This window comes from Tardiphaga robiniae, assembly GCF_013359755.1.
In the GTDB taxonomy this organism is placed as follows: Bacteria; Pseudomonadota; Alphaproteobacteria; order Rhizobiales; family Xanthobacteraceae; genus Tardiphaga; species Tardiphaga robiniae.
The window spans coordinates 169,661-225,089 of sequence record NZ_JABMCJ010000079.1 but is presented as its reverse complement, the minus strand read 5'-3'; the positions used below and the strand labels follow the sequence as shown (position 1 = coordinate 225,089).

The 55,429-nt window shown below is 61.7% G+C and carries 59 protein-coding genes and 4 tRNA genes (2 of these 63 cut by a window edge); 42 read left to right on the top strand and 21 right to left on the bottom strand.

Annotated elements, in window-relative coordinates:
- The 6 genes from plsX to HP556_RS11870 form a co-directional block, all read left to right on the top strand.
- Window positions 1-742: the 3' portion of a phosphate acyltransferase PlsX gene (gene plsX / locus HP556_RS11895; protein WP_093759130.1), read on the top strand. 320 nt of this gene lie to the left of the window's left edge; only the last 742 of its 1,062 coding nucleotides appear in the window; the start codon falls outside the window, past its left edge; it ends in the stop codon at window positions 740-742.
- Window positions 739-1,716, top strand: a complete 978-nt coding sequence (locus HP556_RS11890; protein ID WP_068730934.1) for a beta-ketoacyl-ACP synthase III — start codon at window positions 739-741, stop codon at window positions 1,714-1,716. The genes plsX and HP556_RS11890 overlap by 4 nt, the downstream gene beginning before the upstream one ends.
- Before the next feature lie 145 nt (window positions 1,717-1,861).
- Window positions 1,862-2,197: an integration host factor subunit alpha gene (locus HP556_RS11885; RefSeq protein WP_068730933.1), complete on the top strand. Its 336-nt coding sequence runs from the start codon at window positions 1,862-1,864 to the stop codon at window positions 2,195-2,197.
- Between the two features lie 96 nt (window positions 2,198-2,293).
- Entirely contained in the window at window positions 2,294-3,109 is an 816-nt protein-coding gene (locus tag HP556_RS11880; RefSeq protein WP_175367119.1) for a MerR family transcriptional regulator, read from the top strand.
- 80 nt (window positions 3,110-3,189) lie between these two features.
- Window positions 3,190-3,267 (top strand) — tRNA-Pro (locus tag HP556_RS11875).
- Window positions 3,268-3,713: 446 nt separating this feature from the next.
- Window positions 3,714-3,851 (top strand): hypothetical protein, encoded by a 138-nt coding sequence (locus HP556_RS11870; protein WP_165826964.1) that lies wholly within the window; start codon window positions 3,714-3,716, stop codon window positions 3,849-3,851.
- Window positions 3,852-3,972: 121 nt separating this feature from the next.
- Here HP556_RS11870 and HP556_RS11865 read toward each other — a convergent pair whose 3' ends face one another.
- Both HP556_RS11865 and HP556_RS11860 read right to left on the bottom strand, forming a co-directional pair.
- Window positions 3,973-4,254 (bottom strand): hypothetical protein, encoded by a 282-nt coding sequence (locus tag HP556_RS11865; protein ID WP_175367118.1) that lies wholly within the window; start codon window positions 4,252-4,254, stop codon window positions 3,973-3,975.
- A gap of 346 nt (window positions 4,255-4,600) precedes the next feature.
- Window positions 4,601-4,771, bottom strand: coding sequence for a hypothetical protein (locus HP556_RS11860; RefSeq protein ID WP_170849687.1), 171 nt, complete (start codon window positions 4,769-4,771; stop codon window positions 4,601-4,603).
- Window positions 4,772-4,956: 185 nt separating this feature from the next.
- Between HP556_RS11860 and HP556_RS11855 the strand changes: the two genes are divergently transcribed.
- Window positions 4,957-5,202, top strand: coding sequence for a hypothetical protein (locus HP556_RS11855; RefSeq protein ID WP_089264595.1), 246 nt, complete (start codon window positions 4,957-4,959; stop codon window positions 5,200-5,202).
- Window positions 5,203-5,266: 64 nt separating this feature from the next.
- Here the strand turns inward: HP556_RS11855 and HP556_RS11850 are convergent, their stop codons facing one another.
- From HP556_RS11850 to HP556_RS11840, 3 genes are all read right to left on the bottom strand, one after another.
- Window positions 5,267-6,535, bottom strand: a complete 1,269-nt coding sequence (locus HP556_RS11850; protein ID WP_175367117.1) for an O-antigen ligase family protein — start codon at window positions 6,533-6,535, stop codon at window positions 5,267-5,269.
- A gap of 62 nt (window positions 6,536-6,597) precedes the next feature.
- Window positions 6,598-8,136 (bottom strand): undecaprenyl-phosphate glucose phosphotransferase, encoded by a 1,539-nt coding sequence (locus tag HP556_RS11845; protein WP_175367116.1) that lies wholly within the window; start codon window positions 8,134-8,136, stop codon window positions 6,598-6,600.
- A gap of 108 nt (window positions 8,137-8,244) precedes the next feature.
- On the bottom strand, window positions 8,245-9,378 hold the full coding sequence (locus HP556_RS11840; protein WP_175367115.1) for a glycosyltransferase family 4 protein: 1,134 nt from the start codon (window positions 9,376-9,378) through the stop codon (window positions 8,245-8,247).
- Between the two features lie 233 nt (window positions 9,379-9,611).
- Here HP556_RS11840 and HP556_RS11835 point away from each other — a divergent pair, with 233 nt between their 5' ends.
- Entirely contained in the window at window positions 9,612-11,915 is a 2,304-nt protein-coding gene (locus HP556_RS11835) for a GumC family protein (protein ID WP_175367114.1), read from the top strand.
- A gap of 131 nt (window positions 11,916-12,046) precedes the next feature.
- Here the strand turns inward: HP556_RS11835 and HP556_RS11830 are convergent, their stop codons facing one another.
- Window positions 12,047-13,228 (bottom strand): GNAT family N-acetyltransferase, encoded by a 1,182-nt coding sequence (locus HP556_RS11830; protein ID WP_175367113.1) that lies wholly within the window; start codon window positions 13,226-13,228, stop codon window positions 12,047-12,049.
- A gap of 126 nt (window positions 13,229-13,354) precedes the next feature.
- On the opposite strand from HP556_RS11830, the gene HP556_RS11825 reads away from it, so the two are divergent.
- Complete coding sequence (locus HP556_RS11825; RefSeq protein WP_175367112.1) at window positions 13,355-14,392, top strand: polysaccharide deacetylase family protein; 1,038 nt, start codon at window positions 13,355-13,357, stop codon at window positions 14,390-14,392.
- Here the strand turns inward: HP556_RS11825 and HP556_RS11820 are convergent.
- On the bottom strand, window positions 14,389-14,613 hold the full coding sequence (locus tag HP556_RS11820; RefSeq protein ID WP_175367111.1) for a DUF2842 domain-containing protein: 225 nt from the start codon (window positions 14,611-14,613) through the stop codon (window positions 14,389-14,391). The two genes, HP556_RS11825 and HP556_RS11820, sit on opposite strands and share 4 nt — an antisense overlap.
- 167 nt (window positions 14,614-14,780) lie before the next feature.
- Here HP556_RS11820 and HP556_RS11815 point away from each other — a divergent pair, with 167 nt between their 5' ends.
- Both HP556_RS11815 and HP556_RS11810 read left to right on the top strand, forming a co-directional pair.
- A complete protein-coding gene (locus tag HP556_RS11815; protein WP_175367110.1) occupies window positions 14,781-15,872 on the top strand; it encodes a COX15/CtaA family protein in 1,092 nt (363 codons plus the stop codon).
- Window positions 15,873-15,991: 119 nt separating this feature from the next.
- Window positions 15,992-16,801 (top strand): FTR1 family iron permease, encoded by an 810-nt coding sequence (locus HP556_RS11810; protein WP_175367109.1) that lies wholly within the window; start codon window positions 15,992-15,994, stop codon window positions 16,799-16,801.
- 181 nt (window positions 16,802-16,982) lie between these two features.
- Here HP556_RS11810 and HP556_RS11805 read toward each other — a convergent pair whose 3' ends face one another.
- The 3 genes from HP556_RS11805 to HP556_RS11795 all read right to left on the bottom strand — a co-directional run bounded on the left by HP556_RS11805 (window position 16,983) and on the right by HP556_RS11795 (window position 19,835).
- On the bottom strand, window positions 16,983-18,263 hold the full coding sequence (locus HP556_RS11805; RefSeq protein WP_068730964.1) for an O-acetylhomoserine aminocarboxypropyltransferase: 1,281 nt from the start codon (window positions 18,261-18,263) through the stop codon (window positions 16,983-16,985).
- 148 nt (window positions 18,264-18,411) lie between these two features.
- Entirely contained in the window at window positions 18,412-19,008 is a 597-nt protein-coding gene (locus HP556_RS11800) for a CoA-binding protein (RefSeq protein ID WP_175367108.1), read from the bottom strand.
- A 5-nt stretch (window positions 19,009-19,013) separates the two neighbouring features.
- A complete protein-coding gene (locus HP556_RS11795) occupies window positions 19,014-19,835 on the bottom strand; it encodes an enoyl-CoA hydratase (protein WP_246297626.1) in 822 nt (273 codons plus the stop codon).
- 76 nt (window positions 19,836-19,911) lie between these two features.
- Here HP556_RS11795 and HP556_RS11790 point away from each other — a divergent pair, with 76 nt between their 5' ends.
- The 6 genes from HP556_RS11790 (at window position 19,912) to HP556_RS11765 (ending at window position 23,572) form a co-directional block, all read left to right on the top strand.
- The gene (locus HP556_RS11790) at window positions 19,912-20,343 is read left to right on the top strand and encodes a PaaI family thioesterase (protein ID WP_093758792.1); all 432 of its coding nucleotides are present in this window, start codon (window positions 19,912-19,914) and stop codon (window positions 20,341-20,343) included.
- A 151-nt stretch (window positions 20,344-20,494) separates the two neighbouring features.
- Entirely contained in the window at window positions 20,495-20,959 is a 465-nt protein-coding gene (rplM, locus tag HP556_RS11785) for a 50S ribosomal protein L13 (protein WP_089264586.1), read from the top strand.
- Complete coding sequence (gene rpsI, locus HP556_RS11780) at window positions 20,959-21,435, top strand: 30S ribosomal protein S9 (RefSeq protein WP_089264585.1); 477 nt, start codon at window positions 20,959-20,961, stop codon at window positions 21,433-21,435. The genes rplM and rpsI overlap by 1 nt, the downstream gene beginning before the upstream one ends.
- A gap of 244 nt (window positions 21,436-21,679) precedes the next feature.
- On the top strand, window positions 21,680-22,924 hold the full coding sequence (locus HP556_RS11775) for a GGDEF domain-containing protein (protein ID WP_175367106.1): 1,245 nt from the start codon (window positions 21,680-21,682) through the stop codon (window positions 22,922-22,924).
- Window positions 22,925-22,963: 39 nt separating this feature from the next.
- Entirely contained in the window at window positions 22,964-23,197 is a 234-nt protein-coding gene (locus HP556_RS11770) for a hypothetical protein (protein ID WP_175367105.1), read from the top strand.
- Window positions 23,198-23,275: 78 nt separating this feature from the next.
- Window positions 23,276-23,572 carry an antibiotic biosynthesis monooxygenase family protein gene (locus HP556_RS11765; RefSeq protein ID WP_092142187.1) on the top strand — a complete coding sequence of 99 codons (297 nt, stop codon included), beginning with the start codon at window positions 23,276-23,278 and terminating at the stop codon, window positions 23,570-23,572.
- Window positions 23,573-23,712: 140 nt separating this feature from the next.
- Here HP556_RS11765 and HP556_RS11760 read toward each other — a convergent pair whose 3' ends face one another.
- Window positions 23,713-24,852, bottom strand: coding sequence for an AI-2E family transporter (locus HP556_RS11760; RefSeq protein WP_338117562.1), 1,140 nt, complete (start codon window positions 24,850-24,852; stop codon window positions 23,713-23,715).
- A 122-nt stretch (window positions 24,853-24,974) separates the two neighbouring features.
- Between HP556_RS11760 and HP556_RS11755 the strand changes: the two genes are divergently transcribed.
- Window positions 24,975-25,661, top strand: a complete 687-nt coding sequence (locus HP556_RS11755) for a hypothetical protein (RefSeq protein WP_175367104.1) — start codon at window positions 24,975-24,977, stop codon at window positions 25,659-25,661.
- A gap of 77 nt (window positions 25,662-25,738) precedes the next feature.
- Here the strand turns inward: HP556_RS11755 and glnA are convergent, their stop codons facing one another.
- Together glnA and HP556_RS11745 are read right to left on the bottom strand one after the other, a co-directional pair.
- On the bottom strand, window positions 25,739-27,148 hold the full coding sequence (glnA, locus tag HP556_RS11750) for a type I glutamate--ammonia ligase (protein WP_068730911.1): 1,410 nt from the start codon (window positions 27,146-27,148) through the stop codon (window positions 25,739-25,741).
- Window positions 27,149-27,335: 187 nt separating this feature from the next.
- On the bottom strand, window positions 27,336-27,674 hold the full coding sequence (locus HP556_RS11745) for a P-II family nitrogen regulator (RefSeq protein WP_068730910.1): 339 nt from the start codon (window positions 27,672-27,674) through the stop codon (window positions 27,336-27,338).
- A 442-nt stretch (window positions 27,675-28,116) separates the two neighbouring features.
- On the opposite strand from HP556_RS11745, the gene HP556_RS11740 reads away from it, so the two are divergent.
- Entirely contained in the window at window positions 28,117-29,613 is a 1,497-nt protein-coding gene (locus HP556_RS11740) for an NAD(P)H-hydrate dehydratase (RefSeq protein ID WP_175367103.1), read from the top strand.
- A 7-nt stretch (window positions 29,614-29,620) separates the two neighbouring features.
- Here HP556_RS11740 and HP556_RS11735 read toward each other — a convergent pair whose 3' ends face one another.
- Complete coding sequence (locus HP556_RS11735) at window positions 29,621-30,937, bottom strand: multicopper oxidase family protein (protein WP_175367102.1); 1,317 nt, start codon at window positions 30,935-30,937, stop codon at window positions 29,621-29,623.
- A gap of 150 nt (window positions 30,938-31,087) precedes the next feature.
- On the opposite strand from HP556_RS11735, the gene HP556_RS11730 reads away from it, so the two are divergent.
- From HP556_RS11730 to HP556_RS11705, 6 genes are all read left to right on the top strand, one after another.
- Window positions 31,088-31,172 (top strand) — tRNA-Leu (locus tag HP556_RS11730).
- A 161-nt stretch (window positions 31,173-31,333) separates the two neighbouring features.
- Window positions 31,334-32,686 carry a trigger factor gene (tig, locus tag HP556_RS11725; protein ID WP_120290047.1) on the top strand — a complete coding sequence of 451 codons (1,353 nt, stop codon included), beginning with the start codon at window positions 31,334-31,336 and terminating at the stop codon, window positions 32,684-32,686.
- Window positions 32,687-32,996: 310 nt separating this feature from the next.
- Window positions 32,997-33,632, top strand: a complete 636-nt coding sequence (locus HP556_RS11720; RefSeq protein WP_089264576.1) for an ATP-dependent Clp protease proteolytic subunit — start codon at window positions 32,997-32,999, stop codon at window positions 33,630-33,632.
- A 445-nt stretch (window positions 33,633-34,077) separates the two neighbouring features.
- Window positions 34,078-35,352, top strand: coding sequence for an ATP-dependent Clp protease ATP-binding subunit ClpX (gene clpX, locus HP556_RS11715; RefSeq protein ID WP_089264575.1), 1,275 nt, complete (start codon window positions 34,078-34,080; stop codon window positions 35,350-35,352).
- A gap of 307 nt (window positions 35,353-35,659) precedes the next feature.
- Window positions 35,660-38,086 carry an endopeptidase La gene (gene lon / locus HP556_RS11710; protein ID WP_093758782.1) on the top strand — a complete coding sequence of 809 codons (2,427 nt, stop codon included), beginning with the start codon at window positions 35,660-35,662 and terminating at the stop codon, window positions 38,084-38,086.
- A gap of 95 nt (window positions 38,087-38,181) precedes the next feature.
- Window positions 38,182-38,598 carry a GFA family protein gene (locus HP556_RS11705; protein ID WP_175367101.1) on the top strand — a complete coding sequence of 139 codons (417 nt, stop codon included), beginning with the start codon at window positions 38,182-38,184 and terminating at the stop codon, window positions 38,596-38,598.
- Between the two features lie 14 nt (window positions 38,599-38,612).
- Here HP556_RS11705 and HP556_RS11700 read toward each other — a convergent pair.
- The 6 genes from HP556_RS11700 to HP556_RS11675 all read right to left on the bottom strand — a co-directional run bounded on the left by HP556_RS11700 (window position 38,613) and on the right by HP556_RS11675 (window position 42,287).
- Window positions 38,613-38,689: transfer RNA gene (locus HP556_RS11700), tRNA-Val, on the bottom strand.
- Between the two features lie 98 nt (window positions 38,690-38,787).
- A complete protein-coding gene (locus HP556_RS11695) occupies window positions 38,788-38,973 on the bottom strand; it encodes a hypothetical protein (RefSeq protein ID WP_089264572.1) in 186 nt (61 codons plus the stop codon).
- The gene (locus HP556_RS11690; RefSeq protein ID WP_158596803.1) at window positions 38,973-39,587 is read right to left on the bottom strand and encodes an acyl-homoserine-lactone synthase; all 615 of its coding nucleotides are present in this window, start codon (window positions 39,585-39,587) and stop codon (window positions 38,973-38,975) included. The genes HP556_RS11695 and HP556_RS11690 overlap by 1 nt, the downstream gene beginning before the upstream one ends.
- A gap of 82 nt (window positions 39,588-39,669) precedes the next feature.
- Entirely contained in the window at window positions 39,670-40,404 is a 735-nt protein-coding gene (locus tag HP556_RS11685) for a helix-turn-helix transcriptional regulator (protein ID WP_089264570.1), read from the bottom strand.
- A gap of 204 nt (window positions 40,405-40,608) precedes the next feature.
- The gene (gene pepT, locus HP556_RS11680) at window positions 40,609-41,868 is read right to left on the bottom strand and encodes a peptidase T (RefSeq protein WP_175367100.1); all 1,260 of its coding nucleotides are present in this window, start codon (window positions 41,866-41,868) and stop codon (window positions 40,609-40,611) included.
- Window positions 41,869-41,966: 98 nt separating this feature from the next.
- A complete protein-coding gene (locus tag HP556_RS11675) occupies window positions 41,967-42,287 on the bottom strand; it encodes an HU family DNA-binding protein (RefSeq protein ID WP_068730898.1) in 321 nt (106 codons plus the stop codon).
- A gap of 255 nt (window positions 42,288-42,542) precedes the next feature.
- Here HP556_RS11675 and HP556_RS11670 point away from each other — a divergent pair.
- Window positions 42,543-42,619, top strand: a tRNA-Asp gene (locus tag HP556_RS11670).
- 109 nt (window positions 42,620-42,728) lie between these two features.
- On the opposite strand, the gene HP556_RS30240 is transcribed toward HP556_RS11670, so the two are convergent.
- Window positions 42,729-43,004: a DUF3072 domain-containing protein gene (locus HP556_RS30240; protein WP_231080817.1), complete on the bottom strand. Its 276-nt coding sequence runs from the start codon at window positions 43,002-43,004 to the stop codon at window positions 42,729-42,731.
- 74 nt (window positions 43,005-43,078) lie between these two features.
- On the opposite strand from HP556_RS30240, the gene HP556_RS11660 reads away from it, so the two are divergent.
- The 16 genes from HP556_RS11660 to nuoL form a co-directional block, all read left to right on the top strand.
- Window positions 43,079-43,270: a hypothetical protein gene (locus HP556_RS11660; RefSeq protein ID WP_175367099.1), complete on the top strand. Its 192-nt coding sequence runs from the start codon at window positions 43,079-43,081 to the stop codon at window positions 43,268-43,270.
- Window positions 43,258-43,467 (top strand): hypothetical protein, encoded by a 210-nt coding sequence (locus HP556_RS11655; protein ID WP_089264565.1) that lies wholly within the window; start codon window positions 43,258-43,260, stop codon window positions 43,465-43,467. Before HP556_RS11660 ends, HP556_RS11655 begins: the two co-directional genes overlap by 13 nt.
- A gap of 231 nt (window positions 43,468-43,698) precedes the next feature.
- Window positions 43,699-44,064 (top strand): NADH-quinone oxidoreductase subunit A, encoded by a 366-nt coding sequence (locus HP556_RS11650; protein WP_068730894.1) that lies wholly within the window; start codon window positions 43,699-43,701, stop codon window positions 44,062-44,064.
- Complete coding sequence (locus HP556_RS11645) at window positions 44,055-44,642, top strand: NuoB/complex I 20 kDa subunit family protein (RefSeq protein WP_089264564.1); 588 nt, start codon at window positions 44,055-44,057, stop codon at window positions 44,640-44,642. The genes HP556_RS11650 and HP556_RS11645 overlap by 10 nt, the downstream gene beginning before the upstream one ends.
- A 26-nt stretch (window positions 44,643-44,668) precedes the next feature.
- A complete protein-coding gene (locus HP556_RS11640) occupies window positions 44,669-45,283 on the top strand; it encodes an NADH-quinone oxidoreductase subunit C (protein WP_089264563.1) in 615 nt (204 codons plus the stop codon).
- On the top strand, window positions 45,280-46,473 hold the full coding sequence (locus HP556_RS11635) for an NADH-quinone oxidoreductase subunit D (protein WP_089264562.1): 1,194 nt from the start codon (window positions 45,280-45,282) through the stop codon (window positions 46,471-46,473). The genes HP556_RS11640 and HP556_RS11635 overlap by 4 nt, the downstream gene beginning before the upstream one ends.
- Window positions 46,470-47,438 (top strand): FkbM family methyltransferase, encoded by a 969-nt coding sequence (locus HP556_RS11630; protein ID WP_231080815.1) that lies wholly within the window; start codon window positions 46,470-46,472, stop codon window positions 47,436-47,438. Before HP556_RS11635 ends, HP556_RS11630 begins: the two co-directional genes overlap by 4 nt.
- 10 nt (window positions 47,439-47,448) lie before the next feature.
- The gene (gene nuoE, locus HP556_RS11625; RefSeq protein WP_175367098.1) at window positions 47,449-48,255 is read left to right on the top strand and encodes an NADH-quinone oxidoreductase subunit NuoE; all 807 of its coding nucleotides are present in this window, start codon (window positions 47,449-47,451) and stop codon (window positions 48,253-48,255) included.
- A gap of 46 nt (window positions 48,256-48,301) precedes the next feature.
- Entirely contained in the window at window positions 48,302-48,466 is a 165-nt protein-coding gene (locus HP556_RS11620; RefSeq protein ID WP_175367097.1) for a hypothetical protein, read from the top strand.
- 11 nt (window positions 48,467-48,477) lie between these two features.
- Window positions 48,478-49,803 carry an NADH-quinone oxidoreductase subunit NuoF gene (gene nuoF / locus HP556_RS11615; RefSeq protein ID WP_068730888.1) on the top strand — a complete coding sequence of 442 codons (1,326 nt, stop codon included), beginning with the start codon at window positions 48,478-48,480 and terminating at the stop codon, window positions 49,801-49,803.
- An 11-nt stretch (window positions 49,804-49,814) separates the two neighbouring features.
- On the top strand, window positions 49,815-51,884 hold the full coding sequence (nuoG, locus tag HP556_RS11610; RefSeq protein WP_175367128.1) for an NADH-quinone oxidoreductase subunit NuoG: 2,070 nt from the start codon (window positions 49,815-49,817) through the stop codon (window positions 51,882-51,884).
- 4 nt (window positions 51,885-51,888) lie between these two features.
- Window positions 51,889-52,914 carry an NADH-quinone oxidoreductase subunit NuoH gene (gene nuoH / locus HP556_RS11605; protein ID WP_089264558.1) on the top strand — a complete coding sequence of 342 codons (1,026 nt, stop codon included), beginning with the start codon at window positions 51,889-51,891 and terminating at the stop codon, window positions 52,912-52,914.
- 7 nt (window positions 52,915-52,921) lie between these two features.
- A complete protein-coding gene (gene nuoI, locus HP556_RS11600) occupies window positions 52,922-53,410 on the top strand; it encodes an NADH-quinone oxidoreductase subunit NuoI (protein WP_089264557.1) in 489 nt (162 codons plus the stop codon).
- 9 nt (window positions 53,411-53,419) lie between these two features.
- Window positions 53,420-54,058 (top strand): NADH-quinone oxidoreductase subunit J, encoded by a 639-nt coding sequence (locus HP556_RS11595; protein ID WP_068730884.1) that lies wholly within the window; start codon window positions 53,420-53,422, stop codon window positions 54,056-54,058.
- A complete protein-coding gene (gene nuoK, locus HP556_RS11590) occupies window positions 54,055-54,363 on the top strand; it encodes an NADH-quinone oxidoreductase subunit NuoK (protein ID WP_068730883.1) in 309 nt (102 codons plus the stop codon). Before HP556_RS11595 ends, nuoK begins: the two co-directional genes overlap by 4 nt.
- A 7-nt stretch (window positions 54,364-54,370) precedes the next feature.
- Window positions 54,371-55,429, top strand: partial view of an NADH-quinone oxidoreductase subunit L gene (nuoL, locus tag HP556_RS11585; protein ID WP_175367096.1) — the 5' portion only. It continues 1,026 nt past the right edge of the window; 1,059 of the gene's 2,085 nt are visible here — the first part of the coding sequence; it begins with the start codon at window positions 54,371-54,373; the stop codon falls past the right edge of the window.

Genomic DNA, 55,429 nt, shown 5'->3' with positions numbered 1-55,429 from the left:
CAATACCGGCGCGCTGATGGCGATGGCGCGCTTTTGCCTGCGCATGCTCGACGGTATCGAGCGTCCCGGCCTGGCCGCGATCTGGCCGACCACGCGCGGCGATTCCGTCGTGCTCGATCTCGGCGCCACCATCGGCGGCGACGCCAACCACCTGAAGACTCTCGCTGTCATGGGCAGCGCCATGGCCAGCGCGCTGTTCGATCTGGCCCGGCCGACGGTCGGTCTGCTCAATATCGGCGTCGAGGAAATCAAGGGCGGCGACGAAATCCGCGATGCCGCCGAACTGCTGCGCACCGCCAATCTGCCGCAGCTCGAATTCATCGGTTTCGTCGAGGGCGACGGCATCGGCCGCGGCGATGCCGACGTGATCGTCACCGAAGGCTTCAGCGGCAATATCGCGCTCAAGGCGGCTGAGGGCACCGCGCGGCAGTTTGCCGAATATCTGCGCAATGCCATGGCCCGCACCTGGCGCTCGCGCATCGGCTACCTGTTCGCCAAGAACGCCTTCAAGGCGGTGCGCGACAAGGTCGATCCGAACAAGTCCAACGGCGCGGTGTTTCTCGGCCTGCGCGGCATCGTGGTGAAGAGCCACGGTGGCACCAATGCCGACGGTTTCGCCTATGCGGTGGATGTCGGTTACGACATGGTCCGCTACGACCTTCTCACCAAGATCAATCAAATGCTCAACCGCGACGGCCAAGCGCTCCCTGCGAGCCCGGCTGCGCAGGAGGCTGTCTCGTGACTGCGATACGTTCGGTCGTGCTCGGCTGCGGCTCTTACCTGCCGGAGCGGATCCTGACCAATGCCGAACTGGCATCCAAGGTCGACACATCGGACGAGTGGATCGTCCAGCGCACCGGTATCAAGCAGCGCCACATCGCTGCGGACGGCGAGTTCACCTCGCATCTGGCGATCAAGGCCGCGCAGGCGGCGCTGGCCAATGCCGGCGTCGATGCGCAGTCCATCGACCTGATCGTGCTGGCGACCTCGACCCCGGACAATACATTCCCGGCGACGGCCGTTGCGGTGCAGAACGCGCTCGGTATTACCCATGGCGCGGCGTTCGACCTGCAGGCGGTGTGTTCCGGCTTTATCTTTGGATTGACCACCGCCGACAGCCTGTTGCGCACCGGCGCCGGCAAGCGCGCGCTGGTGATCGGCGCAGAGACTTTCTCGCGCATTCTCGACTGGACCGATCGCGGAACCTGCGTGCTGTTCGGCGATGGTGCCGGTGCAGTGGTGCTGGAAGCACAGACCCAGCCCGGCGAAGCCAGCGATCGCGGCGTGCTGACCACGCATCTGCGCTCGGACGGCCGGCACAAGGAAAAGCTGTTCGTCGATGGCGGCCCGTCCTCGACGCAGACAGTGGGTTACCTGCGCATGGAAGGCCGCGAGGTCTTCAAACATGCGGTGGGCATGATCACCGACGTGATCGTCGATGCGTTCAAAGCCACCGGCGCCAGCGCCGAGACCATCGACTGGTTCGTGCCGCATCAGGCCAACAAGCGCATTATCGATGCGTCCGCGCATAAACTGCATATTGCACCGCAAAAGGTGGTGCTGACCGTGGACCTTCACGGCAACACGTCGGCGGCGTCGATTCCGCTCGCACTATCGGTGGCGGTCAACGACGGCCGCATCAAGAAGGGCGACCTCGTCTTGCTCGAAGCCATGGGCGGCGGCTTCACCTGGGGCTCTGCACTCATTCGCTGGTGATGCGCCGGTGATGATGCAGATCGACAACATCTCAAATTGTCATGATTTTCCATGCCTTTGCATCGATGGTGACTGTTGACCGGAGCGCGTTAACCTCCTAATTTCTGACGCGAATTTGGTTCGCCGAGAGTAGTTGGGGCAGGCGATGACGGGCACGGGAAAAACAGTCACACGCGTTGATCTGTGCGAAGCGGTCTACCAAAAGGTAGGTCTCTCGCGCACGGAGTCGTCCGCGTTTGTTGAACTGGTTTTGAAAGAAATTACGGATTGTCTGGAGAAGGGCGAGACAGTGAAGCTGTCCTCGTTCGGCTCCTTCATGGTGCGCAAAAAAGGCGAGCGCATCGGCCGCAATCCGAAGACGGGCACAGAAGTACCGATCTCGCCGCGGCGAGTGATGGTATTCAAGCCGTCGGCGATCCTGAAACAGCGGATCAACGGCGACAGTACCGCAGTTGGCAACGGTAAAGATCACGACGACTAGCGTTTGTTTTGACGCGTTTTCTTCACGCGAACCGGTAGCCACTTCGCTTGAAAACGCTTTTGGTGAACCACAGGGCGAACCACAGGGATCCTGCACTTGGACAAAGCGCCGGATGCGTTTCGAACCATAAGCGAGGTCGCTGACGATCTCGATATACCGCAGCATGTTCTGCGGTTCTGGGAAACGCGGTTCACTCAAATCAAACCGATGAAGCGATCCGGCGGCCGGCGATACTATCGTCCGGACGATGTCGATCTGCTGCGCGGCATCCGCCGGTTGCTCTACGGCGAAGGTTATACCATCCGCGGCGTGCAACGAATCCTGAAAGAGAACGGCATCAAGTCGGTGCAGGGGCTGGTCGATGGCCACGCTGCGCCGAGCTTCGCGCCGACGTCTGCCGCCATCGCGCCGCGCGTCCAGGCGAAGCGTCCCGTGATCGAAGAGGATCACGAGGAAGAAGAGGCCGAGGACGAGGCTGAACGCGACGAGGAGATCGAGGAAGAGGCCGAAGACGAGGCTGACGCCGAAGGCGCCGAGGACGAGGAAGAAGAAGAGGGCGACGAAGACGACGGCGAAGATGGCGAGGACGAAGAGGCTGAGGAAGAAGACGAGGAGGAGGCTGCTGCCGCTCCCGTCGCCGCCCGCCGCGAACCTCCGATGACATCGACGTCGCCGCGCGTGGATCCACAGCTGCAGCGGCCGCCGTCGCGGGCAAACCCCGTATTGGCAAATCCTGTTGCGGGGCGGCCCGAACCGGCAATGTCGGCTCCGACGCAGAGCGCAAGACCGGCTGCGGCCCCGAGCCCAAGGCCGAACCCGCAGCGCCGGCTGGAACGCGAACGGCTCGAAGCTGTGCTCGAGGAGCTGCTGGCGGCGCGCCGGGCGCTCGATACGGCGATGAAGGACGGCTAGCCACCGCCCCACAACCAATCCGTTTCAATCCGCTCAGCCTTCTTGCGCCTCGGACGGATCGAAGCTACACGATGCCCCATCGGAGCGTAGCGCAGCCCGGTTAGCGCACTAGTCTGGGAGACTAGGGGTCGGAGGTTCGAATCCTCTCGCTCCGACCATTTTTCCAAATCATTTCAAGACATTAGTAGTCTCGCACGCGAGCGGTGCCGCCTGAATAGGGTGGCCTCGATCAAGCGCCCGCGACGCCAGCCTTACGATTTCGGTTCGACGAAATCACCGTGAATCACGTCGTCTTTCCGTCCGGCGAACCAGAGAAGCCCGACATAGGCCGCTGCACAAATAAGGAAGCCGAGGACAATAATCTCTAACATAATATCTACTCTACGCTGAAAACATGAGACTTCTCCCGGCTCCGGGTTCCGTCAATTGCCCCGGCCGCACTCCTTAATGAATCCTTGCCGTCGTGACCCTTTGGCCACAGATGCCGGTGACCACGAATCCGATGTCGCCTAAGGGCGGCCAGGCAGGTGGCGCCGACATGTCTTTTTTGCGCCAATGGAACTCTTGGTCATCGGGCCGATTATCCTGAAAACAGGAGGCTCGCATGGCAAGTCACTGGCATACCGCAGATGGTCCGTCGGAGATCCGGCATGACGATGATATCGGCTACTACGGTGGTTGGACTATCAGCGGGTTAGCGGTGGTTGCGACCATCACGGCCGTTTGGCTGTTTGGTATCTAGCCCACTGCGTAACTGAAGCCCTTGCGGCAACGCAGCAGCGATGCGAGCGAATGCTGGATGATGGTGACGAAAAAGGCCCGGAGCATATGCTCCGGGCCTTCGTCAATTCAATCAGCCGCGTTTAGTAGTAGCCGTAGCTGCGATAGTAGCGGCGACCGCCATAGTAGCCGTCGCCGTAACCGTAGCGCGGACCATAGGCATAACGCGGGCCGTAATGGCGCGGGCCATAACCATATCCGTAACCGGGGCCGTAAGCACCATAGGCACCGGCCGCCAATGCGCCGGCTGCAATGCCGAGTCCGATCGCCGCGCCGCGGCCGCCACGGGCCTCTGCCGGTTTCGATGCGATCGACGCCGCGCCGACGGCAGCGACAGTGGCAAGAATAAGTGCTGTCTTCTTCATGCTGCTTCTCCTTCGTATCGAGAAGTCAACGTGTCGGTGTTTTGAAGGTTCAGTTCCAATTCATGGCATATCGGCTACAAATTTTGCCGCGATGGGGGAACGAATAATATGGCGTGATCAGCGAGCGGCGTTCCGCTTTACGCGTTGCAACCGAAAGCGAGATGCGCGTGCAGCGTCGATCATCTCGCAGCTCATGGTGGGTCGAGAAAAGATAATGGCCCGGAGCGAACTCCGAGCCATCAAACGCAGACGTACATCCGGTCTGCGCTTCCTTGACTCCACAGTGAGTCGAGAAGGTTAATAAATGTCTAACGTCGATGCGTGACGACATGATGACCGATCGCGGTCATCCCGTCGGGCCTTCGACTTCCTTGTGATCCTTGTCAGGCAAGACGCCGCTGCCGGGCGTCTTGTTCTCGTCGGTCAGTTCCGGCTTGTCGTGCGGGCCGGCCGGCGGAATTTTCTGATCGGGCTTCGGCTGTTTGTCGAATGCGCGGTTCTTTGCTTGCTGTGTCATGCGAAGAGAACAGCTCAGTTCCTCGCGTGTTCCCTTTGATGATGGATGTCCATCGCAAATCACAAGAGAATCTGGCACGGCTCGAACATGCGCGGGTCCTTTGTCGATGTGCTTCATTTCGTGCGGAACCTTCCGGGCGGTAATGGCTTGTCCCGCGATACTTTTAAAGGAAGGAATAAATTGTCATGATCAAGAAACTGGCTTTGCTGGCGGCTGCGGCCGTTCTCTATGTCGCAGCACCTGCAGGCCCCGCGTCTGCGCAGGGCATCAATGTGCAGATCGGCGGCGGTGGTTATCACCATCAGGATCGTGGCTATCATCGCGGTCATGGCTATCGGCAGAGCCGCGCCTATGTGCGCCGCGACTACGGGCACCGCCATCACGGCTGGGATCGCCGGGGTTCGCGCACCAAGACTGTGATCGTTCGCTAACAGCAATCGGTCGTCTTGACAAAGCAGCCTCGCGCAAGCGGGGCTGTTTTCGTTTATGAGCTTGTCAGACGCTGCCTGGCTGTCCGGACGCCGCACGCAATTGCGCCGTTGCCATGTATTGCTGCGTGGCGACGAACATGCCCCACATGATTCCGAGCATCATCCAGAAATGGCGCCAGTGGTCGGTGTCGATGATGAAGGCTTCACCGACTGTCCCGAGATAGGCTGCGAACACCGCGAGATAAGCACGCTGCCATGGCACGCGGACGAAGATGTAGCGGAAGCCGAGCAAAGCGGTGATGAACACCAGCGCGGGATAGCATACGCCGGAGATCCAGCCGCCGGACATGAAGGCGTTGAGATAGGAGTTGTGGGTGTCTTCCGGAAAGAAGCGCGTGAATTGCAGCGGGCCGATTCCGAAGGGCAGATCGAGCGCCATCTGCGCGCCCAGCACATGTCGGCCGAAACGACCGAAGCGACCTTCGTCATATTTCTGATCGAACGAGGCGCGCTGCTTGAACATGTCGGCGATGAAGTCGAACTGCAGCAGGATCACGATCACCAGCGCCACGACGGCGACGGCGGCCAGCGCCATGATGATGATGCGCGAGCGCTGTTTGTTGGATTGGCTGGTCAGCACCATCAGCATCAGCATGAAGGCCGAGGTGATCGCCAGCAGGCCCCAGGCGGCGCGGGAGAAAGCGAGCAGGACGGCGAGCGCAATGATGCCGAGCGCAATGGCGCTGCGGAGCGAGCGACCGAAACCGTCGCTGACGACGCTCTGCAGGCAGAACAGCGCCGGCAGCACCAGGAAGGCGCCGAGCACGTTGGGATCCTTGAACGTGCCGGCGGCGCGGCCGTAGAGCGTGAACATCTCCGCGCCGGGGATCAGATGCAGATAGCCGAGGATGCCGGCCAGCGATGCCACCAGTGCGCCGACGATCAGGCCGCGGCGCAGCAGATCGATGCGCGCCAGCGTGTCCTCGGACATCACAAGGGCGACGAAGATCGCCATGATGGCCATGTACCAGGAGGTCAGGATCCAGTTCACGATTGGCGCCTTGTCGAGCAGATAGGCGGCGCAGATCGTGTAGCCGAGATTGACCAGGAACAGCATGAGCAGCAGCGGCATGAACACCAGCCGCATGCGCAGGCCCGACGCGAAGAACACCACCATCGCCGTGAGGGTGGCGATCTCGAAAGGGCTCGGCTCGATGAAGACGATGGCGCCGCCAAAACCCATCGCCCACAGCAGCGCGCGCTGCAGCGTCACCACGGCGGGAGGCGCCGCGGGCGAGGCGATGTAATGATCGGCAGTGGCGTGAGTGCTCATGGCGGCATCACTCTACGCAGGCAGGGTTGACGAGTGGTGTAAGGCAGAGGCTGAGGCCTGCCTCAATACGCGTTCTCGTTCTTCGTCAGCATTGAAACCGGTGTTTTCAGCATGATGTAGACGTCGAACAGCACTGACCAGTTCTCGATGTAGTAGAGATCGAATTCGACGCGCTTCTGCAGTTTCTCCTCGCTGTCGACTTCGCCGCGCCAGCCATTGACCTGCGCCCAGCCGGTGATGCCGGGCTTGACGCGGTGGCGAGCGAAATAACCGTCGACGGCCTCGTCCAGCAGCTGGCTCTGCACCCTCTGCTGAACAGCGTGGGGGCGGGGGCCGACCAGCGACAGGTTGTTCTTGAACACCACGTTGAAGAGCTGCGGCAATTCGTCGATGGAGGATTTGCGGATGAAGCGGCCGACGCGGGTGACGCGCTTGTCGCCCTTGGTCACGACGGTCTTGGCCAGCGGGTCAGCCTGGTCGTGATACAGCGAGCGGAACTTGAACACGTCGATGCGCTCGTTGTTGAAGCCGAAGCGCTTCTGCCGGAACAGCACCGGGCCGGGGCTGTCGAGCTTGATGGCGATGGCCACCAGCGCCATGAAGGGCAGTGCGGCGATCAGGATCAGGCCGCCGACGATATGGTCGAACAGCCACTTCATCACCAGATCCCAGTCGGTGATCGGCGCCTCGAACACGTCGAGGGTGGGCACCTTGCCGAGATAGGAATAGGAGCGCGGGCGGAAGCGCAGCTTGTTGGTATGCGCCGACAGGCGGATATCCACCGGCAGCACCCACAGCTTCTTCAGCATTTCCAGAATGCGCGTCTCGGCCGAAATCGGCAGCGCGAACAGCACGAGATCGACGCGGGTACGCCGCGCGAATTCGATGATGTCATCGACCTTGCCGAGCTTCGGCGCGCCGGAGATCGTGTCCATCGAGCGCTTGTCGTTACGGTCGTCGAACACGCCGAGGATCTGGATATCGGAATCTTCCTGGGTATTGAGATCCCTGATCAGCGCCTCGCCATTGGAATCGGCGCCGACAATGATGGTGCGGCGGTCGAGCCGCCCCTGATGTGCCCAGCGTTTGATCAGCGCACGCACAACCGCACGTTCCGCGATCAGGGCGACGAGGCCGACGAAGAAGAACGAGGACAGCCAGACACGCGACACCGCGCCGCCGACCTTGGCGAAGAACGAGACGCCGATGAACAGCAGGAACACGAAGGCCCATGCCGACATCATGCGCGTGAGCTGCTTGATGTGGCCGCGGAAGACCTGCACCTGATAGATGTCGGCAGATTGGAAACACACCACGGCAGCCGCCGCCATCGCGACGATCGCAGCGAAGTATTCCCATCTGAAGCCAGCTTCTGGCGCGACATAGAGCAGGTTGAGCGCAATGCCGATGATGCTGAGCATCAGGAAATCGACGACGCGCACGACGCCGGTGATCACGACCGGAGAATAGGCGGCGCGCACCTTCTGATCGGCGACGGCGAGTGCCGCGGGCGTCAGTCTGCGGCGACGTTCGAACCGGCGTTCGCCGGGCGCGTCCGTCGCGGCCGCGTCGATCATTGAACGTGCGTTGATCGGGTCCAAGGTGAAATGTCCGTTGTTGCGCTGGCATGCGATGTCGCACGTCAAGCCTACCGCTTTTCGTGAGAATTACCGGACAAATCGGAAGATTTGGTTACAGGTTAAGGAGAGTTAACGTTTCGCAAATGCGCTGCGATAGCCTTCGATGACCCCCTCGACCATCGCATCCTGCGAGAAATGTTCCGCGATGCGCTCACGGAGCAATTGTGCACGTGCGCGCGCAGCGGCGATGTCATCGAGAGCAGTTTTGATCGCCGCGGCCATGGCGTCGACATTGTTCGATTGGAACAAAGCGGAGGTGTGAGATCCGAAGATTTCCGGAATGCCGCCGACATTAGCTGCGATCATCGGAACGCCCGCAGCGGCGGCCTCGATCACGACATAGGGCATCGAGTCGCCGCGCGATGGAACCACCAGCAGGCGTCCTTTCGAAAAGCCGTAACGCGGTTCGACGTGACCGATGAAGCGTACGGCGTCGGTGAGGCCGAGGCGCTGGATCTGCGCCTTCAATGCGTTGGTCTCTTCGCCGTCGCCGCCCAGCGTCAGGGTAACGGGCTGTCCGTCCGCCCGCAGGCGCGCGACGGCATCGATCAGCAGATCCGCGCCCTTGATCCGGCGGAACTCGCCGACATAGCAGATATCAGTGGCGTCATCGGCGGGGTCGATGGGGTCGAATTCGCCCGATGTCACGCCGTTGAACACGCATTTCACGAGGCCTGACGGCGTGCCGATCATGCGCTGATAGGTATCGCGGGCGAAGGCGCTCTCGAACAGGAACAGCTCGGTGCGGTTCATCAGCGCGCGTTCGAGGCGGCTGTAGAAGGCGCCTTTCGCGGTGTTCTGCGGATAATGCAGCGAACCGCCATGCGGCGTGTAGATGCGGATGACGTTGTTCGACTTTGCCTTCAGGCGCACGAAGGCGCCGGCCTTGGCGCCATGGCCGTGCAACACGTCGGGCTTCAGCCGGCTGACAAGGCGCATGAACTGCATCCAGACCAGCACGTCGCCCGGATGTGGCTCGCGGTGGATCGGCAGGCGATAGGTGCCCAGCTTCAGGCGCGGGGCGATCTCGGCCAGTGCATCGCGGGCGCGGTCGCCACCGGTGAGGCTGTCGGCGACGATGCCGACTTCATGGCCGCGATCGGCCTGGCCGTTGGCGACATCGATGATGTGGCGAAAGATGCCGCCGACCGGCGCGCGGACAGCGTGCAGGATGCGAAGCGGCTTGTCCGAAGGTGAGCTCATGATCAGAATCGGCATTCGCTGACGAGGAGGGCGTCGCCGGGAGCTGGAACGCACATCGGAAAATCCCTGAAGCAATTGAATCCAATAAGAGCCTTCGTCGTTAAAAAAACGTGTGGATTCAGGCTTCCGCTGCAACGTCCCGGTATCAGCCTGCCAATTAACCGCGCGGCAACCTTAATCGTCTTTAATCGATTCCGTTGAGTAGACGCAGTGGCGTTTGGGTGGGGTAGGCGATGCGTTTGGCATTCTGGCGTGCAGGCAAGGGTGATGCGTCGGTCGAGCGGGCCATCAAGGCGCCAACCATGCCAAACCCGGTTTCTCGCAAAAATCCGGAGAAGAAAGCAGAGCGCGTGATCGCTGCGCCGGCGCCCGATCTCGGCGACCTCGATCTGCGCGCGCTGTGGCAGGCGCTCATCCGCCGCAAGATGTGGATCCTCGTTCCGACGGTGCTGGCACTTGTCGGCTCCCTCGTCATCGTCAACATGATCACGCCGCGCTTCAAGTCGGAAGCGCGCATCCTGATCGACGGGCGTGAAAACGTTTTCCTGCGGCCAAGCGGCGAGCGCAACGAAGAGCGTACTTCTCTCGATGCGGAAGCCGTGACCAGCCAGGTGCAGCTGTTGCTGTCGCGCGATCTCGCCCGGGAGATCATCAAGAAGAACAAGCTTGCGGAGCGCCCGGAGTTCGATCCGGTGTTGCAGGGCGCGCAGCCGTGGCGGTCGCTGCTCGGCCTGATGGGCATTGGCCGCGATCCGTTCTCGATGACGCCTGAAGAGCGCGTGCTCGATGCCTATTACGAGCGGTTGACGGCCTATGCGGTCGACAAGTCGCGCGTCATGGTCGTCGAATTCCAGTCGCGCGATCCCGAACTCGCCGCGCGCGTCGCCAATTCCATCGCCGACGGTTATCTGGTGATGCAGCAGAATGCGCGGCAGAATCAGGCACGATCGGCCGGGCAATGGCTGTCCGGTGAGATCGATGACCTGCGCAAGAAGGTGGTCGAGGCGGAAGCGCGCGCAGAGGAATTCCGCTCCAAGTCCAGCCTGTTCATCGGCACCAACAATACGTCGCTCTCGAACCAGCAGCTCGGCGAGATCAACAGCCAGCTCAATAATGCGCGTTCGCTGAAGTCCGATGCCGAATCGAAGGCGCGGCTCATCAAGGACATGCTGCAGACCGGCAAGCCGATCGAATTTTCGGAAGTGCTGAATTCCGACCTGATCCGCCGGCTGTCCGAGCAGCGCGTGACGCTGCGTGCGCAGCTCGCCGAACAGTCTTCGACGCTGCTCGACGCGCATCCGCGCATCAAGGAGCTGCGGGCCCAGCTCGGCGATCTCGACAAGCAATTGCGCGACGAAGCCGCGAAACTGTCGCGCATCTTCGAAAACGATGCGCGCATCGCCAGCGGCCGCGTCGATGGCCTTACCAACAATCTCGAACAGCTGAAGCGTCAGGCGACATCCAGCAACGGCCAGGACGTGCAGTTGCGGGCGCTGGAGCGCGAGGCGCGGGCGCAGCGCGATCTACTCGAGTCCTATCTGGCGAAATACCGCGAGGCGTCCACGCGTGAGAATATCGAGGCGGCACCGACCGATGGCCGGATCATCTCCCGCGCCATCGTGTCCAACACGCCAGCCTATCCGAAGAAACTTCCGATCGTGCTGATCGCGACGCTCGCCACGCTGATGCTGACCGCCGGTGGCATCGTCACCAGCGAGCTGCTGCGCATGACCGCGCCGCGCGGCGCTGCGCCGATGGTGCCGGTCGCGCAGGCCCGCGTCACCGAGCCGGCGTTCAAGCCGTTCGTGGATCAGGCACCTGCTGCCGTGCGTGAGCCGGACACTGTCGTTGCACCGGGCATCGTGCCTGAGCCGGCTCCTGTTGTCACGCCGCAGCCGGTGGTGCGCGACACCCATCCCGAACTGGCCGCCGGTGTCAGCGAAATCGAACAGCTTGCCCAGGAGTTTCGCGCTGCCGGCAAATCGGCGCGCAAGATCACGATCCTTGGCACCGGCCATAACGACAACATCGCGCTCACCGCGCTGACCCTGTCGCGCATCCTGTCGCGTGACGCGAAAGTGGTGCTGGTCGATTTGGCCGCGTCGTCGCCGACGCTGGAAGCGGTGTCGAACGATCCGCGTGCACCCGGACTGGCGGAGCTGATGCTGGGCGAGGCGTCGTTCGGCCAGGTCATCACCAAGGACCGGATGTCGGGCCTGCATATGGTCGCCGCCGGCCGCGCCGGCGCCGATCGCTCGCTGTTGCAGTCGCCGCGCCTGACCATGGCGCTCGATGCGCTGCTGCGCGTCTACGATCACGTGCTGCTGGACGCCGGCACCGCGGCCGATCTCCCGGCGGGACTTCTGACCGATCAGGCCCGTGCCGTGGTGGTGCCGGAAGTGACCATGAGCATGGATGCGCGCGAGCTGATGGCCGAACAGCTCAAGGCCGTCGGCTTCGCCGATGTGAAGATGTTGCGCTCAACGCCGCCGGCCAACGACCCGGTCGGGCCGGGCGGCCGCGTGTTTGCGGCGTAGTCGACGAACCCTCGTCATGGCCGGGCTTGACCCGGCCATCCACGCCTTCGCCTCAACGCAACGACTAAGACGTGGATGCCCGGGTCAAGCCCGGGCATGACGTCGTTTCAATTGCCAATTGAAGGTATTCGTTACCGCTGAAACGCGTGGCGCAGCATTTGCGCCAGCTGCAGCAGGGCAGGTGTCTGCTTCACGATCCGCTTGGCATGGGCGAAGGATGACAGGCCCATGGCACCGAGCCTGCCGCGCGTGGTGAGCGGCACGAAACTGTCGAAGATTGGCTCGTCATCCTTGCAGAACATCCGCTTGTAGTCATCGTCGCCGATCCCGAGATCCAGCGACGTCACGCCGCGCTCGGCATAGGCATCGATGATGGTGCGCATCAGGATCAGGCCGGGGCTGTATTTCGCATTCTCCGACATGGTGTAGGTGTTGAACATCATCGAGAAGCGGTTGTCGTCGGCGACGCCGGCGAACATCGCGATCACTTCCTCGTCGCAGACGAGCGCGTGGATATCGATGGTGTAGCCGTCCGCCCGCGGTGTCGTACAGGCCTGGCGGATGAAGGCTTCGACGCCGGGCTCGGCGAATACATTGGGCAGGTTCTGTTCGGCCATGCGCAGCGGCTTGATGGCGAAGAAGGCGTCGAGCACGTGTGTGACCTCGGCCTCCGTCTTCGCGTGCATGTAGCGATAGCCGGCAAGATTTCGGTACTTGCCTTCCTTGGTCTTGAGGCGCTTGCGGAACGAATTGCTGATCCGATCTGTCGCGGCTTCGCCGGGCACCATCTTCAGCACCGGACAATCATTGGTCGAGGCCTGGCTTGGCAGCAGCGCGAGCGGATTGGCGATGCCGATCCAGCTTTTGGGCTGACGGACCAGCGCGAGGACGTCGACCGTCTCGGTGTGCTTTTGAATTCCCCGCAGCAGTGCGTCGATATCTGCCTTTGTCGCCTGCGCCGCGAAGTCGCGCCGGAACAGCGGCATGTTGAAGGTGACGTGCTTGCCGCCGAGATAGCCGGCGACGCGCATGCCGTTTTCGCGGCTCACGGCGAGCGGCAACAACATCAGCGGCTGATGCGCTGCGTCATAGGCGACGACGATGAAGGGCTTCAGGCCTTCGTGGACGCCGATATGGGTCTGCCAGGCCGACTGGAAGTCGAAGCGCTGATAGGGCGTGGAGAGCTGTTCGGACGTTTCAAGGCTGCGCCAGATAGCTTTGGCAGCGCTGAAATCGCTGATTACATCGACGCGTGCGATGCGGCTCGCAGTTGCCATCGCCACAGGTGTTTCCATCACAGCAGCCATGGTCATCGCGAGCCTGTTTCAGATTTTGTTTAGATTTTTAGGTTTGGGGCGACCTTTGCAAAGAAATGTCAACAAACAGTAATGACAATAGCCGACTGGCGAGAGGCATGACGCCGCTTGGGGGAATCTGCGGTGTCATACAAGACCGGTTGGGGCGCGGCACTTGCCTTCGAACTGACTTATCTCAGTGGTGCGCATCGTCTGCTGGAACGCGCTTATGGCGGCGCCGGTATCATTCTCAAATTCGAACGCGTGCGACCGCCGCGGCAGGACGCCTTCCAGCCGCTGCGATCCCACGAGATCACACCGCGGTTTCTCGACCGTGCCATTCGCGCGCTGAAGCGCTGGCCCGTCGATATCGTCGGCATGGACGAGGTGTGTCGCCGCGCCAGTGCGCCGCGCGCGGGACGGCGCTTCGTTGCGCTGACCTTCGATGGCGGCACGCGCGACTTCGTCGATTTCGCCTATCCGCTGCTTCAGGCGCATGAAGTGCCATTCACGCTCTATCTGCCAAGCGCCTTTGCCGACGGGCTTGGCGCCATGTGGTGGCTGGCGCTGGAGCAGGCGATCGCGACGCATGATCGCATCAGCCTGATCATCGATCACCGGCAGCGACATTTCGAAACCGCCTCGGTCGCTGACAAATATCGCGCCTACTATTATCTCGATAGCTGGCTGCGGACGTTGCCGCCGCACGAACTGGCCGTCGCGGCGGACGATCTCTGCAAACGCTATTCGGTCGATAGTGCGACGCTGTCGCGTCATGCGGCGACGCATTGGGACGATGTGGCCACGTTTGCGGGGAATCCACGGGCGATGATCGGCAGCAGCACGGTCAACTATCCGGCGCTCGCCAATCTCGGCGACAGCGCGGCATCGCGCGAGATCGCCATGGGGCGGGCCGTGGCACAGGCCGCGCTTCTCTATGAGCCGCGACATTTCGCCTATCCGTTCGGCGATAAAGCCTCATTCGACAAGTGTCACGTCGCGATGGTGGCGCAGGCCGGCTTTGCCAGCGCCGTGACATCGCTCCCCGGTGTCATCGAGGCCAATGGTGGATCGGATCTGCATGCACTGCCGCGGCTGGCCTGGGACGGCCGGCGGCAATCGCTGCGGGCCTTGCGGGTGATGGTATCCGGCGTGATGCTTGGTGCGGGCGCGCAGCGCTAGCCGACCTCGGGATCCACAGGATCGGCTTTGCCCATCCAGCTGATGATCGGCATCGCCGGGAGCACCCAGCCGAGGCCGGCGATGACGTAGAAGGCTGCCTGCAGCCAGCCGTTATTGGCCAGCCAGGGGGTTTGCGCGATGGTCATGCCGAGCAGCGACCACACCACCACGAGGATCAGCAGAAAGATGGTTCCGAAGAATTTGCGCGTGCGGATGGTCATGACGGAAATGTGCGGTCCAAAGTCGGTCTGAGATCGGGGTAGGCAAAGTGCCCAACTTTGCAGGCCTTCGCGGGCGGACTATAAGGGGCTCGAAATTTCATTCAAGGCGCTGGGTTTTTGGCGCTGATTTTGTCGCTGATTTTGCGGCTGTTCCCGAGACCCCTGCGATGACCGCTTCGTCCCAAACCCGCCACAAGGAATTACGCCCGGTGCGCTGGTGGCTGATTGCCGTCGCCGCGATGATCGTGGCGATGGTGCTGGTCGGCGGCGCGACGCGGCTCACCGAATCCGGCCTGTCGATTGTCGAATGGAAGCCGGTGACCGGCGCCATTCCGCCGCTCGATGAATCGCACTGGATCGCGGCCTTCGAGGCCTACAAGCAGATCCCGCAATATCGCGAACTGAATAGCGGCATGACGCTCCATGAGTTCAAGACCATCTTCTGGTGGGAATGGAGCCATCGTCTGCTCGGCCGTGTCATCGGCGTGGTGTTCCTGCTGCCATTCCTCTGGTTCCTGTGGCGCGGTGTGCTGACGTCCGAATTGAAGAAGCGGCTGTGGGTGATCTTCGGCCTCGGCGGCCTGCAGGGCGCGGTGGGCTGGTGGATGGTGGCCTCGGGCCTGACCAAGCGCGTGGAAGTCTCGCAATATCGTCTCGCGGCGCATCTGATGCTGGCACTGATCATCTTCGCCGCCATCGTCTGGACGCTGCGACGGCTCGGCGACCGTGCGCCGGTGCTGGCGGCAAGTCGCTTGCGCGTGACGAGCTGGGTGTTGTTGGGGCTGACTTTCCTGCAAATCTATTTCGGTGCGCTGGTCGCTGGGCTTCGTGCGGGCCGCGTGTTCAATACCTGGCCGGAGATCGATGGCGCGCTGATCCCCTCGGCATCGCGGCTGTTCTTCGAAGATCCGTGGTGGCGCAACATGTTCGACAACACGCTGACGGTTCAGTTCCAGCATCGCATGACCGCCTATGCGCTGTTCGCGCTGGCGATCTGGCATGTGATCGATGCGATCCGCGCGCGGGCAGGGGCACCGGTTGTCAACGGCGCGCTGTGGCTGGCGGCATCGATCGCGGTGCAGGCCGCGCTCGGCATTCTCACGCTGCTGCATCAGGTGCCGATCGATCTGGCGCTGACCCATCAGGCGGTCGCGATCGTGGTGCTGACGCTGGCGATCCTGCAGGTGGAGCGGATGAAGCCGCGCGGGGCGGCGTTGACGGAACGTCAGCTCGATCTCGCGGTCGGCAAGGCCGCCTAGCTGTTGCGCGTTACCGACTAGAACGATTGTAACGGAGTTGACGCAGTCGTGTGGCTGTGCGGCTTTCGCTCATTCGCAGTGCGCAATAGATACGACGCACCACCACACGGGATTGGGTCATGTCCTCCGCATTCATTCAGGCTGCCGTCATTCTGCTGCGCGAGGGTCTCGAGGCCATGCTCGTGATCGCGGCGTTGGCCGGCTATCTCAGGAAATCCGGCGGCGGCCATCGCGTGACCGCGCTCTATCTGGGCGCGCTGGCGGCGATCCTCGCCAGCCTGGTCGCAGCCTGGGCCTTTGCGGTGTTCAATTCCGGCGATCACAGCGATGTCTTTGAAGCCATCGTCATCCTGTTTGCGGCAGGCCTGATGCTCTATGTCAGCGGCTGGCTGATGGTGAAGCAGGATCCGCGCGGCTGGCAGGATTATCTGGCGGCGAAAGCGGATCAGGCGCTTGCGCAGGATACCGGTCTCGCCGTCGCGATGCTGGCATTCCTGGCGGTGTTTCGTGAGGGCGCCGAGACGGTGCTGTTCATCAACGCGCTCGCGACCACCGAAGGCGGCTGGAGCGTCGGACTGTTCGGCGGTCTGGCAGCGGCGACGGCCGGTCTCGTCGTGCTGTTTTATTTCATCAACATGATCGCCCAGCGCATCCCGCTGCGACCGCTGTTCATCATCACCTCGGCCTTCCTGTTCGTGATGGGCATCAAGTTCATCGGCGAAGCGATCCAGGAATTCCAGGAACAGGCGATGATCGGGGTCACCGACGCGCCAGGCAGCGCATTCCTGACGGCGATCGGTTTCAATCCGACGCTGGAAGCGCTGTCGATCCAGCTGCTGGTGGTGCTGTTCGCGCTGGCGACCTATTCGGTATTCCAGCGCAATGCGCGGCTGGTGCGGGAAGACAAGGCGATGCGCGGTCAGGCCTAGCGCTTCTTAACCTCGCCCCGCTTGCGGGGAGAGGTCGGATTAGGAGCGAAGCGAGTAATCCGGGTGAGAGGGAGCCAGCGAGTGAAACACTGGCTCCCTCTCACCCGACGCGGACTGCGTCCGCGCCACCCTCTCCCCGCCTAGCGAAGCTTTGCTTCGCCTGGCGGGGCGAGGGAAGAACTTACGCGTTCAGCGCCTGTTCGAGATCCGCGATCAGATCTTCCTTGTCCTCGATGCCGACAGACAGCCTGACAACGTCGGGTCCGGCGCCGGAGCGCGTCTTGGCTTCGTCGTCGAGCTGGCTGTGGGTGGTCGAGGCCGGGTGGATCACCAGCGAGCGGGTGTCGCCGACATTGGCCAGATGCGAGAACAGTTTCAGGTTCGACACGAGACTCACGCCGGCGTCATAGCCGCCCTTCAGGCTGAAGGTGAACACGGCGCCCGCGCCCTTCGGCGCATATTTGCGGGCGAGGGTGTGATAGCGGTTATCCGACAATCCCGAATAATTCACCGCCGCCACTTTCGGATGTGCCGACAGCCATTCGGCGACCGCCTTGGCGTTGTCGCTGTGGCGCTGCATGCGCAGCGGCAGCGTTTCGATGCCGGTCTGGATCAGGAATGCGTTGAACGGCGACAGCGCCGGGCCGAGATCGCGCAGGCCAAGTACGCGGCAAGCAATGGCGAAAGCGAAGTTGCCGAAGGTCTCCTGCAGCTTGATGCCGTGATATTCCGGGCGCGGCTCTGACAGCACCGGGTATTTGTTGCCTTTCGACCAGTCGAAGGTGCCCGCATCCACGATGATGCCGCCGAGCGAATTGCCGTGGCCGCCGAGAAACTTGGTCAGCGAATGCACGACGATGTCGGCGCCGTGGTCGATCGGCTTGATCAAATAGGGCGTCGCCAGTGTGTTGTCGACGATCAACGGCACGCCGGCCTTGCGGGCCACGGCCGCGACCGCCTCGATATCGGTGATCGAGCCGGCAGGATTGGCGATGGACTCGATGAAGATCGCCTTGGTCTTGTCAGTCACCGCGCGCTCGAACGAGGGGACGTCATCGGGATCGGCCCACACTACGTTCCAGCCGAAGCTCTTGAAGGCATGGCTGAACTGGTTGATCGAACCGCCATAGAGTTTGCGCGAGGCGATGAATTCGTCGCCGGGCTGCAGCAGCTGCTGAAACACCACGAGCTGCGCGGCATGGCCGGACGCGACGGCGAGGGCTGCCGTGCCGCCTTCCAGCGCTGCGACGCGTTCCTCGAGGACAGCCGTGGTCGGATTGGTGATGCGCGTATAGATGTTGCCGAAGGATTGCAGGCCGAACAACGAGGCGGCGTGATCCGCATCGTTGAAGACGAACGAAGTGGTCTGATAGATCGGCGTCGCACGCGCGCCGGTGGTCGGGTCGGGCTGCGCGCCGGCATGGACGGCGAGGGTGCCGAAGCCTGGAATACGATCGTTCATCATCACTCCCTGTCGAATAGCGGTTTGTTGGCGCCAACCTGATCGGGCGCGGCGCTGCCGTCAAGGCGAGGCGGCATTTTGCCCTGACTTCGCAACAGTCGTGCTGCGCTGTGTCATTTCAAAGGAAATAAAATCGCGAAACGCACCGTCAGGCGGTGTCGTTCTTGTCCTTGTTATTTTGCTGCGCAACGCGGTCGGCCGCAGCGGTGCTGCCACCGCCAAGGCTGCTGCGATTCAGCGACAGCCGCATGCCCTGGGTCGGGATCGGCGCGCGCTTGGAGCTGAGCGTGCGCGAATTGACACCCATCCACTGGATCTCCGACGACAGCCGGCCATATTCGATCTTGGGGCAGCGGTTCATCACCACCTTGATGCCTGCGGCTTCAAGCTTGGCGGCGGCCTCATCATGGCGCACGCCGAGCTGCATCCACACCACCTTGGGCAGCGGATCGAGTGTCAGCGCGATGTCGACGATCGGCATGACATGCTCGGCGCTGCGGAAGATGTCGATCATGTCGACCGGGCGACCGATCTCCTGCAGCGAGGCGACGAACGGCTTGCCCAGCAGGCTCTTGCCGACCTGGCCGGGATTGATCGGGATCATGTCGTAGCCGCGTTCGGCGAGATACTTGAACACGAAATAGCTCGGCCGCACGTTTTGCGGGGAGGCGCCAACCATCGCGACGGTTTTGACGGTGTTGAGGATCTCGCGGATATAGGCGTCGTTATAGCTGTCGTGGTTCATTTCAATTACCGGTCTTCCCACTTCGGCTCGCGCTTTGCGATGAACGCGCCGATGCCTTCCTCGGCATCGCGGGCCATCATATTCTCGGTCATCACTTCAGCGGCGAAGCGATAGGCATCCGCGAGATTCATCTCGGCCTGGCGATAGAAAGCTTCCTTGCCGATCTTCACCGTATGCGCCGACTTGTGCGCCACTTGTTCTGCCAGCGCGATCGCCGCATCGCGTTCGGTGCCGGCGGGCACCACGCGGTTGACCAGGCCGATCTCGCGCGCGCGGTCGGCGGAGATGGGCTCGCCGGTCAGCAGCATTTCCATCGCCTGCTTGCGCGGTACGTTGCGCGACAGCGCCACCATGGGCGTCGAACAGAACAGGCCGATATCGACGCCGGGCGTCGCGAATTTTGCGTGTTCGGAGGCGATAGCGAGATCGCAGCTCGCCAAGAGTTGGCAGCCTGCAGCAGTGGCGACGCCTTGCACGGCGGCGATCACCGGCTTTGGCAGCCGCACGATGGCCTGCATCATGGCGCTGCAGATCGTCATCATATGCGCGAAATAGGCGCGGCCGCGATCGGCATCAGTGCGGCGCGCGGTGAGTTCTTTCAGGTCATGTCCGGCGGAGAAGACCGGGCCGCTGGCGGCGATCACCACGGCGCGCACGGTCTTGTCGCTGGCCATGTCATCGAGGGCGGCGTGCAATTCGCCGATCAGTCCTTCGGAGAGGCTGTTGCGGGCAGCCGGACGATTCAGCGTCAACAAGCCGATGCTGCCGACCGTTTCACGCAGAAGAATGGATGGCCGCGCTGTTTCCGCGCGTGCTGGTTGAACCATGACTTGAGATTCCATCGCTGGGCAGGACCGTCACCATATTGTAACAGGACGGCACAAGCGAGAGCAGGGTGGCGACATGACGACTGCGAAAATGAGCGTGGCTGAACTCGAGGCGTTTCTGAAGCGCGAGTTCCCGCAGGCCTTTGGCGCCGGCGATATCGCGATTGAAAGCGCTGATGGTACCACTTGCCTGCTGCGCCAGACCTATGGCGAACGCATGCTGCGGCCGGGCGGCACGGTATCGGGTCCGACACTGATGGCCCTGGCCGATTTTGCCATGTACGTCGTACTGTTGTCGGCGATCGGCCCTGTGGGCCTCGCAGTGACCACCAGCCTGAACATCAATTTCCTGCGCAAGGGCCTGCCGGGGCAGGATGTGCTGGCTGCCGCCAAGCTGCTGAAGCTCGGAAAACGCCTCGCCGTGGGCGAAGTGACCCTGTTATCAGGCACTTCGGCAGATCCGATCGCCCATGTGACGTCGACCTATTCCATTCCGAACGTTGGGTAATTTATAAGGTATTATAGAACCATAATTATAACGTAATGATTTAACTGGCGAATTCTGCCATATTTGGCATTGACGGAATCCGGTTGTCTATCTAGAAACGCGCTCAGTTCGGCGGATCACCGCCGATATCCCCTTTTCATGGATATTCACAATGAAGACGTTTTCGGCAAAGCCCGCCGAGATCACGAAGAAGTGGATCGTCATCGACGCCACTGGTCTCGTGGTGGGCCGGCTGGCCACGCTGGTCGCAATGCGGCTGCGCGGCAAGCACCTCCCGACCTACACCCCGCATGTTGATTGCGGCGACCATGTCATCATCGTCAACGCGGACAAGGTGGTTTTCACCGGCCGCAAGCGTGACGACAAGGTCTACTATCACCACACCGGCTTCATCGGCGGCATCAAGGAACGCACTGCAAAGTCGATCCTCGAAGGTCGTTTCCCGGAGCGCGTTGTCGAGAAGGCCGTTGAGCGCATGATCCCGCGCGGGCCGCTCGGTCGCGTCCAGTTCGGCAATCTGCGTGTTTATGCCGGTGCAGAGCACCCGCACGAGGCCCAGCAGCCGGAAGCATTCGATGTCGGCGCTTTGAACCGCAAGAACAAGAGGGCCGCATAATGTCGGATACCATGCAGTCTCTCGATCAGCTGGCGTCGCTGAAGGTGTCCGCTCCGGATGCCCCGAAGTACGTCAAGAAGGTCGACAAGCAGGGCCGCGCCTATGCGACCGGCAAGCGTAAGGACGCTGTCGCTCGTGTCTGGATCAAGCCGGGCGCCGGCAAGGTTGTCGTTAACACCCGTGAAGTCGAAGTGTACTTCGCTCGTCCGGTGCTGCGCATGCTCATCCAGCAGCCGCTGGTCGCTGCAGCCCGCGCTGGCCAGTACGACGTGATCTGCACCGTTGCCGGTGGCGGTCTGTCGGGCCAGGCCGGTGCCGTGCGTCACGGCATCTCCAAGGCTCTGACCTGCTTCGAGCCGGATCTGCGCGGCGTCCTCAAGAAGGGCGGCTTCCTGACCCGCGACTCGCGTGTCGTCGAGCGCAAGAAGTACGGCAAGGCGAAAGCCCGCAAGTCCTTCCAGTTCTCGAAGCGCTAATTTCTGCTTCGATAAAATTTGCTGCAAATGCGGTGAATACAATTTTGAAAAGGGCGCCTTGGGGCGCCCTTTTTGCGTTCCGGGACATTCCGGATACCGACAGATTGATGCAGTTTTTCGTGAAAACTTGTGCAGGCGCGCAAACGGATTTCCAATCGGTACACTCGTATGTTCGATGATGGCGAAGAGGCCACTCCGAATCATGATGGTTTGGAAATCTCGCAACAATTGCCGGTGCTCAAATATGTCGCTCGATTCTTCCACGCTCTATTTGGTGGCAACCCTGGTTGCGGCGATGTTGGGCGGGATGCTGCTGTTCTTCGGACGACAGGAAAAGATCGCGGCCCTCAACTGGTGGGGGCTGGCTTACCTGCTCGGCGCCGTGTCGGTCGCATTGTGGACACTTGCCGCGTCGCTCCTGGGTGACGTGCTGTCGCTGGCATTCAATGCCGTGGGCTTCGTGGCCTGCGGCATGGTGTGGAACGCTGCGCGCGTGTTCCATGGCCGCAGCCCGAGCTGGGCCGGCCTGTTTCTCGGTGCCATTGCCTGGATCGCTGTCATCTTCACCCTGCCGCCTGAGGCTGCGTCGCTGCGCATGACCATCGGCGCCGGCATCGTCGCGCTTTATGCGATGCTGACGGCGCATGAATTGTGGAACGAGCGTCGCAAGGCGGTGCAGCGGCGCTGGCCAACCATTTTGGTGCCGATGCTGCATGGTTTCGTCCTGATGCTGCCGATCCTGCTCGGCGATCTGCTGCATGGCGATCACAGCAATTTCGGCAACAGCATCTGGGTCACGGCCTTTGCCGTCGAACTCGTGCTTTATGCGGTCGGCACGGTGTTCCTGATCTTCATGCTGGTGTCCGAGCGTGCGGTCACGGCGCACAAGGTCGCCGCGTCCTGCGATCCGCTCACCGGCCTGTTCAACCGCCGCGGCTTCTCCGAGGCGACGGCGCGGATGATTGAGCGCGAAGCGAAGGCCGGCCGCCCGGTCACGGTCATGATCTTCGACATCGATCACTTCAAGTCGATCAACGATCGCTTCGGCCATCCCGCCGGCGACGAGGTGCTGAAACTGTTCGCCACGGTCATCACGCACACGCTGCGGATCACCGACCTGTCGGGCCGCATCGGCGGTGAGGAGTTTGCGGCGATGTTGCCCTGCAGCCTGGACGAGGCAATGCAGGCGGCCGAGCGCGTGCGTGAGGCGTTTGCGACCTGCGGCATCCAGGTCGACGAGGCGCCGGTGGCAACCACCGTGAGTATCGGCGTGGCCGGCGGACCGGCCGGCACTGAACTCGACGTCCTGCTGGCTGCCGCGGACACTGCGCTGTACCAGGCCAAGCGCAGCGGACGTAACCGCGTGCAGGCCGCGGAAGAAGAGCCGCTGTCGCTGGAGCAGGGGCGCCGCGCTGCGGCAATCGGGCAAGCGGCAAAGCCAAGCGTCGTGCGGGCTGCGGTCACGATGACGGCAAGCGGCGCGCGATAAAGGATCCGTTTACCATTCGATCCCTATGGTCATCGCATGATGACCTCGTCTGACTCGACCTCCAATACTGCTTTGATGTCGCTCGAAGCGGCCGCTGCCTCGGCCCGTGCCGGCTTTGCCTGCATGTTTTCGAGCTCGGACGAATACGAGACCGCGCTGATCACCGAGCGTCGTGCGCAGGGGCGCTACGGCGCGCAGCACAGCAAACTGCCGGTCGTCGCTTTCATCGGCTGCTGCGTCATGGTCGTCGGCACGGTTCTGCTGTTCGCCTGATCACTTTTCGGCGGCTCCTTCACCGAACCCCGACTTTGCGGTAAAGACACCGACCGCAAAACAAAGGGTCGGGAAACCATGATCACTGAAATCGCACAGATCGACGTCAAGCCGGGCACCGAGAAGGATTTCGAGGCGGCCGTCGCCAAGGCGAAGCCGCTGTTCCTCCGCGCCAAGGGCGGCAAGGGTTTTGAGCTGCACAAGTCGGTCGAGATGCCGTCGCGCTACCGTCTCGTCGCCAAGTGGGAAACCCTCGAAAACCACACCGTCGATTTCCGTGGTTCGCCCGATTTCGCCGAATGGCGCGCGCTGGTGGGCCCATATTTCGAAACGCCGCCTTATGTCGAGCACACCGAGACTGTGCTGACCACGTAGGGGTAACCTAAACTCAGTCCCTCATGGTGAGGAGGCGCTTCTTCAGCGCCGTCTCGAACCATGGGCTGACTTGGCTCGAAGCCTGTGACCATCCTTTGAGACGCGCGCCTTCGGCGCGCTCCTCAGGATGAGGGATCAGGTTAAGCCGCCATCGCCTTATCCTGCGCGGAGGCTTCGTCCTCTTCGCGCATGAAATCGATGACGACCTTGACGATCGCCAGCACCGGCAATGCCAATGCGAGGCCCCAGACGCCGAACACCACGCCGAGCAGGATCTGGAACGCGAACAGTGTGGCTGGCGGAATATCCAGTGCCTGCCGCTGCAGGATCGGCGTCAGGATGTAGCTCTCCAGCGCATGTACGCCCATGAACAGCGCAAAGGCTGACGCGGCGGCGACCCAGCCCGAGGCGAGGCTGGCGAGCACGACGATCAACCCGCCGAGCAGGGCGCCGACGGTGGGAATGAAGGCGAGCAGGCCGGCCTGAACGCCGAGAATGAAGGCGCTGGGAATCCCGATCAGCTTCAGCCCGATCCAGGTAATGGCGCCGACCACCACCATGGTGAGCATCTGCGCGATCAGCCAGCGCTGCAGCGTGTCGCTGATGCGATCGACGATGACCGTCATCGGCCCGCGATGCTTTGCCGGTGTGAGATGCAACAGCCCTTTGCGATAGACGCTGGGCTGTGCGGCAAACGACAGGCCCAAGAACAGCACGATGAAGAAGTTGCCGACCGCGCCGACGGTGCCGAGTAGAATCTTCAGTGTCTGGCTGACGATGGCGCCGCCTGATGATGCGATGGTGCCGGCGCTCGGCAAGCCGCCGCTGGACTTCGGTGTTGAGGTGGCGGGCGACGTGCCGGGCTCGGCGGGCGTATCCGACGTGATGCTGTTGAAATCGAAATAGCTGGTGTCGACGCCGTGCTGCTCAAGATAGGTCTTTACGTTGACGACCTGTGACTTGAGGGTGCCGGACAGCGTCTTGGCCTGATTGGCGATGGTCGACCCGCCCAGATACATCACGCCCACCAGCATCGCCGCGAGCACGATGCAGATCATGACGAGCCGCATTGGATGTGGGCCGCCCATGAAGCGCCCGAATAATTCCGTCAGCGCATTGAGCGCTACGCCGAGCAGAATGCCTGCGAAGATCAGGAATAGCGTTCCCGAGAAGTACCAGGCGAAGCCTATGAGGATCGCGAAGGACACCGTGGCGATGCCGCCCGCCGTGATCGCCCAGGTCAGGTCGCTGCGCGTCTGGACATTGGCTTCTGCGGGCACGGTGGATCCTCTGCATCGATTGGACTTTCACTGTTCCGTCAATTGCATCGGGGATCAAGACATATCGCCGCTTTGACGTCTCCGTCGCGATCGTGCATGGCCGATGGGGGAGGCCAATAATAATGAACATGCTGAAATGGGTCGGTCCGCTCGGACTGCTCGCTGCCCTGGTGATCGGCGATCAGATCCGGATCAACCGGCCCGCGCACAAATATCGGCTGACCATGGAGGTCGAGACGCCGGACAGCGTGAAGTCGGCCTCGAATGTCGTCTCCGTGCATCCCTATCGGGGCTACCAACCTGCCGGCAAGGTGACGTCACGGGGCGATGCCGTGGTCGTCGATCTCGGCGGCGGCAGGAATCTCGCCGCGCTGATGCTGCACGACGACAAGGGCAGCGCGGATTTCGACGGCGCCAATTTCGTGGCGATGCGCGCCTATCAGGCGGCGGGGCGCAAGATCGCCTTTCGCGATGTCAGCAGCCAGACCGGCGCCGTTCCGGTGACCGGCGAATTGATGCCGGTGCTGGCTAGTTTCACAGACCCCCGGGATGCATCGACGGCGCGGCGGCTGCAGCCGGATGATCTGTCGCCTCTCGGCGCTGGCACGCGGCTGCGCGGCATCACGGTCGAGGCGGTGCCGAATGGTCTGTGGCCGATCGATTTCGGCGGGAGTCTCGGCGAACCCGTCACGCGCGGTGTCACCACGATGCTGCCGTGGGCCGCCAGCGAAGGCGAAGCAGCCAGGGCGCTTGCGGCGATAGGCTTCCCGAACACGCCTGAACCGGCGATGGCTCTCGCCCGGAAATAGGCGACAGGAGAAGCGCAACGAAAAAGGCGCCCCGTTTCCGGAGCGCCCTGATCGTTCGAACTGCGATCCCTACGGAATTACAGCGAGTAGTACATGTCGAATTCGACCGGGTGCGGCGTCATTTCGTAACGCATCACTTCGGTCATCTTCAGTTCGATATAGGAGTCGATGAAGTCGTCATCGAACACGCCACCGTTCTTGAGGAAGCCGCGATCCTTGTCGAGGTTCTCGAGGGCTTCACGGAGCGAACCGCACACCGTCGGGATCGACTTCAGCTCTTCCTTCGGCAGATCATAGAGGTCCTTGTCCATGGCCGGACCCGGATCGATCTTGTTCTTGATGCCGTCGAGACCGGCCATCAGCATCGCGGCGAAAGCGAGATACGGATTGGCCATCGGATCCGGGAAGCGGACTTCGACGCGCTTGGCCTTCGGGTTGGTGGTGTAGGGGATGCGGCAGGAGGCCGAGCGGTTGCGCGCGGAGTAGGCGAGCAGCACCGGGGCTTCGTAGCCGGGGACCAGACGCTTGTAGGAGTTGGTCGACGGATTGGTGAAGGCGTTGATCGCCTTGGCGTGCTTGATGATGCCGCCGATGTAGTGGAGGCAGGTCTCGGAGAGATCGGCGTACTTGTTGCCGGCGAAGGTTGGCTTGCCGTCCTTCCAGATCGACTGGTGCACATGCATGCCCGAGCCGTTGTCGCCGAAGACGGGCTTCGGCATGAAGGTGGCGGTCTTGCCGTAGATGTGCGCGACCTGATGGATGCAATACTTATAGATCTGCATCTGGTCGGCCATGTAGGTCAGCGTGTCGAACTTCATACCGAGTTCGTGCTGGGCGGACGCCACTTCGTGGTGATGCTTCTCGACCTTGACGCCCATGCGCGCCATCGCGCCGAGCATTTCCGAGCGCATGTCCTGCACCGAGTCCTGCGGCGGGACGGGGAAGTAGCCGCCCTTGGTGCGGATGCGGTGGCCGAGATTGCCGCCTTCATATTCGGTGCCGGAGTTGGTCGGCAATTCGGACGAGTCGAGCTTGAAGCCGGTGTTGTAGGGGTCGCTCGAGAAGCGGACGTCGTCGAACACGAAGAATTCGGCTTCCGGACCGACGAACACGGTGTCGCCGATGCCCATGGACTTGACCATGGCTTCGGCCTTCTTGGCGATGCCGCGCGGGTCGCGGTTATAGGGCTCGCCGGTGGAGGGCTCGAGAATGTCGCAGGTGATGACCATGGTGGTCTCTGCGAAGAACGGATCGATCGTCGCCGTTGCCGGATCCAGCATCAGCATCATGTCGGACTCGTTGATCGCCTTCCAGCCGGCGATCGAGGAACCGTCGAACATGGTGCCTTCGGCAAACATTTCTTCATCGACCATCGAGACGTCGAAGGTCACGTGCTGCCACTTGCCGCGGGGATCGGTGAAACGCAGGTCGACGTACTTGACGTCATTGTCCTTGATGGACTGCAGGACTTCTTTGGCGGTCGTCATGGGGCTCCCTACCTTTTTTGCGGGCCGATTTCCGGGACGTAACAATCTGTCGTGACGATCAGGTCACAACGGCATGTTTTCAACAAGACAAACCGTCAACAACAGAAGGCTGCCGAAGCAGCCTTTTTGGTGACGCCTTGAAGCGTTGAATGTCGGATAGCACCCGGCTTGGAGAGCGTCCAGTCCGTCAGATCGCGTCGAGTCCGGACTCGCCGGTACGGATGCGCACGGCTTCCTCGATGTTCGACACAAAGATCTTGCCGTCACCAATGCGGCCGGTTTGTGCGGCGCGACGGATGGCATCGATCGCCTTTTCGACGAGGTCGTCGCCAATCACGATCTCGATCTTCACCTTGGGTAGAAAGTCGACGATGTATTCAGCGCCGCGATAAAGTTCGGCGTGGCCCTTCTGACGGCCGAAGCCCTTGGCTTCCGTGACGGTAATGCCTTGCAACCCGACTTCCTGAAGAGCCTCTTTCACCTCGTCCAGCTTGAAGGGCTTGATGATGGCTTCGATCTTTTTCACTGAACGTCTCCCCGGCACTTCCAATCAGGCCGCAAGTTATTTGCCTCAAGTAGCTTTGACCATTGCGCGTTGTGCGCACACTGTTCGATACCCAATTTCGGGCGTTATTACGCTGCCGCCACGCCGCACAGACGAAATCTCGCCCGATGCGGTAGACGGTCGGCCACCCCTGTCTCTTAAACAGGTGTCTTTCAACATTTGCCGGTGAGCGCGACGGACCCGAAGCTGGCTTCCCTAAAAGCAGGGTCCGTGCCAAGTTCGCTCCTCGGCTATTTTTGAAGCATTATCAGGTTATTACATCGCACCTGACGAGGTTCGCATCAAGAGTATTCGATTACTTTTGCCTACATAGTGATCAAAGTGATCGCGTGATGTGCAGTTTTACTCTGCTGCGTTCGCGTGTGACGCGAGTGCCTTCCAAAAAGGCGTAATGAGAAGCGAGATGGATATTCTAACGACCGACGAGATGGCGCGCGCTGATCAACTCACGATTGCGGCGGGCACGCCAGGCTTCAAACTCATGCGCGCCGCCGGACGGGCGGTCGCGGATGTGGCGGGCGAACTGGCCGAGGAGGGGGCGATCCTGGTCGTTGCCGGTCGTGGCAACAATGGCGGTGATGGCTTCGTCGCGGCGGCCGAGCTCGCGGCGCAGGGGCGTGACGTTTCGGTGATCCTGCTCTGCGACCGGGCAACGCTGAAGGGCGATGCGGCGCTGGCTGCCAAGGGATGGAAGGGTGAGGTGCTGCCCTGTGATCCCTCGCTGATCGGGCAGCCGGCTTTGATCATCGATGCGCTGTTCGGCGCCGGGCTCAATCGTCCGGTCAAGGGCGATCCGCTGATCATGATCGACGCCATCAATGCGGCCGGCGTGCCCGTACTGGCTGTTGACCTGCCGAGCGGTGTCAACGGCGATTCAGGGGCCGTGATGGGCGGCGCTATCAGGGCGACCGAGACCGTGACGTTCTTCAGGCCCAAGCCCGGTCATCTACTGGTTCCGGGCCGGGTGCATTGTGGCCGGCTGCGGGTGATCGACATCGGCATCGACGAGGATGTGCTGGCGGAAATCCGCCCGCAGACATTCGAGAACAATCCGGGCCTGTGGGCCGACGCGTTTCCGGTGCCGAAAATCAACAGCCACAAATTCTCGCGCGGCCATGCCGTGGTTGTCTCCGGCGACATCGCCGCCACGGGCGCTGCCCGGCTGTCCGCCCGCGCGGCGCTGCGCGGCGGGGCGGGGCTGGTGACGGTGGCGTCGCCGCGCGATGCGCTGGCGGTCAATGCAGCCGCGCTGACGGCGGTGATGGTGCGGCCGGTGGATACGGCGGCGGAGTTCGCCGCGCTGATCGGTGGCAAGGTGTCAGCCTGCGTGATCGGGCCGGGCGCTGGCATCGGCGAGCGGACGCGGATGTTCGTGGAGACCATCCTGGCCACGAAGCGGCATACGGTGCTCGACGCGGATGCGCTGACCAGCTTCGCGGAGGCGCCCGAACGGCTGTTTGATCTGATCAAGGCCAGCCCGGAATCCAGCGTCGTGTTGACGCCTCACGAAGGTGAATTTTCGCGCATCTTCAGCAAGATGGATGGGGAACATCCAGCGGTATCTAAACTGGAGCGGGTTCGTCTGGCGGCGCAAGAGTCAGGTGCTATCGTGCTGTTGAAGGGGCCGGATACGGTCGTGGCGTCGCCTGATGGCCGGGCCGCCATCGCTGCCAACGCGCCGCCATGGCTGGCGACTGCCGGTTCCGGCGACGTGCTGGCCGGGATTATCGGCGCGCTGCTGGCGCAAGGCGTTCCGGCCTATGAGGCCGCCTGTATCGGCGTCTGGATGCATGGCGAGGCCGGCAGCGAAGCTGGGCCGGGGCTGATCGCCGAGGATCTGACCGAGGTGCTGCCGGCGGTGTTCCGTCGGCTCTACGACCAGCTCGGTATCCAATACTGACGACCTCTCAGTCGACGCCGTACCAGCGGACCTGCCGCGGGGCGGCCCAGTCAGCGACGAAGGCCTCCATCAGCCAGCGCCCGACATTGTTGGCGGCAAAGGCGATGCGCTGGGTCTGGCCGACGTCCAGCGCCAGGGTGTCGAGCCAGAACGGCTTCCAGCCGTCGTCGAGCCTGTCGAGCAGGCGGACGTGATGGCCGTGGATCTGGAATACCATCGGTCTGGTGGCCCGGTTGGTCAGCGCAAGCACCACGGTGCGGCCGGGCTTGGTCCGGAATGCCGGCGGCGTGCTGGCGGACAGATCGACCGGCTTCACCCATTCGGGACTGACGGCGCTCAGGGCCATATCGACGCGCAGCGCGCCCTTGAGATCGAGCTGAGCTGGCAAACCGTTGGAGGGCAGCGGCGCGGCGGCCGGCAGGGGCGTGGCCCGTAGCGGCGGATCGTTGGACATTTGGATCTGGCCGATCGGCCGGGCTGTCTTGCCGTCATGGAGCAGGATCGCCGAGGTCGATCCCGCCGGCCTGACGGCGTCGAGGAAGACGTCAACCCGCGTTCCGGGCGCCAGCACCACCTGATTATTACGGGCAGGGAATGGCTCCGAGGGCTGACCGTCGATGGCCATCACACGGACCTCGTGATCGTCAAATTTTATAGCAACCACATTGCGTTGGCAGCCATTGATGAGACGGAGCCTGAGCCGTTCGTTGACGCGGGCCGACAGCTCCAGCGTGGATTTCCGGTTGATCAGGAACAGCGCCGCGGCGTCTTTCGGATCACTGGCGGGGGCGAGCAGACCGCCGTCCGGCCTGAGGCGGAAGTCCTCGATCAGCAGCACCTCGTCGCGGTCCACCTCGATCGGATCGCTCTCCTGGACGACCAGGCTGCGAACCTGGGACGGCAGCGCCTGACCGTCGCCGAGCAGGCGCATGTCCAGATACGACGTGCCGGCGCTGCGCATCTGCAGCTTGAACGCGTCCTTGGCCCCGGCGGCGACCGGCTTGCGGTCGAGCAGCGGCCCGATCCCGGACGAGCCGTTAATGCCTCGGCAGTTCAAGACGATAGGGACCGGCAGCTGATTGGCGAGTTGAACTGTGATCTCGTCGCCGCGGTTGAAGCGCAGCGGACCCTTCTGGGGCGAATGGAGGGTCCAGGCCTCAGCGGAGGCGCCGGGCTTCACCGGGAAGGGGTCAGCCTTGGCCTGTAGTTCCAGCGCGGCGACGGCTTGCGTGAGGCTGACCCGGGGCAGAATCGGGGTGATCAGTGCGCTCCCGGCACCTGCAAGCAAGGTCCGGCGCGTAAGAGGGAGAAAACGGTTCGTCATGCCCAAATCCCGACCATTTTGCCGCGCCAAAGTCCAGTTGCCGGGGCTGCGGCAAGTAAGCCGCTATGTGACCATTTTTTTGCTGCGAACCACGGTCCCCATGTTATAAGCCCGCCGCTCGCGACATCGCGGCCGGACATGATGTTTTTCGCGGGCGTGGCGGAATTGGTAGACGCGCTGGATTTAGGTTCCAGTGACGAAAGTTGTGGGGGTTCGAGTCCCTCCGCCCGCACCAAGCGCACATAGCGTTTGACCATGACGATTTTCGGACGTGTTTCCGCAAGGTTGGCCTTGCAGAGACAGTTCGCACGACCGGCGCAGGCTCTGGCCTGATGCCGCACAGATTTACAATGTCCGGGCCATTGGGCCGGACCAAGCGGGAAGAAGATTGACGCCATGCAGGTGAATGAAACCCTCTCCGAGGGATTGAAGCGCGAGTTCTCGGTCAACGTGCCGGCTGCCGACATCGAAGCCAAGGTCGATGCGCGCCTCGATGACATGAAGGGCAAGGTCAAGCTCAACGGCTTCCGCCCGGGCAAAGTTCCCGTCGGTCACCTGAAGCGTCTCTATGGTCGCTCGGTTGCCGCCGAGACCGTCGATGAATTGATCCGCGACACCAACACGCAGATCTTCACCGAGCGTGGCTTCAAGCTCGCTTCCGAGCCGAAGATCACGATGCCGACCGAGCAGAAGGAAGTCGAAGACATCCTGTCGGGCAAGTCGGACCTCAATTACACCGTCGCCATCGAAGTCGTGCCGCCGATCGCGCTCGCCGACTTCAAGAGCTTCACCGTCGAGAAGCCGGTGGCCGAAGTGACCGATGCGGACGTCGATGAAGCGATCAAGCGCGTCGCCGACCAGAATCGTTCGTTCACCGAGAAGGCTGGCAAGGCCGAGTCAGGCGACCGCGTTACGGTCAACTTCAAAGGCACCATCGACGGCGTCGCCTTCGAGGGCGGTACCGGCGAGGAGATCCCGGTTGCGATCGGCTCCAACACCTTCATCCCGGGCTTCGAGGACCAGCTGATCGGTATCGCCGCCGGCGAGACCCGCACCCTCAAGGTGTCGTTCCCGGTCAACTATGCGAGCGAGACGCTGGCCGGTAAGGCCGCCGAGTTCGAGACCACCGCGGCCAAGGTGGAATCGCCGGTCGACACCGTGATCGACGACGAGTTCGCCAAGACCCTCGGCCTCGAGTCCCTCGACAAGCTGAAGGAAGCCGCACGCGAGCGTCTGGTTGCCGAATTCGCCGGTGCGACCCGCCAGCGCGTCAAGCGCCTGCTGCTCGACCGTCTCGACGAGACCCACAAGTTCGATGCGCCTCCGTCGCTGGTCGACGAAGAGTTCAAGCTGATGTGGAATTCGATCCAGCAGGAGATGGCATCGTCGGGCAAGACCTTCGCCGACGAGGACACCACCGAAGAAGCCGCTCAGGAAGAGTACCGCAAGATCGCCGATCGCCGCGTGCGCCTCGGTCTCGTGCTCTCGGAGATCGGCGAGAAGAACAAGATCACCGTCAGCGATGACGAGGTCAGCCGTGCCGTGATCGAGCGCGCCCGCTCGATGCCGGGCCGCGAGAAGGAAGTGTGGGACTTTTACCGCAGCAATCCCAACGCGCTGGCCCAGCTTCGTGCACCGATCTACGAGGACAAGGTCGTCGACTTCATCCTCGAACTGGCCAATGTGACCGAGAAGAAGGTGTCCAAGGACGACCTTTACAAGGACGAGGACGAGAAGACCGCGGCCTGAGCCGCAGCTTCTTAGAAGACGTTAAAAGAAACGCCGGCCGGGTCCTCCAGCCGGCGTTTTGACGTTAAGGATACCGCTCGAAACAGGTTCCAAAAGGGCTCCAGCGCTTTGCGGTGGCCGTCCGAATCGGCTTGAACTGAGGTTCAGGGCGGCATGTGGACCGGTGGTCTTGTTGCTGCTCGATTGGTCCATATCTGTGGGCTCTGTTTGTTGTTCCTGCATCACGGGACGTTCGTCCTCTCCCGGCAAACCGTAACCGGTTCCAGTCTTGCCGATGGACGTGTGTCTCCTCCAACCTTTCGGGTGATCAATGCGCGATCCGGTAGAAACCTACATGAACCTCGTCCCGATGGTGGTCGAACAGACCAACCGCGGCGAACGGGCTTACGATATCTTTTCGCGCCTTCTGAAGGAGCGCATCATCTTCGTGACCGGTCCGGTCGAGGATGGCATGTCGACACTGACCGTTGCCCAGCTTCTGTTTCTCGAAGCCGAGAATCCGAAGAAGGAAATCTCGATGTACATCAACTCGCCTGGTGGCGTGGTGACGTCGGGTCTGGCGATCTACGACACCATGCAGTTCATCCGTCCGCCGGTGTCGACGCTGTGCGTCGGTCAGGCTGCGTCGATGGGTTCGCTGTTGCTGACGGCTGGCGCAAAGGACATGCGCTTTGCGCTGCCGAACGCCCGCATCATGGTTCATCAGCCGTCAGGCGGCTTCCAGGGCCAGGCCACCGACATCCTGATCCATGCCAAGGAAGTAGAGAGCCTGAAGCGCCGGCTCAACGAGATCTATGTGAAGCACACGGGACGTGCTTACGAGGACATTCACAACGCGCTCGAGCGCGATAACTTCATGACGGCGGATCAGGCGAAGGATTTCGGGCTGATCGACAAGGTCATCGACAAGCGCGCTGAAGAATCGACCCCGGCGAAGCCGGCCTAAACGACGCCGTTTCGGCGAACATATCGAGACCGAGACAGACGGCGCCCGCGCGCCGCCTGTCCCAAGCAAGCCATATCGATCAAGTTATTCCCGAATTGGTACTATGTGCCGACGCCAGCAGACGCGAGAGTTCCGCTTTCGTGCTGGTCGGGTGGTGTCATTCACGCAACGTTCCCCAATTTTCGGGGTTCTCCCGCGCAAATGCCGCAAATCACGCTATTGTCACGCTCCAGGCGATGGAGCCGATTAGCGAATTCTTGATCATCGGCTGTCAGCATGGTTCGCTGATGCGGATCGGTTAGTATCGCGGGGATTCGAGTGAGCCGTGATTCGAGCGGCATTCTGGAACGAGGTCTTTTTTGGTACGGATTTTGCTCTATCTACGGGATATGTCCCGTAACTGGGCGACCGGCAGACAAAGATCGAACGGCGGACGGAGATAGGAATGAGTAAGGTCGGTACCAGCGACTCCAAGAACACGCTGTATTGTTCGTTCTGCGGCAAGAGCCAGCACGAAGTTCGCAAACTGATCGCGGGTCCTACCGTCTTCATCTGCGACGAATGTGTTGAACTCTGCATGGACATCATCCGCGAGGAGAACAAGTCTTCGCTGGTCAAGTCGCGCGACGGCATTCCGACGCCGAAGGAAATCTGCAAGGTGCTCGATGACTATGTCATCGGTCAGTTCCATGCGAAGAAGGTTCTCTCGGTCGCGGTGCATAACCACTACAAGCGCCTCAACCACCAGACCAAGCACAACGACGTCGAGCTCGCGAAGTCGAACATCCTGCTGATCGGTCCGACCGGTTCGGGCAAGACGCTGCTCGCGCAGACGCTCGCCCGCATTCTGGACGTGCCGTTCACGATGGCCGACGCGACGACGCTGACCGAAGCCGGTTATGTTGGTGAGGACGTCGAGAACATCATCCTCAAGCTGCTGCAGGCTGCCGACTACAATGTCGAGCGTGCGCAGCGCGGCATCGTCTATATCGACGAAATCGACAAGATCTCGCGCAAGTCGGACAATCCGTCGATCACCCGTGACGTGTCGGGCGAGGGCGTGCAGCAGGCTCTGCTGAAGATCATGGAAGGCACCGTTGCCTCCGTGCCTCCGCAGGGCGGCCGCAAGCATCCGCAGCAGGAATTCCTGCAGGTGGATACGACGAACATCCTGTTCATTTGCGGCGGTGCGTTCTCGGGCCTCGAGAAGATCATCTCGTCGCGTGGACGGACCACCTCGATCGGCTTCGCAGCGCAGGTTCTGGCACCCGAAGATCGCCGCACCGGTGAAATCTTCCGCCACGTCGAGCCGGAAGATCTGCTGAAGTACGGCCTGATCCCCGAATTCGTCGGTCGTCTGCCAGTGGTCGCGACACTCGAGGATCTCGACGAGACCTCGCTGAAGAAGATTCTGATCGAGCCGAAGAACGCGCTGGTCAAGCAGTACCAGCGCCTGTTCGAGATGGAGAACATCGAGCTGACCTTCGCCGACGAGGCGCTGGGTGCGGTGGCCCGCCGGGCTATCGAACGCAAGACCGGTGCACGTGGTCTGCGGTCGATCCTGGAGAGCATCCTGCTTGAAACCATGTTCGATCTGCCCGGTCTGGAAGGTGTCGAGGAAGTCGTCATCTCCAAGGAGGTTGTGGATGGGACGGCTCGCCCGCTCTACATCTACGCCGACCGTTCGGACCGGACCGCGGAGAGCAGCGCAAGCGCCTGATCCACGCGGCTTTCGGGCCCATCGACTTAAGTTCAATAGGCGGCTGCCGGTGATCGGCAGCCGCCTATTTTATTGCTGCTACGCTCTGTAAACCGCCCTTGTTCATGGGTATTTCGGCGACTTGACACCCCCCCGGCCCATAGCCACCTAATGCTCTCGGCGAACACAAAATCTCCCTCAAGATTCGCCATAACGATCCGGACACGTAGAGCCTGAGACGGCCGAGCAAAGACGGAAAATCGGCACCTTGTGCGGTTGCGCCATCGGGCGGACTGCTTGCAAGGGGGCACAGCAAAAGGAATGGGCCATGACCGCCTCCAAACCCCGGCCAACCATTGTTCACGGCGAAAGCCACTCCTATCCGGTGTTGCCGCTGCGCGACATTGTCGTCTTCCCGCACATGATCGTGCCTCTCTTCGTTGGCCGCGAGAAATCGATCCGCGCGCTCGAAGAGGTGATGAAGAATGATGCGCTCATCATGCTCGCCACGCAGAAGAATGCGTCGGACGATGATCCATCGCCGGACTCGATTTACGAGATCGGTACGCTCGCCAGCGTGCTGCAGCTTTTGAAGCTTCCCGACGGCACCGTGAAGGTGCTGGTGGAAGGGCTCGAGCGCGCCAAGGTCGAGAAGTATTCCGATCGCACCGAATATTACGAAGCGACGGCAGTCGCGCTGGCCGATACCGATGCGAAGAGCGTCGAAGCGGAAGCACTGTCGCGTTCGGTGGTCTCGGACTTCGAGAGCTATGTGAAGCTCAACAAGAAGATCTCCGCCGAAGTCGTCGGCGTCGTGCAGGCGATCACTGACTTCGCCAAGCTCGGCGACACGGTCGCGTCGCATCTCGCCGTCAAGATCGCAGATCGCCAGGGCATCCTGGAGACGCTGTCCGTCACCGCGCGCCTGGAGAAGGTGCTTGGGCTGATGGAGAGCGAGATCTCGGTGCTGCAGGTCGAGAAGCGCATCCGCTCGCGCGTCAAGCGCCAGATGGAGAAGACCCAGCGCGAGTACTATCTCAACGAGCAGATGAAGGCGATCCAGAAGGAGCTCGGCGACGACGAAGGTCGTGACGAACTGGCCGACATCGAAGAGAAGATCGCCAAGACCAAGCTGTCGAAGGAAGCCCGCGAGAAGGCTCAGCATGAGCTGAAGAAGCTGCGCCAGATGTCGCCGATGTCCGCGGAAGCGACCGTCGTGCGCAACTATCTCGACTGGCTGCTGTCGATTCCGTGGGGCAAGAAGTCCAAGGTCAAGAAGGACCTCGCCGCGGCGCAGGCCGTGCTGGACGACGATCACTACGGGCTTGAGAAGGTCAAGGACCGCATCGTCGAGTATCTCGCGGTGCAGACGCGCGCCAACAAGCTGAGCGGGCCGATCCTGTGCCTCGTCGGACCTCCCGGCGTCGGCAAGACCTCGCTCGGCAAGTCGATCGCCAAGGCGACCGGACGTGAGTTCGTGCGCGTGTCGCTCGGCGGCGTGCGTGACGAGGCGGAGATCCGCGGACATCGCCGGACCTATATCGGTTCGATGCCCGGCAAGATCATCCAGTCGATGCGCAAGGCCAAGACGACGAATCCGCTCTTCCTGCTGGATGAGATCGACAAGATGGGCGCCGATTTCCGCGGTGATCCGTCGTCGGCTCTGCTTGAGGTCCTCGACCCCGAGCAGAACGGCACCTTTGCCGATCACTATCTGGAGGTCGACTACGATCTGTCGAACGTGATGTTCATCACCACGGCGAACACCCTGAATATTCCGGGCCCGCTGATGGATCGTATGGAGATCATCCGGATCGCCGGCTACACGGAGAACGAGAAGGTCGAGATCGCCCGCAAGCATCTCATTCCGATCGCGCTCTCGAAGCACGGTCTGGATGCGAAGGAATGGTCGATCGACGACGACGCCTTGCTCTTGATGATCCGCCGCTACACCCGCGAAGCGGGCGTGCGTAATCTGGAGCGCGAGCTCTCCACACTGGCCCGCAAGGCTGTGAAGGAGCTGATGCTCTCGAAGAAGAAGGTGGTGAAGGTCACCGAGAAGAATCTCGAAGAGTTCCTGGGCGTGCCCAAGTATCGCTACGGCGAGATCGAGAGTGACGATCAGGTCGGTGTCGTCACCGGTCTGGCATGGACGGATGTCGGTGGTGAATTGCTCACCATTGAAGGCGTCATGATGCCCGGCAAGGGCCGCATGACCGTCACCGGCAACCTGCGTGACGTGATGAAGGAATCGATCTCGGCGGCAGCATCCTATGTCCGCTCGCGCGCGATCAACTTCGGGATCGAGCCGCCGCTGTTCGAGCGGCGTGACATCCACGTCCACGTGCCCGAGGGTGCAACGCCGAAGGACGGTCCGTCCGCAGGCGTGGCGATGGCGACGACGATCGTGTCCGTGCTCACGGGCATTCCGATCCGGCACGATGTCGCCATGACCGGCGAGATCACGCTGCGCGGCAGGATCCTGCCGATCGGTGGCCTGAAGGAGAAGTTGTTGGCAGCGGCCCGCGGCGGCATCAAGACGGTGCTGATCCCCGAGGACAATGCCAAGGATCTCACCGAGATCTCCGACGCCATCAAGGGCGGGCTGAATATCATCCCGGTCGCCCGAATGGATGAGGTGATCGCCAACGCCCTGGTGCGGGCGCCCAAGGCGATCGTCTGGGAAGAGGACACCAAGCTGCCGGTGAAGGCCGACGGCGCGGAAGAGGCCGGCAGCGGCCTGACGGCCCACTAAGGCTGATATCCTCGACAACAATCAGCGGCGCCCTTCGGGGCGCCGCTTTTTTTTGGCAAGATCGCAGTTGCTTGAGATGTTCGGGAGACGGGACGATGCAGATCGACGGCCAATGCCACTGCGGCTTGATCAGCTATCGCGCGACGATCGATCCGCAGCGGGTGTCGATCTGTCACTGCACGGATTGCCAGATGCTGACGGGTTCGCCCTATCGCGTCACGGTGCTGACGCCGGCCGACACGATCGAGATGACGGGCGGTGCGCCGAAGATCTATGTCAAGCGTGGCGACAACGGTCTCAACCGGCTGCAGCACTTTTGCGGCGACTGCGGCTCGCCGATATTCGCCAGTGGCGAGGAGGCGGAGGATAACGAGTGGGGGATTCGTTGGGGCAGTATCCGCCAGCGCGCCGAGCTGCCGCCACGACGTCAGATCTGGTGCCGGTCAGCCGCATCCTGGATTCATGATCTTGCGGAACTGCCAGCGCGGCCAAAGGGATCGAACGATCCATAGAGGGCCAGGGGAGGTGGTAGGCGGCGAGAGATTCGAACTCCCGACCCTCTCGGTGTAAACGAGATGCTCTAACCAGCTGAGCTAGCCGCCCTCGGGCAATCACCCTCACGGCCTCTCTTTAACGCCAGCACTCCGTCGCGGCAAGGCGTTCCCGCGCGGATATTCCGATCTCGCCTTCAGGTGTTTCGCCTAGCGCGCCGCCAGCACCTTGGCGAGTTGAACGCCTTCGTTCAACAGCGCCATGCGCAGCAGATCATAGGTCGTCTCGGACCCGCATGCGTTCGCCAGCCGCAAAGCTTGCAGCATCGTGACGATCAGCTCGTCGCTGTCCTTGCCGCCCTGAATGACCTGGAACTGATTGGGGGACATCGGCATCAGGCGATCCGCCGGGATGTCTGAGGCAGTGCAAAGACGCTGTCTTTGATGGCGACACTCTTGCTGACGCGGGCGAGACACTTTTCGCTGACATGAAACAGCACGGCGATGGTGGCCTCGCCATCGATCATGGCTGGCAATCCCAGCGGCTCGATCTCCAGTCCGAAGCCCTGAAGAATCGGGATGCGCAAGGGATTGATGACCGAGGTGAAACCGGACAGGCCTTCCATCAGGCCATATTCCTGAATCGCGAGCAGCAGTTCGAAATAGTGATGGCTGCGGCGTTCGGATTTGCGCATGGCAAAGCGTGTCAGCTCGAACACATCGCGGCGCTGGATCAGCGCGCCATCGACAAGCTGCGCAAAATTCTCGCTGAGCATGTGAGGCAAGACGGTTGGATAGAGCCGGAAGCCGCCTGCGACAGTGCCTGCGTCGTCGGCCGCGACCAGATAGACGGCGGCATCATCGTCATACTGGTCTTTCTCGTGCTCGCCATCGACATCGAAGGCGGTCCAGCCGCGCTCTCCGACAAAGACCTCGTGCCGTAACCGAAATTGCTTGTCCAGGAGATCGCCGAACTGCCCAGCATTACCGCTGTGAATGACCTCGATCATAAAAAGCTCTCCACGCTCGTCTGCGTGGAGGGTTCTCATGATGAGTTTGGTCGCGATATTCCGTGGGCAGGGGATTGACAATTCAGAAAGCGATCAGTCCTTGTGTGATCGCCTCGGCCACGGCCTGCGCGCGCGTATGCGCATTCAACTTGTGCATGGCAGCGGTGACAGTCTTGTTTACCGTATCCTCGGAGATACCGAGAATGACGCTCGTATCCCAGGCGGTCTTTCCGGCAGCGACCCAGCTGACGACCTCGCGCTCCCGCAAGGTGAGGGCGATCAACTTCGCACGCTGATGAGAGCGAAGCGTTGCAAAGCGGTTGAACGCATACATCGTGACGAGCTCGATGGCGCCGTGCGCGTCCTCGGTATTTTCGACTTCGTAGCCTGCCAGCGAGAGGCCGGCCTGATAGCCGTTCATGCCGTGCACCGGTGCGCAGAGGCCGAACTTCAATCCGTAATCGACAGACGCGATCTCCATGATGGTCCGTGATATCGGGCTGACCTCATCGAGCCGGATGTCGGACCAGGTGAACAGCTCGGGTTGCCGGCGGATCCGCGGCGCAACGGGATCCGAGGCATAGAAATTGGACGCGCTATATTGTTCGGCCCATGGCTTGGGCCATACTTTCAGCAACACGCGATCTTCGAACGGTTGGTTGACGCCGGTCGAGGCCAGAAAGCAGATGTGGTTGTAGCCGAACGATTTGGCCGTAGCGGCCACGACATCGCCAACCGCAGACATGGAGGCGGCATTGGCAATGCTTTCGATGGCCGACAACGCGGTCTGAAAATGCTTGCCTTTGAATGACCCCATGGCGCGCCTGCATATCAGCTGAAATGGAGCTATGTTTTTAGGAAATTATTCTTGTTATAATTTATAATATGTACTGGGGAGGATATCGTCGCCGTCACGGCGCGCAATTCGCCATTCGATTGACAGTACAACTATACACCGTTCCGTCACTGCCGGAACGCCCGTCCCTCGCTGCTTTGTGCCGCGAATGGTTCTTTGTTACCACTACGCCCTTTCTTCCCAGATCATCGCGAGATGCACGATGGTCTGCACGGCTTTTTCCATGTCCTGAACGCTGACCCATTCGGTACGGCCATGGAAGGCGTGTTCGCCGGCGAAGATATTGGGGCAGGGCAGGCCCATGAAGGACAGCCGCGATCCGTCGGTGCCGCCGCGGATGCTGCTGCGGACGGGTTTGAGCCTGGCGCGCTGGATCGCTTCCACGGCGTATTCGACCATCTGCGGATAGCGGTCGATCACCTGCTTCATGTTGCGGTATTGCTGCTTGATTTCGAGTGTCGCCGTCGAATGCGGATAGGCCGTCATCACGTCGTCGACGATGGATTGCAGCAGCGTTTCCTTCTCGGCAAGGCCGTCATCTGTGAAGTCACGCACGATCAGACTGAGCGTCGCTTTTTCAAGCGCGCCAGAAATGCCGATCGGATGCAGGAAGCCTTGCTTGCCGTCGGTGGTCTCAGGCGAACAGGTGTCTTTCGGCAGTCGCTCGACGATTGCGGCGGCGATCTTGATGGCGTGCTCCATCTTGCCCTTGGCAAAGCCGGGATGCGCGCTGACGCCTTCGATGGTGATGACGGCACCGTCGGCCGAGAAAGTCTCGTCTTCGACATAGCCGGCGGTCTCGCCATCCATGGTGTAGGCGAAGTCGGCGCCCAGCTTTGTCAGGTCGACCTTGTCCACGCCGCGGCCGATCTCTTCATCGGGCGTGAACAGGATCTTGATGGTGCCGTGCTTGATCTGTGGATTGGCAACCAGGAAACGTGCCGCGTCCATGATCTCGGCAAGGCCAGCCTTGTTATCGGCACCCAGCAAAGTGGTGCCGTCGGTGGTGATGATGTCATGGCCGATCTGGTCCTTCAGCGCCGGATTGTCGGCGACGCGGATGACCTGCGTTGTGTCCGCCGGCAGCACGATATCGCCGCCCCGATAGTTCTTGACGATCTGCGGTTTGACGTTCTTGCCGCTGCAGTCGGGCGAGGTGTCCATATGCGAACAGAAACATATCACCGGCACTTTCTTGTCCGATGTCGCGGGGATCGTCGCGTAGACATAGCCATGCTCGTCGAGATGCGCGTCCCTGAGCCCCAAGTCCCGCAGCTCCTGCGCGAGTACGCGGCCGAGATCCTTCTGCTTTTCGGTCGATGGGCAGGTGGGAGAGGCGGGGTCGGACTGGGTGTCGATCACCACATAGCGCAGGAAGCACGCAGTCACGTCATGGGCGAAATCGAAGGGGGGAGTTGCTGTCAAAGGGCACCATCTGATTGCAGAAGTCCTGGCAGCTTAGAAGTTTCATTCCGGGCCGTCACGAGGACGCGGCCCGGAATGAGATCAGTTCAAGCGGTCGATCAGACGGCTTCCTTGAGTTCCTTGGCCGGCCGGAACGCGACCTTCTTGCTGGCTGCGATCTCGATCTGCTCGCCGGTCGCCGGGTTGCGACCCATGCGGGCGGCGCGCTTGCGGACCTGAAGGATGCCAAGGCCGACGATACGGATACGCTCGCCATTCTTGAGATGGTTGGTGATGCGCTCCACCATGTCACCGAGGATTTCTTCGGCCTTCTTCTTGGACAGCTCGTGATCTTCAGCCAGGGCCGCGGCGAGATGCTTCAGCGTGATGGTGGGAGGAGTGGCCGCTTTCGCGGCGGTGGTGGTTGCAGCTTTTGCCATGAATCTGGCCCTTCTCGTTGGTGGTCTGTCTTAAACCTGTGACGCAGCAGGGCTTAAACGATTCGGAGCGATGCCGCCCCGCTGTTTTGCCTGCAAACAGGGGCTTATTTGCATTTCCGGCCTTAAAACGGCCTTCTCGCAAAGCCTGCAGCGACGCTCTCTTGTGATGTCCCCCGGAATGGTTCTGCAACGTCCTTGACTTCAAAAGGACGTCCCTTTATGTCCAGCCCCACTGCGGGATTGCAGACGATCCACGCGGGAGTAGCTCAGTTGGTTAGAGCGCTGCCCTGTCACGGCAGAGGTCGCGGGTTCGAGTCCCGTCTCTCGCGCCATTCCATCGGGAATGGCGGGATTCAGGTCCATCCGCGGTCGTCCCCACAAATTTCCTCAAGAGAACTATAGAGTTGTAGACGTCTCGCGCGGCATTTGACGTGCCAGCGCTCAGAACGAATCTGCGAGCGCGATTTCCTGCTTCAGCGCCTCGATTCGCCGCGCGGCTTCAGCGCGCGTCAGGTCCTTTTCGAATTGTTTGGGCTGATAGGCCTCGATCGCCAGCGATTTCAGCGTCAGCGCCTGGCCGCGAGTCATCGGCCCGGAGAGGCGATCCGGCAGGCTCTCATACGACGATACCGATGCGGCAATCGCGGGGACGACGATCTCACCGCGGGTGTTCAAAGCCGGGGTCTTCAAAGCCAGGGCCTTCAAAGCAAGGGTCATGGGAACCTCCAAAAATCCGATCTGGGTCGAAACAATGGCTTGTCATTTTGTTCTCTTTTTGTTCTATATCGCAAATGACCAAGCTCGCCAACCTGAATTTCAGAATCGCCCGGCTGCGCTACCAGATGAAAGGGGTGCAGTCGGATATCCGGTTGTTGACCAATGCCGGGCTGGACTGTGCCAATGCCGCCATGCGCCTGCAGCGGATGCAGGCCGATCTGCTGGCGCTCATTGCGGAGCGCGAGGTGCTAGCATGTCCGGCGTGAGCGAGCCGCCGCAACTCAGGATCATCACATTGCGGGCGCAGATCGCCGAGCTCGGCGCGGCGATCCGCCTGTTGCGACAGGCGGGCATGGACAACGCCGCCGCGGAGTTGCTGCTGGTACGGAAACGCGCCGAACTGGATGGCATGTTGTGGCAGGGAAGGAACGTCAGGTCCGACCCGCCGACGGGCGAGGTTTGACGGTCCCGGCGGTTGAGAAGTCATGCCGGATTTTTGAGAATCTGCGGGAGGTTTGTCGCAGCCAGCGATGCATCGGCAAGGTTGCGTTTCAATCGTCGCGCCGCGCATGGCAGAGCATGAAACTGTCAACATCCCTTGTCTTGCATGGCTTGTTGCGCTGCGCTAAGCCTCAGAACCATTCCAATGTTCGAATCTGTGGCAAAGTCAGGGCCGCAGGAGTAAGGCTCGCCGATGAACGGCATCTTGCATAATTATCTCCCACTTGTGGTCTTTATCGGCATCGCATCCGTCATCGGTCTGGCCTTGCTGATCGCGCCATTTCTCGTCGCCTACCAGCAGCCAGATCCGGAAAAGCTGTCCGCCTATGAATGCGGATTCAACGCTTTTGACGATGCGCGCATGAAGTTCGATGTGCGGTTCTATCTGGTGGCGATTCTCTTCATCATCTTCGATCTGGAAGTCGCCTTTCTGTTTCCGTGGGCAGTGGCCTTCGGCAAGCTTGGCGCAACCGGCTTCTGGTCGATGATCGTGTTTCTTGGCGTGCTCACCATCGGTTTCGCCTACGAATGGAAGAAAGGCGCGCTCGAATGGGATTGAGCCCAGTCATAGCCTCGGCTCCCGCGATCGCGCAGGCGCCGAAAGGCATCATCGATCCGTCCACCGGCAAGCCGGTCGGCGCGAACGATCCGTATTTTCTCGAGGTCAATGCCGAGCTGTCCGACAAGGGCTTCTTCGTCGCCGCGACCGACGATCTGATCACCTGGGCGCGCACCGGCTCGCTGATGTGGATGACCTTTGGTCTCGCCTGCTGCGCGGTCGAGATGATGCAGGTGTCGATGCCGCGTTACGACGTCGAACGCTTCGGCTTCGCGCCGCGCGCCTCGCCGCGTCAGTCCGACGTGATGATCGTCGCCGGCACGCTGACCAACAAGATGGCCCCGGCGCTGCGCAAGGTTTATGACCAGATGCCGGAGCCGCGTTACGTCATCTCGATGGGCTCCTGCGCCAATGGCGGCGGCTACTATCACTACTCGTATTCGGTGGTTCGGGGCTGCGACCGTATCGTGCCGATCGACATTTATGTCCCGGGCTGCCCGCCCACCGCAGAAGCGCTTCTCTACGGCGTGCTGCTGCTGCAGAAGAAGATCCGCCGCACCGGCACGATTGAACGCTAAGACTCGCGAACGCTTAAGGCTTTGTCATGGACGATGTGAGGCTCGACACACTGGGTCAGACGATTGTCGGCGCCCTGCCGGGTGCCGCGCTCGCGCATGAGGTGGCGTTCGGCCAGCTGACGATTGCGGTGGAAACATCGAAGATCGTCGAGGTCGCGCAGTTCCTGCGTGACGATCCGCGGTGCCGCTTCGTCAACTTTACCGATGCGACGGCTGTCGATTACCCCGGCCGCGAAAAGCGCTTCGACGTTGTCTATCATCTGATGTCGCCAACGCTGAACACCCGCATCCGTCTGAAAGGTCTGGCATCCGAAACAACTCAGGTGCCGTCGATCATTTCGGTGTTTCCCGGCGCTGACTGGTTCGAGCGCGAAGCCTATGACCTCTATGGCGTGATCTTTGTCGGCCATCCCGACATGCGCCGTCTGCTGACCGATTACGGTTTCGACGGCCATCCGCTGCGCAAGGACTTCCCGCTCACCGGTTTCGTCGAGGTTCGCTACGACGACCAGGAGAAGCGGGTGGTGTATGAGCCGGTCCGGCTCAATCAGGAATTCCGTAAGTTCGATTTCCTCTCGCCCTGGGAAGGCGCGGATTATCCCGTGCTGCCCGGTGACGAGAAGGCAGAGGTCAAGCCATGACCGAACAACCCAACGTTCGCAATTTCACGATCAACTTCGGACCGCAGCATCCGGCCGCGCACGGCGTGCTCCGCCTTGTGCTGGAACTCGACGGTGAAGTCGTCGAGCGCGTCGATCCGCATATCGGCCTGCTTCACCGCGGCACCGAGAAGCTGATCGAGCAGAAGACCTATCTGCAGGCGATCCCGTATTTCGACCGGCTCGATTACGTCGCGCCGATGAACCAGGAACACGCATTCTGTCTGGCCGCCGAAAAGCTGCTCGGCGTCACCGTGCCGCGCCGCGGCCAGTTGATCCGCGTGCTGTATTCCGAAATCGGCCGCATCCTGTCGCATCTTCTCAACATCACCACGCAGGCGATGGACGTCGGCGCGCTGACCCCGCCGCTGTGGGGCTTCGAAGAGCGCGAAAAACTGATGGTGTTCTATGAGCGCGCCTCGGGCTCGCGCATGCATGCCGCGTTCTTCCGCATCGGCGGCGTACATCAGGACCTGCCGCCCAAGCTGATCAACGATATCGATGCCTGGTGCGATGCCTTCCCGCAGGTGCTCGACGATCTCGAAACGCTGCTCACCGGCAATCGTATTTTCAAACAGCGTAACGTCGATATCGGCGTGGTGTCGCTAGAAGACGCCTGGAAGTGGGGCTTCTCCGGCGTGATGGTGCGCGGCTCGGGTGCTGCATGGGATTTGCGCAAGTCGCAGCCTTATGAATGCTACGCCGAAATGGATTTCGACGTTCCGATCGGCAAGAACGGTGACTGCTACGATCGTTACTGTATTCGTGTCGAAGAGATGCGGCAGTCGACCAAGATCATGAAGCAGTGCATCGCCAAGATGCGCGCGCCGGACGGGCAGGGTGCCGTTGCTGTCGAAGACAACAAGATTTTCCCGCCGCGCCGCGGCGAGATGAAGCGCTCGATGGAATCGCTGATCCATCACTTCAAGCTCTACACCGAAGGTTTTCGCGTGCCGGAAGGCGAGGTCTATGCGGCCGTCGAAGCGCCGAAGGGTGAGTTCGGCGTCTATCTTGTCTCCGACGGCAGCAACAAGCCGTACAAGTGCAAGATCCGCGCGCCGGGCTTTGCGCATCTGCAGGCCATGGACTTCATGTGCCGCGGCCATCTGCTCGCCGACGTCTCCGCCATTCTCGGTTCGCTCGACATCGTGTTCGGAGAGGTCGATCGGTGACGCTGACGCCTCCCATACAGTTTGACCGGGCGTCCGGCGTTCTCCAGAGCGTGAATCTCTGGGAACGTGCGATGGCCTGTGCGCTGGTGGTTGGCTCGAAGATCTCATCTTCGTTCTCGCATCGCGGCTACAACATGTGCGCCAATCTGATGCGCAGGACGGTGCTGCCGGCGCGCGATCTCGTGGTGAAGCTGAATGCGGATGCGCTGTTCGCGTTCCCGTTCGGCGATGGCTACTGGAGCAAGTTGCTCAACCGCACCTTCTCCTATGAAGACGAGCTTGAGGTGTTGTTCCGGAACTCGATCGATGTCGATTACACGCTGCTCGATTGCGGCGCGAATTACGGATACTGGTCGGTGCTGGTGTCGAGCGGACCGTTCGGCTCGCACAAGGCGATCGCGATCGAGCCGTCGTTCGACAATTTCGCCAAACTCGCCACTAACGCCAGGATCAATGGTGACCGGTTCGACGTCATCAAATGCGCGATCGGCTCGCAGCGTGGTACGGCGCATCTATCGGGTACCAAGCACGAAGCTTTCAGCATCGCTGGCGATCCGAATGCCGGCGGCGAGGAGGTGCCGGTGATCTCGCTCGACAATCTGCTCGACGACGGCAAGGTGTCGATGTCGGGCAAATATCTGATCAAGCTCGACGTCGAAGGCGTCGAGATCGAGGCCATCAAGGGCGGCGCACGATTGCTGCAGGGCGACTCGGTCATCATGTGCGAAGAGCACGGCAATGACCCGCATCACACCGTCTCACGCTTTATCCTGGATCAAACGCCGCTCAAGCTGATCGTGCATGATCCCGCCACCAACCGTTTCGAAACCGTGACCGAGTTGTCGATCCTCGATCGCATCAAGGTGTCCACACATGTTGGCTACAACGTGTTTGGCACATCGAGTGCGTTCTGGCTCGACCGCATCAACAGCCTGAATGCGAGCGCGGCGCGCCGCACTCATTGAGAGACTAGACATGTCCGTCCGCCGTTTGGCTCCGAAAGAAGTTCAGCCCGCTTCGTTTGAATTCACGCCCGAGAATCTGGCGTGGGCGAAAGAGCAGATCACGCATTATCCGCCCGGCCGTCAGGCATCAGCCGTGATCGCGATCCTGTGGCGCGCACAGGAGCAGCAGGCTGGCTGGGTCTCGGAAGCCGCGATCCGCGTCGTCGCCGACATGCTGGAAATGCCCTATATCCGCGTGCTCGAAGTCGCGACCTTCTACACCCAGTTCCAGCTGCAGCCGGTCGGCAAGAAGGCGCATATTCAGGTCTGCGGTACCACGCCTTGCATGCTGCGCGGCGCCGGCGATCTGATCGACGTCTGTCAGCATCGCATCCATCACGACCCGTTCCATCTGTCCGCAGATGGCGATTTCTCGTGGGAAGAGGTCGAGTGCCTCGGCGCCTGCGTCAACGCCCCGATGGCGATGATCTGGAGCGACACTTACGAAGACCTCACCAAAGAAAGCATGAACAAGCTGATCGACGGTTTCGCTGCCGGCACGCCGCCGAAGCCGGGTTCGCAGATCGGCCGTCAGTTTGCAGCGCCCGAAGGCGGCGCGCGTGTGATGACGAGCGGTGGCGCCGCCACATACACGAAGGTTCTGGATATGCCGAAGGAACCCGCGCTCGCCGATGCCGAGCCGAAGAAGCAAACCGAGTCGGCCAATGTGCAGGAGCGCCCGGCGCCGAAGCCGCCGGCGGCTGATGCGACCAAGGCTAATCCGCCGAAAGCTGGCGCTCCCAAGGAGCCGAAGACTCCCAAGGAGCCGAAGAAATGACGCGCGCGCTGTCGATGAAATTTGCAACGCTGTCGGGGACGCGGCAATGAACAAGTGGCTCTACATCGCACTGCATACGATGGTCGCAGCTGCGTTCATTTTCTCGCTGCAGCGTTTCTTTTTGAACGCCACGCTTGAATCAAGTCTGTTGTGGGCCGTTGTGTTCGGCGGTTGCGCCGCGATGCTCGCCTACAAGCAATCCAATCGCTGATCGAGGAAGCCATGCTCGACGACAACGACCGCATCTTCCGCAATCTCTACGGCCTCGACGACTGGGGCCTCGCCGGCGCACGCCGTCGCGGCGGCTGGGATGGCACCAAGGCCATCATCGACAAGGGCCGCGACTGGATCGTCAACGAGATGAAGGCGTCGGGCCTGCGCGGCCGTGGCGGTGCAGGTTTCCCGACCGGCATGAAGTGGTCCTTCATGCCCAAGGACAATGCCGACGGCCGCCCGAGCTATCTCGTCGTCAATGCCGACGAGTCCGAGCCCGGCACCTGCAAGGACCGCGAGATCATGCGGCACGATCCGCATACGCTGGTCGAAGGCTGTCTGATCGCCGGCTGCGCCATGGGCGCCCATGTCGGTTACATCTATGTGCGCGGCGAATTCATTCGCGAGCGCGAACACCTGCAGGCCGCGATCGATCAGGCCTATGAGGCCAATCTGATCGGCAAGAACAACATTCACGGCTTCCCGTTCGACCTTTACGTCGCGCACGGCGCCGGCGCCTATATCTGCGGCGAAGAGACTGCGCTGCTCGAAAGCCTTGAAGGCAAGAAGGGCCAGCCGCGCCTGAAGCCGCCATTCCCGGCCAATGTCGGTCTCTACGGCTGCCCGACCACGGTGAACAATGTGGAGTCGATCGCTGTTGCGCCGGACATCCTGCGTCGCGGTGCGGCGTGGTTCGCCTCGATCGGCCGTCCGAACAATGTCGGCACCAAGCTTTACGGCATCTCTGGCCACGTCAACACGCCCTGCGTCGTCGAAGACGCCATGAGCATTCCGTTCCGTGAGCTGATCGAGAAGCATGGCGGCGGCATTCGCGGCGGCTGGGACAATCTGCTCGCGATCATCCCGGGCGGCGCATCATGCCCGTTGATCCCGGCTGCAGATTGCGAAGAACTCATCATGGATTTCGACGGCACCCGCGCGGTGAAGTCGTCGTTCGGCACCGCCGGCGTCATCGTCATGGACAAGTCCACCGACGTGGTCGCGGCGATTGCCCGCATCAGCTACTTCTTCAAGCATGAGAGCTGCGGCCAGTGTACGCCGTGCCGCGAAGGCACCGGCTGGATGTGGCGCGTGCTGAGCCGCATGGTCGAAGGCCGCGCCCACAAGCGCGAGATCGACATGCTGCTCGAAGTCACCAAGCAGGTTGAAGGCCACACCATCTGCGCACTCGGCGATGCCGCCGCGTGGCCGGTGCAGGGCCTGATCCGCGCCTTCCGCCCGGAGATCGAACGCCGCATCGAAGAGTTCAGCCGCAAGGCGACGCTCGACGATCAAGGCATCCTCGATCCCGCGCATCTGGTCGCGGCGGAGTAGGGCGCATGGCTATGACGAAACTGATCATCGACGGCAAAGAGATCGAGGTCCCCGCGGAATACACGCTGCTGCAAGCGTGTGAAGCCGCCGGCGCCGAAATCCCGCGCTTCTGCTACCACGAGCGCCTGTCGATCGCCGGCAATTGCCGCATGTGCCTGGTCGAGGTGAAGGGCGGACCGAAGCCGGTCGCGAGCTGCGCCTGGGGCGTGCGCGATTGCCGGCCTGGTCCCAAGGGAGAACCGCCGGAAATCTCGACGCGTTCGCCGATGGTCAAGAAGGCACGCGAAGGCGTGATGGAATTCCTGCTGATCAACCACCCGCTGGATTGCCCGATCTGCGATCAGGGCGGCGAGTGCGATCTGCAGGATCAGGCGATGGGCTATGGCGTCGACACGTCGCGCTTTGCCGAAAACAAGCGCGCGGTCGAGGACAAGTATCTCGGCGCGCTGGTGAAGACCTCGATGAACCGCTGCATCCAGTGCACGCGCTGCGTTCGTTTCGCCGCCGAGATCTGCGGCGTGCCGGAAATGGGCGCGACCGGCCGCGGCGAGGACATGGAAATCACCTCGTTCCTCGAAACGGCACTGACGTCGGAGCTGCAGGGTAACCTGGTCGATATCTGCCCGGTCGGTGCGCTGACCTCGAAGCCTTACGCTTTCGCCGCGCGTCCGTGGGAGCTCGGCAAGACCCAGTCTATCGACGTCATGGACGCCGTCGGCTCGGCGATCCGCGTCGATACCCGTGGCCGCGAAGTGATGCGCATCCTGCCGCGTGTCAATGAGGCGGTGAACGAGGAATGGATCTCCGACAAGACCCGCCACATCGTTGACGGCCTGCGCACGCAGCGTCTCGATCGTCCCTATATCCGCGACAACGGCAAGCTGCGCGCTGCGACCTGGGCTGAAGCGTTCAGTGCCATCGCTGCGAAGGTTGCCGGCAGCAAGAAGATCGGTGCCATCGCTGGCGATCTCGCCGCCGTCGAGGAAATGTTCGCGCTGAAGCAACTGCTCGCAAGCATGGGCTCGGCCAATCTGGCGACCCAGAGCGCAGGCGCTTTCGATGCGGCCGCCGGCCGCGCGTCCTACATTTTCAACCCGACCATCGCCGGCATCGAGCAGGCCGATGCGCTGCTGATCGTGGGCGCCAATCCGCGCAAGGAAGCCGCCGTTCTCAACGCGCGCATCCGCAAGGCATGGCGCACCGGTGCGTTGAAGGTCGGCGTGATCGGCGAGAAGGCCGATCTGACCTATCGCTACGACTATCTCGGCGCCGGCACGGACTCGCTGGCCGAACTCGTCGCCGGCAAGAACGCCTTCGCCGATGTGCTGAAGAACGCCAAGCATCCGATCGTGCTGGTGGGCGCCGGTGTGGCCGCACGTGCCGATGGCGCTGCGGTGCTCGCGGCGGCTGCCAAGCTCGCTTCGGACTTCGGCGTGATCAAGGACGGCTGGAACGGTTTTGCGGTGCTGCAGACGGCAGCCTCGACGGTCGGCGCGCTCGATATCGGCTTCGCGCCGACCTCGGGCAGCCTGAGCCTCGCGCAGATGACCTCGGCCGGTTCGCTCGACGTGCTGTTCTCGCTCGGCGCCGACGACGTGAAAGTCGCTGACGGCACTTTCGTCGTCTACATCGGCACCCATGGTGACCGCGGTGCGCATCGCGCCGACGTGATCCTGCCGGGTGCGGCCTATACCGAAAAGTCCGGCATCTTCGTCAACACCGAAGGCCGCGTGCAGATGGCGGAACGCGCCGGTTTCCCGCCGGGCGATGCCCGCGAGGACTGGGCGGTGATCCGCGCATTGTCCGACGTGCTCGGCCACAAGCTGCCTTACGACTCGCTGGCTGCCTTGCGGCAGGCGATCTTCAAGGCTGCACCGCACCTGATGCGCATCGATCAGATCGAGGCCGGCGATGCCGGTGCGATCAAGACCCTTGCGGGCAAGGGCGGCACTGTCGACAAGACACCGTTCAAGGCCTCCGTTGAGGACTTCTACCTGACCAACCCGATCGCGCGTGCGTCAGCCATCATGGCGGAATGCTCCCGCCTGGCCTCCGGCCAGATGCTGACGGCGGCGGAGTAAACCGATGGCTGAATTCTGGACAAGCACCCTGTGGCCGCTGATCATCATGGTCGCGCAGAGCCTCCTTGTGCTCGTGGTGCTCTTGATTGCGATTGCCTACATCCTGCTGGCTGACCGCAAGATCTGGGCGGCGGTACAGATCCGCCGTGGCCCCAACGTGGTCGGGCCATTCGGCCTGCTGCAATCCTTCGCGGACTTGCTGAAATTCGTGTTGAAGGAGCCGGTGGTTCCTTCCAGCTCCAACAAGGGCGTGTTCCTGCTGGCGCCGCTGGTGTCCTGCGTGCTCGCGCTGGCGGCCTGGGCGGTGATCCCGATGGATCTCGGCTGGGTGATCTCCGACATCAATGTCGGCGTGCTCTACATCTTCGCGATCTCGTCGCTGTCGGTCTACGGCATCATCATGGCCGGCTGGTCGTCGAATTCGAAATATCCGTTCCTGTCGGCGCTGCGCGCCGCCGCGCAGATGGTGTCCTACGAAGTCTCGATCGGCTTCGTCATCATCACGGTCTTGCTCTGCGTCGGTTCGCTGAACCTGACGGCCATCGTCGCCGCGCAGGACTCGAAGTGGGGTATCCTCGGCTGGTATTGGATCCCGCTGTTCCCGATGTTCGTGATCTTCTACGTCTCGGCGCTGGCTGAAACCAACCGTCCGCCCTTCGACCTCGTCGAAGCGGAATCGGAACTGGTCGCGGGCTTCATGACCGAATACGGCTCGACCCCGTATCTGCTGTTCATGCTCGGCGAATATGTTGCCATCGTCACCATGTGCGCGCTGGCAACGATCCTGTTTCTCGGCGGTTGGCTGTCGCCGATCCCGTTCGCGCCATTCACCTGGGTGCCAGGCATCATCTGGTTCGCCATCAAGGTGATGTTCATGTTCTTCCTGATTGCGATGGCGAAGGCGATCGTGCCGCGCTACCGCTACGACCAGCTGATGCGTCTGGGCTGGAAGGTGTTTCTGCCGCTGTCGTTGGCGTACGTCATCATCGTCGCTGCCGTGCTGCAATTCGGGGGCCTTGCTCCGAAATGAGGTCACTATGAATATCAGGGCAACAGCTCATTCGCTTCTGCTGGCGGAGTTCGTTTCGGCGTTCGTCCTCGCCATGCGGTATTTCTTCAAGCCGAAGCCGACGCTGAACTATCCGTTCGAGAAGGGGCCGATCTCGCCGCGTTTCCGCGGTGAGCATGCGCTGCGCCGCTATCCGAACGGTGAAGAGCGCTGCATCGCCTGCAAGCTCTGCGAAGCGGTGTGTCCGGCGCAGGCCATCACCATCGAAGCCGGCCCGCGCCGCAACGATGGGACGCGCCGTACCGTCCGCTACGACATCGACATGGTGAAATGCATCTATTGCGGACTGTGCCAGGAGGCCTGTCCGGTGGATGCGATCGTCGAGGGACCGAACTTCGAGTTCGCCACCGAGACGCGTGAGGAACTCTATTATGACAAGGCGAAATTGCTCGCCAACGGCGACCGCTGGGAGCGCGAGATTGCGAAGTCAATCGAACTCGACGCGCCGTACCGGTAAGGTGACCAGATGATCCTTCCCGCATTGTTCTTCTATCTGTTCGCCAGCATCTGCGTGGCTTCCGCGGTCATGGTGATTGCCTCGCGCAATCCCGTGCATTCCGTGCTGTTCCTCATCCTGGCCTTCGTCAACGCCTCGGGCCTGTTCGTGCTGATGGGCGCCGAATTCCTGGCGATGCTGCTGATCGTCGTCTATGTCGGCGCCGTCGCAGTGCTGTTCCTGTTCGTCATCATGATGCTCGACGTCGACTTCACGCAGCTGCGCGAAGGCTTCATTCAGTATCTGCCGTTTGGTCTGGTGATCGGTGCGATCTTCCTCGCCGAATTGCTGCTGGTCGCAGGTGGCTGGGTAATGAACCCGAACGTCACCAAGTCGATCACGGCGGCGATCCCGACGAATGTGAGCAACACGGAGGCGCTCGGCCTCGTGCTCTATACGAAGTACATCCATTACTTCCAGCTGGCCGGCATGGTGCTGCTGGTGGCGATGATCGGCGCGATCGTGCTGACGCTGCGTCACAAGGTCAAAGTCCGGCGCCAGGACATCAATGTTCAGAACGCGCGCAATCCGGAACTGGCGATGGAAGTGCGCAAGGTCGCGACCGGGCAGGGCCTGCAGGACGCCGACGCGGGGAGCTGGGTCAAATGACGATCGGTCTCGGACACTATCTGGCGGTCGCAGCGATCCTGTTCACGCTGGGCATTCTCGGCATCTTCCTGAACCGCAAGAACATCATCGTCATCCTGATGTCGATCGAGCTGATCCTGCTCGCCGTCAACATCAACATGGTGGCGTTCTCGACCTTCCTCGGCGACATCGTCGGGCAGGTGTTCGCGCTGCTGGTGCTGACCGTGGCTGCTGCGGAAGCAGCGATCGGTCTCGCCGTGCTGGTGGTCTATTTCCGCAACCGCGGCTCGATCGCGGTTGAAGACGTCAATCTGATGAAGGGCTGAGCCAGTTATGATCCAGGCTCTTGTATTCCTGCCGCTGATCGGCGCGCTGATCGCAGGCTTCATCGCCATTCTGGGTGCGCATGGGCGTAACCCGAGCGGCGACGAGATGGACCATGCGCATGACGACCACGGTCACGGCGATGCCAGCGCGCATGCACATGCTGCGCATGGGCATGACGATCATGGTCACGATGATCACGACGACCATCACCACGTTGCCGAGCCGGCCGCACTCGGCTCGCGTGCGGCCGAGCTGATCACCGCCGGTCTTCTGGTGGTGTCGGCGGTGCTGTCCTGGATGACCTTCGTGGACGTCGCCTTCATGCATCACGATGCCCGTATCGTGCTGCTGAACTGGATCAATTCGGGCGACCTGCAGCTGTCCTGGACGTTGCGCGTCGATACGCTGACCGCCGTGATGCTGGTCGTCGTCACCACGGTGTCGTCGCTCGTGCACATCTATTCGCTCGGCTATATGGAAGATGATCCGAACCGGCCGCGCTTCATGGCGTATCTGTCGCTGTTCACTTTCATGATGCTGATGCTGGTGACCGCGGATAACCTGCTGCAGCTGTTCTTCGGCTGGGAAGGTGTGGGTCTGGCCAGCTACCTGCTGATCGGTTTCTGGTTCAAGAAGCCCTCGGCCAATGCGGCGGCGATCAAGGCCTTCGTGGTTAACCGCGTCGGCGACTTCGGCTTCCTGCTCGGCATCTTCGCGCTGTTCATGCTGGTCGGCTCGACCGATCTCGACACCATCTTTGCCAGCGCGCCTGGCCTGACCGGCAAGACGATCAACTTCTTCGGCTGGCACGCCGATGCGCTGACGCTGACCTGTCTTCTGCTGTTCGTCGGCGCGATGGGCAAGTCAGCCCAGTTCCTGCTGCACACCTGGTTGCCGGACGCGATGGAAGGCCCGACGCCTGTGTCGGCGCTGATCCACGCCGCGACCATGGTTACCGCCGGCGTCTTCATGGTGGCGCGCATGTCGCCGCTGTTCGAACTCGCACCGAATGCGCAGGCCGTCGTGATGCTGGTCGGCGCGACCACGGCATTCTTCGCCGCGACC

Coding starts and splice junctions, on each gene's coding strand:
- HP556_RS11835 (WP_175367114.1), top strand. CDS start 9,612: ATGCGTTTGGCATTCTGGCGTGCAGGCAAGGGTGATGCGTCGGTCGAG.
- nuoH (WP_089264558.1), top strand. CDS start 51,889: ATGGCTGAATTCTGGACAAGCACCCTGTGGCCGCTGATCATCATGGTC.
- rplM (WP_089264586.1), top strand. CDS start 20,495: ATGAAGACGTTTTCGGCAAAGCCCGCCGAGATCACGAAGAAGTGGATC.
- nuoG (WP_175367128.1), top strand. CDS start 49,815: ATGACGAAACTGATCATCGACGGCAAAGAGATCGAGGTCCCCGCGGAA.
- HP556_RS11685 (WP_089264570.1), bottom strand. CDS start 40,404: ATGGGGTCATTCAAAGGCAAGCATTTTCAGACCGCGTTGTCGGCCATC.
- HP556_RS30240 (WP_231080817.1), bottom strand. CDS start 43,004: ATGACCCTTGCTTTGAAGGCCCTGGCTTTGAAGACCCCGGCTTTGAAC.
- rpsI (WP_089264585.1), top strand. CDS start 20,959: ATGTCGGATACCATGCAGTCTCTCGATCAGCTGGCGTCGCTGAAGGTG.
- HP556_RS11720 (WP_089264576.1), top strand. CDS start 32,997: ATGCGCGATCCGGTAGAAACCTACATGAACCTCGTCCCGATGGTGGTC.
- HP556_RS11655 (WP_089264565.1), top strand. CDS start 43,258: ATGTCCGGCGTGAGCGAGCCGCCGCAACTCAGGATCATCACATTGCGG.
- HP556_RS11810 (WP_175367109.1), top strand. CDS start 15,992: ATGTCCTCCGCATTCATTCAGGCTGCCGTCATTCTGCTGCGCGAGGGT.
- HP556_RS11620 (WP_175367097.1), top strand. CDS start 48,302: ATGAACAAGTGGCTCTACATCGCACTGCATACGATGGTCGCAGCTGCG.
- HP556_RS11865 (WP_175367118.1), bottom strand. CDS start 4,254: ATGAAGAAGACAGCACTTATTCTTGCCACTGTCGCTGCCGTCGGCGCG.
- HP556_RS11765 (WP_092142187.1), top strand. CDS start 23,276: ATGATCACTGAAATCGCACAGATCGACGTCAAGCCGGGCACCGAGAAG.
- HP556_RS11595 (WP_068730884.1), top strand. CDS start 53,420: ATGATCCTTCCCGCATTGTTCTTCTATCTGTTCGCCAGCATCTGCGTG.
- HP556_RS11635 (WP_089264562.1), top strand. CDS start 45,280: ATGACCGAACAACCCAACGTTCGCAATTTCACGATCAACTTCGGACCG.
- HP556_RS11640 (WP_089264563.1), top strand. CDS start 44,669: ATGGACGATGTGAGGCTCGACACACTGGGTCAGACGATTGTCGGCGCC.
- clpX (WP_089264575.1), top strand. CDS start 34,078: ATGAGTAAGGTCGGTACCAGCGACTCCAAGAACACGCTGTATTGTTCG.
- HP556_RS11820 (WP_175367111.1), bottom strand. CDS start 14,613: ATGACCATCCGCACGCGCAAATTCTTCGGAACCATCTTTCTGCTGATC.
- HP556_RS11855 (WP_089264595.1), top strand. CDS start 4,957: ATGATCAAGAAACTGGCTTTGCTGGCGGCTGCGGCCGTTCTCTATGTC.
- HP556_RS11805 (WP_068730964.1), bottom strand. CDS start 18,263: ATGAACGATCGTATTCCAGGCTTCGGCACCCTCGCCGTCCATGCCGGC.
- HP556_RS11755 (WP_175367104.1), top strand. CDS start 24,975: ATGAACATGCTGAAATGGGTCGGTCCGCTCGGACTGCTCGCTGCCCTG.
- HP556_RS11770 (WP_175367105.1), top strand. CDS start 22,964: ATGACCTCGTCTGACTCGACCTCCAATACTGCTTTGATGTCGCTCGAA.
- HP556_RS11850 (WP_175367117.1), bottom strand. CDS start 6,535: ATGAGCACTCACGCCACTGCCGATCATTACATCGCCTCGCCCGCGGCG.
- nuoF (WP_068730888.1), top strand. CDS start 48,478: ATGCTCGACGACAACGACCGCATCTTCCGCAATCTCTACGGCCTCGAC.
- HP556_RS11840 (WP_175367115.1), bottom strand. CDS start 9,378: ATGAGCTCACCTTCGGACAAGCCGCTTCGCATCCTGCACGCTGTCCGC.
- glnA (WP_068730911.1), bottom strand. CDS start 27,148: ATGACGACCGCCAAAGAAGTCCTGCAGTCCATCAAGGACAATGACGTC.
- HP556_RS11705 (WP_175367101.1), top strand. CDS start 38,182: ATGCAGATCGACGGCCAATGCCACTGCGGCTTGATCAGCTATCGCGCG.
- nuoK (WP_068730883.1), top strand. CDS start 54,055: ATGACGATCGGTCTCGGACACTATCTGGCGGTCGCAGCGATCCTGTTC.
- HP556_RS11885 (WP_068730933.1), top strand. CDS start 1,862: ATGACGGGCACGGGAAAAACAGTCACACGCGTTGATCTGTGCGAAGCG.
- HP556_RS11815 (WP_175367110.1), top strand. CDS start 14,781: ATGACCGCTTCGTCCCAAACCCGCCACAAGGAATTACGCCCGGTGCGC.
- HP556_RS11735 (WP_175367102.1), bottom strand. CDS start 30,937: ATGACGAACCGTTTTCTCCCTCTTACGCGCCGGACCTTGCTTGCAGGT.
- HP556_RS11795 (WP_246297626.1), bottom strand. CDS start 19,835: ATGGTTCAACCAGCACGCGCGGAAACAGCGCGGCCATCCATTCTTCTG.
- HP556_RS11695 (WP_089264572.1), bottom strand. CDS start 38,973: ATGCCGATGTCCCCCAATCAGTTCCAGGTCATTCAGGGCGGCAAGGAC.
- HP556_RS11690 (WP_158596803.1), bottom strand. CDS start 39,587: ATGATCGAGGTCATTCACAGCGGTAATGCTGGGCAGTTCGGCGATCTC.
- HP556_RS11660 (WP_175367099.1), top strand. CDS start 43,079: ATGACCAAGCTCGCCAACCTGAATTTCAGAATCGCCCGGCTGCGCTAC.
- HP556_RS11790 (WP_093758792.1), top strand. CDS start 19,912: ATGACGACTGCGAAAATGAGCGTGGCTGAACTCGAGGCGTTTCTGAAG.
- HP556_RS11740 (WP_175367103.1), top strand. CDS start 28,117: ATGGATATTCTAACGACCGACGAGATGGCGCGCGCTGATCAACTCACG.
- HP556_RS11650 (WP_068730894.1), top strand. CDS start 43,699: ATGAACGGCATCTTGCATAATTATCTCCCACTTGTGGTCTTTATCGGC.
- HP556_RS11645 (WP_089264564.1), top strand. CDS start 44,055: ATGGGATTGAGCCCAGTCATAGCCTCGGCTCCCGCGATCGCGCAGGCG.
- HP556_RS11860 (WP_170849687.1), bottom strand. CDS start 4,771: ATGACACAGCAAGCAAAGAACCGCGCATTCGACAAACAGCCGAAGCCC.
- HP556_RS11830 (WP_175367113.1), bottom strand. CDS start 13,228: ATGACCATGGCTGCTGTGATGGAAACACCTGTGGCGATGGCAACTGCG.
- nuoI (WP_089264557.1), top strand. CDS start 52,922: ATGAATATCAGGGCAACAGCTCATTCGCTTCTGCTGGCGGAGTTCGTT.
- HP556_RS11800 (WP_175367108.1), bottom strand. CDS start 19,008: ATGAACCACGACAGCTATAACGACGCCTATATCCGCGAGATCCTCAAC.
- lon (WP_093758782.1), top strand. CDS start 35,660: ATGACCGCCTCCAAACCCCGGCCAACCATTGTTCACGGCGAAAGCCAC.
- HP556_RS11675 (WP_068730898.1), bottom strand. CDS start 42,287: ATGGCAAAAGCTGCAACCACCACCGCCGCGAAAGCGGCCACTCCTCCC.
- nuoE (WP_175367098.1), top strand. CDS start 47,449: ATGTCCGTCCGCCGTTTGGCTCCGAAAGAAGTTCAGCCCGCTTCGTTT.
- HP556_RS11870 (WP_165826964.1), top strand. CDS start 3,714: ATGGCAAGTCACTGGCATACCGCAGATGGTCCGTCGGAGATCCGGCAT.
- tig (WP_120290047.1), top strand. CDS start 31,334: ATGCAGGTGAATGAAACCCTCTCCGAGGGATTGAAGCGCGAGTTCTCG.
- HP556_RS11775 (WP_175367106.1), top strand. CDS start 21,680: ATGTCGCTCGATTCTTCCACGCTCTATTTGGTGGCAACCCTGGTTGCG.